We start from the raw sequence: 57,096 nt of genomic DNA, 5'->3' as shown, positions 1-57,096 counted from the left end.
CCATGGAAAAGTGCAGCCGAATGCCGCCGTCATCGTCCAGCGCGTGGGCCAGGTCGAGGCGGATCGGCCCCACCGGTGAGACCCAACGCACGCCGATGCCCACCCCGGTCTTGAGGTTCGGCAGTTCGAGTGTATTAAAAGAGTTGCCCTGGTCGACGAAGGTCGCGACCCGCCACTTCTCGGCGATGGAATATTGGTATTCGGCGCTGGCCGCGACCATGTAGCGGCCGCCGATGCGGTCGCCCTCGGAGTTCTCCGGGGACAGGCTTTGATAGTCGTAACCGCGCACGCTCTGATCGCCACCGGCGAAAAACCGCAGCGACGGCGGGACGGAACTGAAGCCGTTGGTGGCGCTGCCGCCCACCTGCACCCGGCCGAGAAAGCGATGTTTGTCGAAGACCGTGGTCAAGCCTTTCACCAATGCGGTGCCATATAGCAAATTGCTGTCTGAACCGAGGCCTTCTTTTGCCACTTTGGACTCGAATTGCAGGCGATAGCCGTTGTGCGGGTCGATGCGGTTGTCGCTTTTCAGGTAGGAATAGCTGACGCCGGGCATCAGCAATGTACTCAAACCCGAGTCGTCACCCAGGGAGTAATCCTCACGCTGCCATTTCAACGACACCACGCGCTGCCAGCCACTGGGCAATTTGCTGTGCCATTCCGGGCCGATGGTCAGCAGCTTGCTGTGGGTGTCGGTGCCGGCGATGTCTTCATTCTGGTAACCACCGGCAAAGCGCAGTTTGTCGGTCAGCGGCGGGTCCAGCGGGATGTCGTAGAACAGCCCGACGTTTTGCCGCGGCGCCGACAACTCGGCTTCCCAGCCATAACTGTGCCCCTGCGGATTGACCCAGTGTCGGGTCCAGTTGGCCTTGACCCGGGGACCGACGTCCGTGGAATACCCCAGGCCCAGGCCCATGGTTCGCGGCTTGCGCGTTTCGAGTTTAACGTCCACCGGGATCACGTCGTTCTTGGACGCCGTCGGTGCCGCATCGACGCGTACGCCTTCGAAATAACCACTCGATTGCAGCGCCTGGTTGAGTTCGGCAATGAGTTCGGAGTCGTAAGGCGCGCCTTCCTTGAACGGCACCATGCGTTGCAGCAGGTCTTCGTCGAACGGTGTGTCGCCTTCGAAACTGACTTTGCCCAGGGCATAGCGCGGGCCGCTGTCGTAGATCAGTTCGATATCAGCCACGCCGGCACGCGGGTCCACCGATAATTTCTGACTGGTGAAGTGACCACTGAAAAAACCGAAGCGCGAGGCCTGATTCTGGATCAGGCGCTTGGCGTCTTCGTAGTGACCATGATTGAGCACCGCGCCGGTTTTCAGCGACGCGCCTTGGGGCACACGAAAAGATTTGAGGGAAGCCGCCGGGCCGTCGACGCGAATCGTGACATTGCGCAGGTGTACGGGCTCGCCGGGGTCGATATTGAGCACCAGGCGCGGCGTCTTGCCACCCTTCACATCGCTGTCGATCTGCGGCTGGTAATAACCCAAGGCCTGGGCGGCCTTGCGCGCTTGTTCCTCGGCGCCACGACTGAAGCGCAACAACGCTTCTTCGTCACGATCGCCGAGGTTGCCGATATAGCCCTCTATATTGGCTTTCAGTTCATCGTTGGACGGTTTTATCCGCACATCCAATTCACTTTGCGCCAGCGCCGCGCAGCTGGTGATCAGCATCAACGCGCCACTGGTAATTCGTCCTGGAAATTTCATAGGCGCGGATGCTATCACGAGCTTGGGAGCGTGATAGAGCCTCGCTTGGCGTTAAAGTTCTACGGATTATGCCGTTGCGGTTTGCAGCACCTGCGGATTGGCGTGAAAAAACACGTGTTCGCGAATCGGTCCTACGGCAACCTCGCCGATTTCCTCATAACCTTGACGCTTATAGAACTCCAGATAGCGAGGATTCCCCGTGTCGAGGATCACGCCCTGGGAGGTTTCATCGACTGCGCACCAGTTATGCACCGCTTGCAGCAGTTGTTCGCCGAAGTGTTTGCCCTGGAACTGCGGGTGAATCCCCAACAGCGGCAGCACATGAACCGAATCACTCGGCACGCAGGCCGCGACGGCGGCGTGGTAATCGAGGTAGCGACGGGTGCAGCGAAAACCGGCGCTGAGCACCATGCGCAAACGCCAGGCCCAACTTTCAGTGATACCCAGGCGTCGTTGCGGCGGCGCAATCAGTGCGATGCCGATCAGCCGGTCGTTGACCAGCAGGCCGATGGCCGGCAAATCCTGAAGGAAATGCTGTTTGACCAGTTCGCGCACGGTGGCCCGCACACGATGTTCATAACCGGGGCGTTCGGCCTCGAACAGGTAACCGAAGGTCGGTTCGTGCCGGTAGGCGTGGTACAGCAGGGAGCGCGCTTCATGGGCATAGCCGCTGTCGAGCATGTGAATGTCGGCGATGGCGGTCGAGGTTTCAGGCATAACGGTTGATCTCCCCGGTACAGCTCAAATGGCTGTGCTCTTCTTGGTACGAGCCTATCGGTGCTGACACAGTTCCCTACTGATCGATATCAGTATTGGCGCGATCACCAGCAGGCTCGCTCCCACAAAGGTATAGACCAGACTGGCACTGGAGGAGTGAGCTTGCTCCGGGCGGCGTTCCGACGATGAGGCCCGCATTGGCGATGAAAGACCTACCGCCGGACACGAATCCCCTCACCCCACACTGGCCCGATTCCTACATGTCAGCTAGCATCGCCCTTTTGCCAGGACTGCCGACCATGAAGATCGTCTCCTTCAACATCAACGGGCTGCGCGCTCGCCCGCATCAGCTGGCGGCGCTGATCGAAAAACACCAGCCAGACGTCATCGGCCTCCAGGAAACCAAGGTTCACGATGACCAGTTCCCGCTGGCCGAGGTTCAGGCGCTGGGCTATCACGTTTATTTTCATGGGCAGAAAGGCCATTACGGCGTCGCCCTGCTCTCGCGCAAAGAACCGCTGGCCCTGCACAAAGGCTTCGCCACCGATGAAGAAGACGCTCAGCGCCGCTTCATCTGGGGCACGTTCGCCGACGCCAATGGCGTGCCGGTGACGATCATGAACGGCTATTTCCCACAGGGCGAAAGCCGCGACCACCCGACCAAGTTCCCGGCCAAGCAACGTTTCTACAGCGACCTGCAGCAACTGCTGGAAAGCCAGTTCAGCAACGATCAGCCGGTGGTCGTCATGGGTGACGTGAATATTTCCCCGGAAGACTGCGACATCGGCATCGGGCCGGACAACATGAAACGCTGGCTGAAAACCGGCAAGTGCAGCTTCCTGCCGGAAGAGCGCGAGTGGATGGCCCGCCTGAAAAACTGGGGCCTGGTGGACAGTTTCCGTCACCTGAACCCGGACGTGGCCGACCGTTTCAGCTGGTTCGACTACCGTAGCCGCGGCTTTGAAGACGAGCCCAAGCGTGGGCTGCGCATCGACTTGATCATGGCGTCCCATGGCTTGTTGCCACGGGTCAAGGATGCGGGCGTGGATTACGACCTGCGCGGGATGGAAAAACCCTCCGATCATGCGCCGATCTGGCTTGAATTGAGCTGATTTCCAAAACTAAACACAATTCCCCTGTAGGAGTGAGCCCCCTCGCCACGGCTCGCTCCCACAGTTATAAACAACTGTCATCTTTCGGAAATCTTACTGACTTATTCTCCCCGCACTTTCTTTGGTTTTTTAAGGTGCGGGCATGACGCTGCGCGTTTTGTTTCTATGGATGCTGTGCGCCGGCCTGCCCTTGACGGCAGCGGCCGCTGATTTACCCACACCCGCCAATGGTCCGGTGCTGCGCATCCAGGGCTCCAACACCATCGGTGCGGCATTGGGCCCGGCGTTGGTCGAAGGGCTGTTGCGCGAACAAGGCCTGCTCAAGGTTCACAGCGAAGCACCGGACACCGCGAACGAATTGCGCATCGTCGGCGAAACGCCACAGGGCCGTCGCGTCGTGGTGGAAGTGGCGGCGCATGGTTCCAGCACCGGTTTCACCGCGCTGAAAAATGCCACGGCCGACCTCGCCGCCTCCTCGCGTCCGATCAAGGACAGCGAAGTGGTGGACCTCGAACCCTTGGGCGACTTCAAAAGCCCCGACGCCGAACAAGTCATCGCCATCGATGGCCTCGCCATCATCCTTCACCCGCAGAACCCACTGAACCAGCTCAACACCGAACAACTGGCGCGAATTTTCAGTGGCGAAGCCAGAACCTGGGAAGAACTCGGCGGCAGCGGTGGCGCGATTCATTTATATGCGCGGGATGACCAGTCGGGCACTTACGACACGTTCAAGGAATTAGTCCTCAGCCGTCGTGGGAAAACCCTGAACAGCGCCGCGAAACGCTTCGAATCCAGCGAACAATTGTCCGATGCCGTCAGCCTCGACCCGCAAGGTATCGGTTTCATCGGCCTGCCCTACGTGCGCCAGGCCAAAGCCGTGGCAATCGTCGATGGCCAATCCCAGGCGATGCTGCCGCTGAACAGCCTGATCGCCACGGAAGATTATCCGTTGTCGCGCCGACTGTTTTTCTACCTGCCGCCGCATGGGAAAAATCCTTGGGCCGAGGCCTTGGCGGTGTTCGCGCAAAGCAGCAAAGGCCAGGCGATTGTCGCGGCCAACGGTTTTATCGCCCAGACGGTCCAGGCCATCACGGTCATACCGAATGCGTTGATGCCCGAGGGCTATCAGGCACTCAGTCGTCATGCGCAGCGGCTGTCGGTGAATTTCCGTTTTGAAGAAGGCAGCGCGACGCTCGACAACAAGGCGCAGCAGGACCTGACGCGGGTGCTCGACTATATAAAGCAGCATGGCAAAACCAATCGTGACGTCACGCTGGTCGGGTTTGGCGATGCCAAGAGCGACCCGGCCCGCGCCGATCTGCTGTCGAAGCTGAGGGCGATGGCGGTGCGGCGGGAACTGGTGAAAAGCGGCGTGGTGTTTCGCGAGATTCGTGGCTTTGGCGCGGAAATGCCGGTAGCGGCGAACAGTGCGGATGAGGGGCGGATCAAGAATCGGCGGGTTGAGGTTTGGGTGTATTGAGTCAAATGTCGATGCGGTGGATCGGCTGACGCTATCGCGAGCAAGCTCGGCTCCCACAGGGATCACGCTGTACCTGTAGGAGCCGGGCTTGGCCGCGATGAACGATAACGCGGTCTGACTTACTGCCCGCTACGCATCATCTCTTTCGGCACATACTTGCCGATCTCGAATTTGCCGATCGCTGCGCGGTGCACCTCGTCCGGGCCGTCGGCCAGGCGCAGGGTGCGCTGCATGGCATACATGTAGGCCAGCGGGAAATCGTTGGAAACCCCTGCCCCACCGTGGATCTGGATCGCCCGGTCGATAACGCGCAGAGCCACGTTCGGCGCGACTACCTTGATCTGCGCGATTTCGCTCTTCGCCACTTTGTTGCCCACGGTGTCCATCATGTACGCCGCTTTCAACGTCAGCAGGCGGGCCATGTCGATTTCCATCCGCGAGTCGGCGATCTTGTCGATGTTGCCGCCCAGACGTGCCAACGGCTTGCCGAACGCGGTACGGCTGACCGAACGTTTGCACATCAATTCCAGCGCCCGCTCCGCCATGCCGATCGAACGCATGCAGTGGTGAATCCGGCCTGGGCCAAGACGACCCTGAGCGATTTCGAAGCCGCGTCCTTCGCCCAGCAGGACGTTTTCGTACGGCACGCGGACGTTTTCGAACAGCACTTCGGCGTGGCCGTGCGGCGCGTCGTCATAACCGAACACCGGCAACGGACGCACGATCTTCACGCCCGGGGTATCCACCGGCACCAGAATCATCGAGTGCTGGGCGTGGCGCGGCGCATCCGGGTCGCTCAGGCCCATGAAAATCAGAATCTTGCAGCGTGGATCGCAGGCGCCTGAGGTCCACCATTTTTTGCCGTTGATGACCCATTGATCGCCATCACGCACGGCCCGTGCGGCCATGTTGGTGGCGTCCGAAGAGGCTACGTCCGGCTCGGTCATGGCGAATGCCGAGCGGATCTCGCCGCGCAACAGCGGTTCGAGCCAGCGTTGTTTCTGTTCTTCGTTGGCGTAGCGCACCAGCACTTCCATGTTGCCGGTATCTGGCGCGGAGCAGTTGAACGGCTCCGGGCCCAGCAGCGAGCGGCCCATGATTTCGGCCAGCGGCGCGTATTCGAGGTTGGTCAGGCCGGCGCCGAGTTCAGACGCAGGCAGAAACAAATTCCACAGGCCTTCGGCCTTGGCCTTGAGTTTGAGTTCTTCCATGATCGCGGTCGGCTGCCAGCGATCGCCTTCGGCAACCTGGCGCTCGAACACCGCTTCGGCGGGATAAACGTAAGTGTCCATGAACGCAGTCACGCGCTCACGCAGTTCCTGGACCTTGGGCGAATAAGCGAAATCCATGAGCATTTACCTTCTTGGGCAGAGGTTGTTTTTGGTCATGTATCGATGCTAGAACAGCGCTGATAATTTACCTAGCCTATTCTCGGCGTGTATTAACATTCATCACCGATATATGATCGGGTGATTGAGAACCAACAATAAGAGTGCAGCGCAATGAATCTGAGCAAGGTCGACCTCAACCTTTTCATCGTCTTCGACGCGATCTACACCGAAGCCAACCTGACCCGTGCCGGGCAGATTGTCGGCATTACCCAGCCAGCGGTCTCGAACGCTCTGGCTCGCCTGCGCGAGACCTTCAACGATCCGTTGTTTGTGCGCACCGCCCAAGGCATGGTGCCAACGCCCATGGCCCAGAACATCATCGGCCCGGTGCGCAACGCCCTCTCCCTGTTGCGGGTGTCGGTGCAGGAAAGCCGCATTTTCAACCCGCTGCAGGCGGTCAAGACCTATCGCATCAGCATGACCGACCTCACCGAAGCGGTGATCCTGCCGCCGCTGTTCCAGCGCCTGCGTCGCCTCGCGCCGACGGTGATCATCGAAAGTTTCCTGTCAAAACGCCGCGAAACCACCAAGGAACTGGCGGCTGGCCGTCTCGATTTCGCCGTAGATGCGCCGCTTAACACCGATCCGCAAGTGCGCCACGTCAAGTTGATGGAAGACCGTTACGTTTGCGCCATGCGCAAGGGCCATCCGCTGGCGGGCAAAGAGAAATTCACGCTGGATGATTACCTGTCGCTGACCCATATCCACATTTCCAGCCGCCGCAGCGGTCTGGGCCATGTCGACCTGGCACTGGGGAAAATGGGTATTCAGCGCAAGATCGCCCTGCGTTCCCAGCATTACCTGATGGCCTCGCAAGTGCTGCAGCAGACCGACATGGTCATGACCGTGCCGGAGCGCTTTGCCCGTCGCAATGATTTGCACGCCTTCAGCCTGCCGGTCAACGACGTGCCGCCGGTGGAAACTCACCTTTACTGGCACGAAAGCACCGACCAGGACCCGGCGAACCGCTGGATGCGCGAGCAGATGATCGAGTTGTGCCAGCAGGTGACTGCGCATGAGAAGAAGCTTGAAAAGGTGTAGGACTTGATACCGAGGTGCTCGCGAAGGGGCCAGTAACGACACAGAAGACCCCAGCCCCTTGACGTAAACGTCAACCTGCCATTAGCTTAGCGCCATGACCTTTTTCGAGCGCTTCCATGAGCAGCCAGACCTATAGCATTTCCGACCTCGCCCGCGAGCTCGACATCACGACGCGGGCCATTCGCTTTTATGAAGAGCAAGGCCTGCTCAGCCCCGAGCGTCGCGGCCAGGAACGTATCTACTCGCCCCGCGACAAAGTCAGCCTGAAGCTGATCCTTCGCGGCAAGCGCATCGGATTTTCCCTGGCCGAGTGCCGCGAGCTGATCGAGCTGTATGACCCCACCGGCGGCAATCAAAAACAACTGCAAACCATGTTGAGCAAGATCGCCGAGCGTCGCGAACAGCTGGAACAGCAGATGCTCGACATCGAGCAGATGAAGCTTGAACTGGATACCGCGCAGGAACGCTGCACTCAAGCGCTGGAACAAACGATCCAGAACCAGAAGGTCATTCAATAGGGCAACACACTCCTACAGGGTTTTTTGAACATTCAGACAATCAGCACAGGTCGATTCCCATGTCTCTACCCACCCACGTACGCATGGTCGAAGTCGGCCCCCGCGACGGTCTGCAAAACGAAGCCCAGCCGATCAGCGTTGCCGACAAGGTTCAACTGGTCGACGCCCTGACCGCCGCCGGCCTCGGCTATATAGAAGTCGGCAGTTTCGTCTCGCCCAAGTGGGTGCCGCAAATGGCCGGTTCCGCTGAGGTCTTCGCGCAAATCCAGCGCAAACCCGGCGTGACCTATGGCGCACTCGCCCCCAACCTGCGCGGGTTTGAAGATGCGATGGTCGCCGGAGTCAAGGAAGTCGCGGTGTTTGCCGCCGCGTCTGAAGCCTTTTCCCAACGCAACATCAATTGCTCGATCAGCGAAAGCCTGGAGCGTTTCGTGCCGATCATGGACGCCGCCAAACAACACGGCGTGAGCGTGCGCGGTTACGTGTCCTGTGTGCTGGGTTGCCCTTACGAAGGTAACGTCGCCCCAGAGCAAGTCGCCCGGGTGGCGCGCGAGCTCTATGCCATGGGCTGTTACGAGGTGTCGCTGGGCGACACGATCGGCACCGGCACCGCTGGCGCCACGCGCAAGATGTTCGAGGTGGTCGCGGCCGACGTGCCCCGTGAAAAACTCGCCGGGCACTTCCACGACACCTACGGCCAGGCCATGGCCAACATCTACGCCAGCCTGCTGGAAGGGATCTCGGTGTTCGACAGCTCCATCGCCGGCCTCGGCGGCTGCCCGTACGCCAAGGGCGCCAGCGGTAACGTTGCCACTGAAGACGTGGTTTACCTGCTCAATGGCTTGGGCATCGATACCGGTATCGACCTGGATGCATTGATCCTGGCCGGCCAACAGATTTGCACGGTGCTGGGGCGTCCAACCGGTTCGCGCGTGGCCAAGGCTCGCAGCGCACAGTGAGTGTGTCGGGGTGTTACCGCACGGTCGCCAAGGTGGGCGCGAGCGAGTAACACGGAAACAGATTCCAGGGTTTTCCCTGATGCGAAAAACCCTACAAAATCACAAAGCATTGATTTTAAAGGATTTTTAAAAGTTGGCACGGCTTCTGCTATCTCTACTGCATAACAAGAACAAAAAAAGCAGCAAGCCCTAATAAAAATAAGACGTAACGACTCTGACATAACAAAAACAACACGGCAGAGACGCAGCTAACAGATTTTTTTGGAGAGGATGTGCTTTTCAGGGTGCTTTTCGGAGTCACCCGCAACCGGGCAGAGAACAATAAAACTACCGTCAGGTAGCTCCCGAACTGGTTGGATCGCTCAGCGAAAAAGTAGATCAGCGCTCAAAAAAATACGTTTGCTCTTGATCCCGGATGGGGATCGACAAAAACAGCGGTAAAGGGTCACGGTCACCAAAAACAAAAACAGACCGCCCCTCAATAATAAAAAAAGAGCACGCGCAACGACAAAATTAAAGGGGAGCTTCGGCTCCCCTTTGTGCTGTCTGACATTCAGGTTTTCCTCGATTAGAAATGTGGGAGCGAGCAGGCTCGCTCCCACAGTGGTTTGTGGTCAGTCTTGGTTACCGCGCAGTTCTTCGATACTGATCTCGCGCATCCGGAATTTCTGGATCTTGCCGGTCACGGTCATCGGAAACTCCTCCACAAACTTGAAGTAACGAGGCGTCTTGAAGTGCGCAATGCGCTCTTTGCACCAGGCTTGCAGTTCTTGCTCGGTGGCGCTGTGGCCCGGGTGGAACTTGATCCAGGCAACAATCTCTTCGCCATAGCGCGAGCACGGAATGCCGATCACCTGCACGTCCGCCACCGCCGGGTGGGTAAAGAAAAACTCTTCCAGCTCCCGCGGGTAAACGTTCTCGCCGCCACGGATGATCATGTCCTTGTTGCGTCCGGCAATGCACACGTAGCCTTCGTCGTTCATGCTCGCCAGGTCACCGGTGTGCATCCAGCCGGCCTGATCGATGGCTTCTGCGGTGCCTTGCGGGTTGTTCCAGTAGCCGAGCATCACGCTGTAGCCACGGGTACACAGTTCGCCAATGGTGCCGCGCGGCACGAGATTACCGGCCTCGTCGATGATTTTGCTTTCCAGCTGCGGCTGGGTGCGGCCGACGGTGGTCACGCGTAATTCCAATTCGTCTGACGGTCCGGTCTGCAAAGACACGGGGCTGGTTTCCGTCATGCCGTAGGCAATCTGCACTTCGTTCATGTGCATTTCATTGATGACCCGGCGCATCACTTCGATCGGGCACGTGGCACCGGCCATGATCCCGGTGCGCAGGCTCGACAGATCAAATTCGGCACGCTTGGGTTGATCGAGCATGGCGATGAACATCGTTGGTACGCCATACAGCGCCGTGGCTTTTTCTTCAGCGACAGTGGTCAGGGTCAGCAAGGGATCGAAGGCATCGTTCGGGTAAATCATGGTGCTGCCATGGGTGATGCAGCCCAGGTTACCCATGACCATGCCGAAGCAGTGATACAGCGGCACCGGGATCACCAGGCGATCGTTAGCAGTCAAGCCAAGGCTTTCGCCGACCATGTAACCGTTATTGAGAATGTTGTAGTGACTGAGGGTCGCGCCTTTCGGGAACCCGGTGGTGCCGGAGGTGTACTGGATGTTCACCGGCTGATCGAAATGCAGGCTGTCCTGGCGTTCGCGCAGCTGTTCAATCGAAACGCTGGCGGCCAGATCAGCCAATTGCGACCACGGCAGAAAACCTGACGGTGGCTGCGCATCCAGGCTGATGACGCCGCGCAGATCAGGCAGGCGTTCACTGTGTAACTGTCCGATGGATTGCTCGGCCAGCTCGGGAACCAGGCCTTGCAGCATCGCGTGATAGTTGGAAGTTTTGAAGGCGCCGGCGCAGACCAGCCATTGGCAACCGGATTGCTTCAATACGTATTCGAGTTCGGAACTGCGGTACGCCGGGTTGATGTTGACCAGAATTACGCCGATTTTCGCGCTGGCGAATTGGCTGATGCACCACTGCGCGCAGTTCGGCGCCCAGATGCCGAGTCGATCACCGGCCTGCAAGCCCAGCGCGAGCAACGCTCTGGCATGCAAGTCAACGACCTCGGCCAGTTGCTGCCAGGTGTAGCGCAGCTGTTGATGGCGCACGACCAGCGCCTCCCCGGTCGCATGCTGCGCGACGGTGTGATCGAACGCCTGGCCGATGGTCATCGCCAGCAAGGCTTTGTCCTGGGAACCACGGGTATAGCTGCGCTGCGGGCTTGCACTGGGTTGATCCATGACGACCCCTATTGTCTTTATTTAGTGGGTTGGCGACGGTCACCTGTGGGAGCGAGCCTGCTCGCGAAGAGGTCGGCACATTCAACAATGATGTCGACTGATCCGTCGCTTTCGCGAGCAGGCTCGCTCCCACAGGGTGTCCGCGTTCTATCTTGAACTGGCTCTACTCTCGCTCAAGTTGACGTTAACGTAAAGGGTGATTGACAGCCATCCGTCACAGGCTTACGTTAACGTAAAGGTGAGAGCCGAATCACTGCCCTCCCCACCCTACAAAAAAGCCAAAAGGTGCCCCATGAGCTACCCATCCCTGAATTTTGCCCTCGGTGAAACCATCGACATGCTGCGCGATCAGGTTCAGTCCTTCGTCGCCAAAGAGATCGCCCCGCGCGCCGCTCAGATCGACATCGACAACCTGTTCCCCGCTGACCTGTGGCGCAAATTCGGCGACATGGGCCTGCTGGGCGTGACCGTTCCGGAAGAGTACGGCGGCGCTGGCCTGGGTTACCTGGCCCACGTGGTGATCATGGAAGAAATCAGCCGCGGCTCGGCGTCGGTTGCCCTGTCCTACGGCGCCCACTCCAACCTCTGCGTCAACCAGATCAACCGCAACGGCAACCACGAGCAAAAATCCAAGTACCTGCCGAAGCTGATCAGCGGCGAACACATCGGCGCCCTGGCCATGAGCGAACCGAATGCCGGTTCCGACGTGGTCTCGATGAAACTGCGCGCCGACAAACGCGGCGACAAGTACGTGCTCAACGGCAGCAAGACCTGGATCACCAACGGGCCTGATGCCAACACCTACGTGATCTACGCCAAGACCGACCTGGAAAAAGGTCCGCACGGCATCACTGCGTTCATCGTCGAACGCGACTGGAAAGGTTTCAGCCGCAGCAACAAGTTCGACAAGCTCGGCATGCGCGGCTCCAACACCTGCGAGCTGTTCTTCGATGACGTTGAAGTGCCGGAAGAAAACATCCTCGGCGTGCTCAATGGCGGCGTGAAAGTGCTGATGAGCGGCCTCGACTACGAGCGCGTCGTCCTTTCGGGTGGCCCGACCGGGATCATGCAAGCTTGTATGGACCTGATTGTTCCGTACATCCACGACCGCAAGCAGTTCGGCCAAAGCATCGGCGAATTCCAGCTGATCCAGGGCAAAGTCGCTGACATGTACACCCAGCTCAACGCCAGCCGCGCTTACCTCTACGCGGTGGCCCAGGCCTGCGAACGTGGCGAAACCACGCGCAAGGACGCTGCCGGCGTGATCCTCTACAGCGCCGAACGCGCCACGCAAATGGCCCTCGACGCGATCCAGATTCTCGGTGGCAACGGCTACATCAACGAATTCCCGGCCGGTCGTCTGCTGCGTGACGCCAAGCTGTACGAAATCGGCGCCGGCACCAGTGAGATCCGTCGCATGCTGATCGGTCGCGAACTGTTCAACGAAACCCGCTAATCGGAGCTGTCCATGGCTATCCTGCATACCCAGCTCAACCCCCGTTCGGCGGAGTTCGCGGCCAACAGCGCGGCGATGCTCAAACAGGTCGACGCCCTGCACACCCTGCTCGCCCAAGTGCAGCTCGGTGGTGGCCCGAAGGCCCAAGAACGCCACACCTCGCGGGGCAAACTGCTGCCTCGCGAGCGCATCAATCGCTTGCTCGATCCGGGCTCGCCGTTCCTTGAGATCAGCCAACTGGCGGCCTACGAGGTGTACGGTGAAGACGTTCCAGCCGCGGGCGTGATTGCCGGGATCGGCCGCGTGGAAGGCGTCGAGTGCATGATCGTCGCCAACGATGCCACGGTGAAAGGTGGTTCGTATTACCCGCTGACCGTGAAAAAACACCTGCGCGCCCAGACCATCGCCCAGCAGAATCGCCTGCCGTGCATCTATCTGGTGGACTCTGGTGGCGCCAACTTGCCGCGTCAGGATGAAGTGTTCCCGGACCGCGAGCACTTCGGGCGAATCTTCTTCAACCAGGCCAACATGAGCGCCATGGGCATTCCGCAGATTGCCGTGGTGATGGGCTCGTGCACCGCCGGAGGTGCGTATGTGCCGGCGATGGCGGACGAAGCGATCATGGTGCGCCAGCAAGCGACGATTTTCCTCGCCGGCCCGCCGCTGGTAAAAGCCGCAACCGGTGAAGTGGTCAGCGCCGAAGACCTCGGCGGGGCCGATGTGCACTGCAAGATTTCCGGGGTTGCCGACCATTACGCCGAAAGCGATGAACACGCCTTGGCCATTGCCCGACGCAGCGTTGCCAACCTCAACTGGCGCAAGCTCGGTGAGCTGCAACAACGCGCCCCGATTGCCCCGCTCTACGCCAGCGACGAGCTATATGGCGTAGTCTCGGCGGACGCCAAGCAGCCGTTCGATGTGCGCGAAGTGATCGCGCGTCTGGTCGACGGTTCGGTGTTCGATGAATTCAAGGCACTGTTCGGGACCACACTGGTGTGCGGTTTTGCCCACCTGCACGGTTACCCGATCGCGATCCTCGCCAACAACGGCATCCTGTTCGCCGAAGCCGCGCAGAAAGGCGCGCACTTTATCGAACTGGCCTGTCAGCGCGGCATCCCGTTGCTGTTCCTGCAAAACATCACCGGCTTCATGGTCGGCCAGAAGTACGAGGCCGGCGGCATCGCCAAGCATGGCGCGAAACTGGTGACCGCCGTGGCGTGCGCCAAGGTGCCGAAATTCACCGTGATCATCGGCGGCAGCTTTGGTGCAGGTAACTACGGCATGTGCGGTCGGGCCTATGACCCGCGCTTCCTGTGGATGTGGCCGAACGCACGCATCGGCGTGATGGGCGCCGAGCAAGCCGCGGGCGTGTTGGTGCAGGTCAAACGCGAGCAGGCCGAGCGCAGTGGCCAAGGCTTCAGCGCCGAGCAGGAAGCCGAGATCAAGCAACCGATCCTCGATCAATACGAAGAACAGGGTCACCCCTACTACTCCAGCGCACGGCTGTGGGACGACGGCGTCATCGACCCCGCTCAGACCCGTGATGTGCTGGCCCTGGCCTTGTCCGCGTCGTTGAACGCGCCTATCGAACCGAGCCGCTTCGGCGTGTTCCGGATGTGATCGGGAGAAAACCATGAGCGACTTCAAGACCCTCGAACTGCTGACCGACCCACGGGGTTTCGCCACCCTGTGGCTCAGCCGTGAAGAAAAGAACAACGCATTCAATGCTGAAATGATCCGCGAACTGATCCTCGCGTTGGACACCGTTTCCAGCGACGCCAGCCTGCGCTTTTTGCTGGTGCGTGGACGCGGCAAGCATTTCAGCGCCGGCGCGGACCTGGCGTGGATGCAGCAATCGGCCGAGCTCGATTACCACACCAACCTCGACGACGCCCGGGAACTGGCGGAGTTGATGTACAACCTCGCCAAACTGAAAATCCCGACCCTGGCCGTGGTGCAAGGCGCCGCGTTCGGCGGTGCGCTGGGCCTGATCAGTTGCTGCGACATGGCGATTGGCACCGACGACGCGCAGTTCTGCCTGTCGGAAGTGCGCATCGGCCTGGCGCCAGCGGTGATCAGCCCGTTCGTGGTGCAAGCCATCGGCGAGCGCGCGGCCCGCCGTTATGCGCTGACCGCTGAACGCTTCGGCGGGCAACGGGCGCGGGAAATCGGTTTGTTGTCGGAAAGCTATCCGGCTACCGAGCTTGAGCAAAAAGTCGAACAGTGGATCGACAACCTGCTGCTCAACAGCCCCGCCGCCATGCGCACCAGCAAAGACTTGTTGCGTGAAGTCGGGCACGGCGCGCTGACCCCGGCCCTGCGCCGTTACACCGAAAACGCCATTGCCCGCATCCGCGTCAGCCCTGAAGGTCAGGAAGGCCTGCGTGCCTTTTTGCAAAAGCGTCCGCCGAGCTGGCAAGCCCCCACCACCAAGGAGCCGCGTTGATGAGCGCACCTGTTCTCACCACCTTGCTGGTGGCCAACCGTGGCGAAATCGCCTGCCGGGTCATGCGCACCGCCAAAGCCCTGGGCCTGACCACCGTGGCCGTGCACAGCGCCACTGACCGTGAAGCGCGACACAGCCGTGAAGCGGACATCCGCGTCGACCTCGGTGGCAGCAAAGCCGCCGACAGTTACCTGCAAATCGACAAGCTGATTGCGGCAGCCAAGGCCAGCGGCGCTCAGGCGATCCATCCGGGTTACGGCTTTTTGTCGGAGAACGCCGGGTTTGCCCGTGCGATTGAAGACGCCGGCCTGATCTTCCTCGGCCCACCCGCCTCGGCCATCGACGCCATGGGCAGCAAATCCGCCGCCAAAGCGCTGATGGAAACTGCCGGCGTGCCATTGGTACCGGGTTATCACGGCGAAGCGCAGGACTTCGACACCTTCCGCGACGCGTGTGAGCGCATCGGTTATCCGGTGCTGCTCAAGGCCACCGCCGGCGGTGGTGGCAAGGGCATGAAAGTGGTCGAGGACGTCAGCCAGTTGGCGGAAGCCCTGGCCTCGGCGCAGCGTGAAGCAAAATCCTCCTTCGGCGACTCACGGATGCTGGTGGAGAAGTACCTGCTCAAACCGCGCCATGTGGAAATACAGGTTTTCGCCGACCAGCATGGCAACTGCCTGTACTTGAATGAGCGCGACTGCTCGATCCAGCGTCGCCACCAGAAAGTCGTCGAAGAAGCACCTGCGCCAGGCTTAAGCCCAGAGCTGCGTCGCGCCATGGGCGAAGCGGCCGTGCGTTCGGCGCAAGCCATTGGTTATGTCGGCGCCGGCACCGTGGAGTTTTTGCTGGATTCGCGCGGCGAGTTTTTCTTCATGGAAATGAACACGCGCCTGCAGGTAGAGCACCCGGTCACCGAAGCCATCACCGGCCTCGACCTGGTGGCCTGGCAGATTCGCGTGGCCCGTGGCGAAGCGTTGCCGATGACCCAGGCCGAAGTGCCGCTGATCGGTCACGCGATTGAAGTGCGGCTATACGCCGAGGACCCGGCCAATGATTTCCTGCCGGCCACCGGGCGTCTGGAACTGTACCGTGAATCGGCCGAAGGCCCGGGACGTCGGGTCGACAGCGGTGTTGAAGAAGGCGATGAGATTTCGCCGTTCTACGACCCGATGCTCGGCAAGCTGATTGCCTGGGGTGAGGATCGCGAACAGGCGCGGTTGCGCCTGTTGAGCATGCTTGATGAGTTTGCGATTGGAGGGCTCAAGACCAACATCAACTTCCTGCGCCGGATCATTGCGCACCCGGCGTTTGCCGCGGCAGAACTGGACACCGGGTTTATCCCGCGCTTCCAGGAGCAATTGTTGCCCGCGCCGTCGGACCTCAGCGATGCATTCTGGCAAGCGGCCGCCCAAGCGGTTGCCCAGAGCCAGGCCGCTTCACCGCGTGCAGATGACGTCAGTTCGCCATGGGCCATCAGCAATGGTTTCCGGGCTGGATTGCCGAAAGAAATCACTTTGCACTTGAGCTGCGAAGGCCAGGATCGCGCGTTGACCCTGGGCGATGTCTGCACGGCTCAGCTTAAAGGCGAGCAATTGCTGACCGAGCTCCACGGCGTACGCCGCCAGCACCGGGCGATCCGCCGTGGTGACTCGGTTTATCTGCAATGGGACGGTGAGCTGCGCCGCATCGAGTCCTACGACCCGATCAGCGCCGTCGAGGCCAGCCACAGCCATCAAGGTGGGCTCACCGCCCCAATGAACGGCAGCATCGTGCGTGTGCTGGTGGAGGCCGGGCAAACGGTCGAAGCCGGGGCGCAATTGGTGGTGCTGGAGGCGATGAAAATGGAGCACAGCATTCGTGCGCCCCACGCGGGTGTGATCAAGGCCTTGTATTGCCAGGAAGGCGAAATGGTCAGCGAAGGCAGTGCATTGGTCGAACTGGAAGAAGCGTGAAATGAAGATCGGTCCTACGTTCTACGAGGACCGATCTGATTAGAATTTGGCCGTTGCCTGAACCACTACACCGAGAATTCGACATTCATCGGTGTAAAGGGCCTTCGGATACGTCGGATTGAGCGGGACCAGGTAACGCTGCCCACCCTCTTCGATCAGCTTGCGAAACGTCGCCTCGGTGCTGTCCGACCACTGCGCGATCACCAGCTTTCCGGGCTCGGGCACGATGGCCGGATCCACCAGGATCATCATGCCCTCGGCGATGCTCACGCCCGTGGGCGCCGTCATCGCATCGCCCACGACCACCAGCCAGAACGCCGCGCCCTGGGCATGGTAATCCGTCAGTTCGAAGCGCGGCTTGCCGTAGACGGCCAGCTCACCGTCACGCACCTGCATCGGCTCGCGCCATTCACTGACCGGGTAACGGAAGTACGGGTTGTACTTGTGCGTAAGGCAAGGCTCGTCGTCCTGCAAGACCTCGCGAATCACCATCGCCACTTCCAGAAAATCCATCCCGAGCGCGCGCAAGACACGATTCATGTCTTGAATGCTCGGCTGACGGCGTTTATTCAGCCAGTGACCCACGCCACCCTGGGACATCTCCAGGCGGTCGGCGAGTACTTCTTGAGTGACTTTGAGGTCACTCATCTTGGCTTTGACCAACTCAATCCATTTATCCATGTGCGGCACGATACGTGGGGTACTCCGACCAACAAAACACAACTTGTAGTATTTAAATTCCAGTCACAAATACAGTTCGTACTAGGATGGATTCACGGATCTGAATCTATCACGGAGCTTGCCATCGTCATGACGTTACCCAGCAATGACCTGCCAGATATGCAAATCGATACCACGCTGACCTCGCCCAAAGGCAATGCCGCCGCACAGCGAGCGCTGGATTATTACTTGAAACCAACTGTGTCCGAACCCGCTGCAACGGAGCGGTTCTTCGATGTGAACCCGGGTATCAGCGCAGAAGAAGCGCTGGTCCATGCCTCGGATTTGTTGCGATGCGCCGCGGCGACTGCACATGAATCGGCCAGCAACCTGAACGGTCCGAGCCGCGACCTGGCCTATTCGACGGTGCACATGATCGACATGGCCAAGGCGATGATCGATCGGTCTTTGCAAGAGCATCGGAACGCATGAAACGGGCGAGCGTTTTGGGAGGACAGGAAAGAGTTTTCCTATCGAACAGATAAAATCATTTGACTTGCAAACGAGAATGATTATTATTGCATGCAGCTGGTCGCGAGATCAGTCGATTGTCCAAGTGACCTTAGGTCGGTCTCCTGGACTATCTCCTCATCAGGCTAATCACGGTTTTTAACCCGGCTTTTTGCCGGGTTTTTTTTTGCCAGTTATTCTGGCTTTTACCTTCAGGCTAATGAAGTCTTTGGGTGCTGCAAATTCGATGGCGCGGATAATATCAAAAGAATATCGATTGGCAAGAGAAGCCCGGCATCATTGGGCCAAACGAATGTAAAAATAGCACTTGAGAATCAATCGCACAGTCACTAAGCTGCGTCGGCGTCATGGAGGACGCCCCCCTCTGCACCCCGCAATTTCCCTCGGTTTCCCCCCTGCCTTGCGTGTAAAGTAGCCGCCATAAAATCATATTCAGGAACCGACTATGACCGTGGCCAAATCTTCCTTCGACATCAGTGCAAACTTCGACAGCGGCAACATTGAAGTGCTGGACATCAGCAACCCGCTTCAAGCGCTGCTGGCCATCAAGCCCGACACTCGCAGCCCACACTTTCAATGGTTCCACTTCAAGGCCAGCGGTCTGCACGTGGGTCAGGAGCATTGGTTCCGTCTGAACAACGCCAGCAAGTCCTCGTACAACAAAGCCTGGGATGGTTACCAGGCTGTTGCGTCGTACGACCACGTCAACTGGTTCCGCGTACCGACCATTTTCGAAGGCGACTGCCTGCGCTTCAGCCTCGAAGCTACCGCCACCCACGCCTGGTTCGCCTATTTCGAACCTTACAGCCGTGGCCGTCATGACTGGCTGATCGAGCAGGCACTGGCCAAGGCCGGCACCGAGCTACTGGCCACCGGCAAGAGTGTTGAAGGACGTGACATTCAATTGCTGCGCAAAGGCACCGGTGCCGAAGGCCGACGCAAGGTCTGGATGATCGCGCAGCAACACCCTGGCGAACACATGGCCGAATGGTTCATGGAAGGCGTAATCGAGCGCCTGGAAAAACACGACGACCCGGTGATGAACAAACTGCTGGCCAGCGCCGACCTGTACCTGATACCGAACATGAACCCGGACGGCGCCTTCCACGGTCACCTGCGCACCAACGCCATGGGCCAGGACCTGAACCGTGCCTGGCAGAGCGCCAGTCAGGAGATCAGCCCGGAAGTGCTGTTCGCGCAACAGCAGATGGAAAAATATGGCGTCGACCTGTTCCTCGACATCCATGGCGATGAAGAAATCCCATACGTGTTCACCGCTGGTTGCGAAGGCAACCCGGGCTTTACGCCGCGCATCGAAAAACTCGAAGAGCATTTCCGCAGCCACCTGAAACACCTGACCAAGGATTTCCAGACCAAGCACGGCTACACCCGCGACGAGCCGGGGAAAGCCAACATGACCCTGGCCTGCAACAGCGTCGGTCAGAAATTCGACTGCCTGTCATTGACCCTGGAGATGCCGTTCAAGGACAACGACGATGCTCCGAACGCGCTGACAGGCTGGTCCGGCAAGCGCTCCAAGCAATTGGGCAAAGACGTGCTGACCACCGTCGCCGACATGATCGATACTTTGCGCTGATTACTCGGTTCATGTAGCCGTTGGCGCTGACTGCGCCAGCGGCTACAACAGATCAGCCGCGATCCTTGCCCCGCAACATGCTGTCCAGCACATCATCGCGTCGCACCCAACCGTGAAACAACGCTGCCGCCAAATGCAGCAGCACGGTCAAAAACAGCAGATACGCCAGATACCCATGCGCCTTGCGCAAAAACGCAAACACCTGCGCATTGGCCGGCAGGATCGATGGCAACTGGAACGAGTTGCTGAGCATCACCGGATCACCCGCCGCCGAAATCATTGCCCAGCCGAGCAACGGCAAGACGAACATCAAGGCGTACAGCAAGACGTGCGAGGCCTTGGCCGCCAGCGCCTGCCAGCTCGGCAAGTCTGCCGGCAACGGCGGTTGTTGCGTGGAGAAACGCACGAACAAACGCACGATCACCAGCAGCAGAATCGCAATGCCCAACGGCTTGTGCAGATGGATCAGCCACTCATGGCGCTCGGACACCGAGGCCACCATCCCCGCGCCGATAAACAGCATCGCAATGATCATCAGCGCCATCAGCCAATGCAGCAGCCGCGCCAACGGCGCGAAATGGTTAGGTTGGGCGCTCATTGTTGAGCCTCCTGTTTAGCGGCGGGCAACTGACTGACTTCACTGGTGCGGCGCAAGTAGGAACTGGCGTAACCGGCTGAACGAGCCGCGAGCAACGGGTCGTCGGAACCTTCGATGCCGTTGGGTAATACGAGCGGATCGTAGTTGATGTCGCGGCACTCGCCATTGAGTTGCGGCTGGGTGCGTTCAAGGACCAGGGTGCCGGCGTTCAGCACTTTGCGACCGTCGGGCCAGGCCTTGCTGGCGTCGTTGACCGGATCCCCCGGGTTGGCCAGCGTCATCATCAACTGCCAACGCAACGGTCCGGCCGACAAGCGCTGAACCAGATCATTCTCCAGAAAATCACTGCCCTCGGGCGCTGTGGCTCCCGCCGCGTCCTGTGCCACCGGCACCATGCTCCAACGCACCGCCTGGCGTTGACCGGCCGCATTCACCAGGTAGAACGCGTTGACGCTGTTGTACGTCTCGGTCGCATAACTGGCCGACGGCTTGGCGGTTTTGATCCAGGCCAGGAACGGCGCCGTTTCCGGATGTGAACCGAAAAATGCCGGAACTGCCGCAGGGTCAGGTTTACCGGTGGCAGGAAGCGGCGACTGGGCTTGCTGCAATTGATAGAACGCTTCTGGCGTGCCCACGGGGAACACCGGCATGCTGTTCATCCCGGTGCGCCACTGCTGGCCGTTGGCCTGGGTGAAGCGCAACGCCATGCTGCGAATCGGTACGGCACTGTCCGGCGCGTAAGGATTGCCCGCGGGCAACGCAAAACGTCCAACCACCGGGGTCTGGGCTTCGCTGAACACTTGGGCACTGGAATAGGTGCGTGCTTGGGCGGTGCTTTCGAAATGGCCGATCACGCACACGCCCTTGGCGTGATTGCGCCGGAAACCCGGGTGCACGCCGTTATTGGTTTCCAGCACATTGATCAGTTTTTTCGGCGTTAGTCGTTGTGGGTCAAAGGTGCCGTTGACGTAGGCAAAGGCCCCGGCCAGCGCGGCGACCACCACGGCAATGCCGGCCAGGCGTAACGTCAGGCTTGCGCCACTCAGCGGTGGCCGGGTGGGCCCGGTTGGCGGTGTTGAGCGATCAACCATGAAAGACTCCAGGGCCATCGGCCACAGGGGGAAGGAGCTATGAGACGAACGTCACGTAGGATTATTCCCCCTGAACTGTAGTTTCTTTCATCGCACCGCGAGCGACGAATGCTCACCCCCCCATCACACGGGGTTGAAACACGCCTCACGTTTATCGAGAAAAGCCTGCATGCCTTCTTTTTGCCCGGGGGTTGCAAACAACCCATGGAACGCCCTTCTCTCGTACAACAGGCCTTCGCGTAATCCGTGCTCCAGCGCACGATCAACCGCTTCGCGCGCTGCCATCGTGGCGGTTTTGGCGAAACCAGCGATGGTCTGCGCCGCCGTCATGGACTCCTCCAGCAGGTCGGCGGCGGCAATCACTCTCGACACCAGCCCTGCCCGTTCGGCCTCCTGGGCAGACATCGGGCGACCGGTCAGGATCATGTCCATGGCTTTCGATTTGCCGATCAGGTGCGTGAGGCGCTGGGTGGCGCCCATGCCGGGCATCACGCCCAGTTTGATTTCCGGTTGAGCAAATCGCGCTGTATCGGCAGCGAAAATCAAATCGCACATCATGGCCAACTCACAGCCGCCGCCAAACGCATAACCGGCGACCGCGGCCAGCGTGGGGGTCCGTAACGTGGCAAAGGCTTCCCACCCGGCAAAATAATCCTCGTGGACCATGTCCAGATGGGACTTTTGGCTCATTTCCTTGATATCGGCACCGGCCGCGAAATAATCCACGGTACCGGTCAGGACGAAACACCCCACGCCTGGATCCCGATCCAACCGTTGCAGGATGTCCAGCAGTTCGCGCATGACCTCATCGCTCAGGGCGTTCCGGGCTTGCGGGCGGTTGAGACGAATCAAGACGACGCGATCATGACGTTCGATCAATGTGTGCATGGTGACCTCTTTGAAAAATGGTTGAAGGGTTAATAGCCAGCGCTCACGTCAGGAATCCCAGATCGCGCCATAGGCCGGAATGCCGCGACTTTCCATTTCCTCGACCACTCGCTGAGTCAGTGTCTGGTTGGAAATGCAGATCACGGCCTCTGCACCGGTCGCTTGAACCGCGTCATAGGCCAGTTGCACCAGATCGGGTTTGCCCAGCACATCGGTGTCCCAGATCAAGGCATCGGGCTCGGCCTGGAGAATCTCCTCCACCAACTCGTCACCGTAGGTTTTTCGTGGGTTGCGAGTCGACCAGATCAGATGGATCGGCACCTGCCTGGCAAGCAGATGGGGCAGTACCGGGCCGATACCGCTACCGGTTGCGATATACACCACTGACTTGAACAGGGTTTCGATGTGCGCCACGCCGGCGGTGGTAATGCCTTTGACCCAGACGTGAGTCGGCATTTGTTCGATGAATTCGCCGGTCCAGTCCCCGGCCCGGGAAATGATCAGTCGAAAACCGGCCTGCCCCGGCGTGGGAATGTTGGCAAACGAATGCCATTCCAACAGCGGGTTGAGACTGATGGCGTTGGACGAACCGGCAAACGGCGTGACATGCCCGAACCGGGCAATGACGGCGTGGGATGAAGTCCTGAGTAACTGCACCGGTACTTTGCGCAAACGCAACCATGGCAACGCAATGCTGAACGTCAGCACCATCAGCATCCAGAAGGGCACCGAGGTGGCCAGTACTTCTTGCAGCGGCGCTTGCGGGTTCTGATCACGGGCAAACAGCAGGGTCGAGACCCAAAACAATGCGAGTGCCGTCCAGCCACCGAAGCGGTGAGTGCGCTCGAACCCGTTGTGAAAACGGGAACGAACCCAGGGATGCGCCATGGTCGCCACCAGCAGCAACACCCCCAACAGCCCTGCATTCACCCAAAGCAGCGCGGTCGAAACGCCTCCTTTGCCGTCAATCCAGTGCCAACCCGATGAGCCCAGCAATGCCACGAACCAACCAATGGCGGCCAAGGCGCCACCACTGTGCAGGCCCCCCAAGTGATAGACCTTGGCCAATGAGCGACGAATCATCAGCGGCCAATGGGTGGGGGCGCGGGTGGCCAGCCAGAACAGCAGATTGATGACGTATTGCTGGCGAATCAAAATCGCCATCGACAGATTCGCCACTACCAGTCCCGCCAGCGTTTCCAGCTCAATACCGGAGGATGTCCACCATTGCCCGGCGTTCAACCCGTGCGCCAGCGCGGCGCCATTCAGTACCAGGACCAGTGCCACAAGACGGTTGTAATGGGAAAACCACGGCAGCGTTCCAAGGCGTCGCCACAGCGCACGCTTGGCGGGTAAGCCGCTGGCGGCGCTCATGCGCTCACCTTCGGTACAGCGTTGACATCAAGGTTGGCCTGTTGCGCCTGGGCCAGCAGCAGCCGCTTATCGACTTTACCCCGTGAAGTCAGGGGAATGTGGTCCACAGCGATGATCAACGAAGGGACGCAATAGTAGGCGAGGCGCGCCTCACAGCGACGTCGCGCCGCTTCGATGTCGGTGGACGCAGGACTGACGAAAGCCACCAGATGACGACTGTCGAGTTTCAGCGTAACCGCTCGCTCGCAGGCGTCGCACGACTCCAGCACCGCCGACACACTGTCGAGTTCAACCCGAAAACCCCGCACCTTGACCTGATCATCGACGCGCCCCAAGTGTTCGAGCTCGCCCTCCTCCGTCCAGCGCCCCAAGTCGCGAGTACGAAACATCATCCGGTCCGAACCAAGAAATGGATCGGGTCGATAACGTTCCGCGGTGAGTGCCGCATTCCCCAGGTAACCCGCTGTTACGCAATCCCCGCCTGCCCACATCTCCCCTTGCACCCCGATGGCACACGGTCGACCCTCTTCATCAAGTACGTACACCGTGTTATTGGGCGTGGGTTTGCCGATGGTCAGGGGCCTTCCGGCCTGATACCGCTGCATGGTGTTGACGATGGTGGTCTCGGTCGGGCCGCAGGCATTGTAAAAAATGCAAAACGACGACCAGCGATCGGCCAGTGGCTGGGGACACGGCTCGCCGGCAACGGCCACGACCTTGGCCTGATGGCAACGCGCGGGATCGAGTGTGCCGAGAATCGACGGCGTGGCGATCAGCACGTCGCATTGCTCGGCGGTCCGGCCAATGTCTTTGCCCCGGATCATCAACGTCGCGCCATGAGCCAGGCAACCCAGAATCTCCCACGCGGCCATATCGAAGGCGATGTTCAGAATCTGCCCGACCTTGAGCCCGGGCTTCATGCCGAGGTTGCCCGGCTCCGTCAGCAGAATATTGCAGACATTGCGGTGGGTAACCCGAACCCCGTTGGGTTGCCCGGTGGTGCCGGAGGTGAACAACAGGAAGCACAGTTGATCCGCGGTCGTTGACGGCGTACCGGCCACGTTCAATTCGTCCGATGAGGTGGTCGGCACTGCCATGAAATCATCAAGGCAAATGCAGTGCTGCGCCGCTGTCAGGGGAATCTGCGACTCGAGGTTCGACAGCGTCAGCACAAGACGCGTGGCGGCAACCTCCATGATGTGGCGCAATTGCGTCGCGGGGGTGATCCCCACGTGCTGGGGAATGTAGGCCGCGCCCGCCTTCAATACGGCCAACATGCCCACCAGCATGGGGATCGAGCGTTCCACGAACAGGGCAACGTGATCACCGGGCTTGACGCCCTGGCTGATCAACACGGCAGCCAGTCGATTGGCCTGCCTGTTCAATTCGTTGTAGGTGATGGATTCACCTTGCCAAAGGGCCGCAACACCTTGAGGGTGGGTCACGGCGTGCGCTTCGATGGCGTGATGAATCAAGGAGAACGCGGGCTGGACCGTCGGCCCACGACCCATTGTCTGCCAAAGGTCCTGATCAACCGCAGGCGCAGGCATCGACGAATAGGCCAATGCAGGTTTGAGGGTGATTGCGTGCTCTTGCATGTCAAAAATCTCATCGGGCTCAATGTTTAAGCTCAAGACCGGACGGTTGCGCCGAGCCAATTGAGTGGCTGGACGCAATGCCGGTTGCGCTTGCTACGAGGGTTGAGCGACGACGTTTGATGCCATTACATGGATTACAACCAAAGAGGAAAGGTCCTACAAAAAACAGGCGGTGGGATTTTCTTTTACGGCAGAGGGAATAACCTGCGTTAGACGGCGTCTTCCTTGTCACTGCCGCCCTTCACTGACTCAGAACCCGCCCTTTCCCATGAACGATATCGACGAACAACTCAGAGAAATCATTCCCAGGCTCCGGCGTTTCGCCGTGTCACTGACGCGCAATCCCAGCAGCGCCGACGATCTGGTGCAGTCGAGCCTGGAGCGAGCACTGTCGAGTTGGGCGGACAAACGCCCCGAAGGCGACTTGCGCGCCTGGCTGTTTTCGATACTGTACCGGCAGTTTCTGGATGCCCACCGCCGTTCCCGGCGCTATGCGCGGATGCTCGAATTCTTTACCGGGCGTGATGACGCACAGCCCTCGGTTGAACGCACGGTGATTGCTCAATCGACGCTGCAAGCCTTCGACCGACTCAGCACCGAACAGCGCGCGTTGCTGCTCTGGGTGTCGGTGGAAGGGTTGAGTTATAAAGAGGTCGCCGAGATTCTCGACGTCCCCACCGGCACCGTGATGTCTCGTCTGTCCCGCGCCCGCCAGGCCTTGCGCCAGCTCAGCGACGGCGAAATCACCAGCCCTTCTTTGCGGATACTCAAATGATCAGCATGCCCCCGAGCGAGCGTGACCTGCACGCCTACGTCGATCACCAACTCAACGACGCCGACCGACGTCTGGTGGAAACGTATCTGGCCAGCAACCCGCCAATGGCGGCGCAAGTGCGCGCCTGGCAACACGACGCCCAACAACTGCGCGCAGCCATGAGCGGCGCCCTGCACGACACCGTCAACCCGGACCTCGACCCGGCGCTGATTCGCCAGCGCCTCAAACGCCAGTCACGTCGTCATCTGGCCAGCGCGGCCGTGCTGTTGATTGCCGTCAGCGTGGGAGGATTGAGCGGCTGGCAAGCGCGCCAGATGACCCTGCCCAGTCCCCCGCTGCCGATGACCGATGCGCTGCAGGCTTATCGCCTGTTCGCCCAGCAAGGCATCCTGCCAGCGGACTACAAAGTCAGCGACGATGGCGACATGCAGGGCTGGCTCGATCGTTATTTCACCCGTGCCAATCGCCTGCCGGACCTGTCGAATGCAGGCTTCAAACCGGTCAGCGGCCGTTTGCTCAGCACCGAGCAAGGGCCGGCGGCGATGGTGGTTTACGAGGATCAGGGCGGGCACAAGATCAGCTTCTACGTGCGTCCACCAGGGCCGAAAAACATTTTCCTGCCGCGGGGCAGTCGCAGCGATGGCGAGTTGCAGGCCGAATACTGGTCCGGCAGCGGCTACAACTACGCGATGGTCAGCCCGAGCGACACGCCGGCGGCGCAGATGCTCAGGCAGACGGAGCAGTTCTGACCACACCACCGATCAACTGTGGGAGCGAGCCTGCTCGCGAAGAGGCCAGCACATCCAACATTGATGTCGACTGACACTCCGCTTTCGCGAGCAGGCTCGCTCCCACAGGGGATCAATGATCATTTCGAGAGTGTGTTCAGCCCTGTCCAAAAACCTGCGAAGGCCGTCGCAGCAGCGGGTCGAACGGATTGATCCGCGGCCCGATCATCGCCGCTTCGCGCTTGAGCATTTCCACCACCGTAGGCAATCGATCCGGACCCAACCGATCACTCACCGTCGCCACACTCAACGCCGCCACCGCCCGCCCCTCTCGATCCAGAATCGGCACCGCCACCCCGGCCATGCCTTGCAGCACCCCGGTATTACGCCCCGCATACCCCAGCGCGCGCACGTTCTCGACCTCCGAGCGCAGGAACACTTCGTCGTACAGATGGAAATCCTTGAGTCGCGGCAAGTTGTAATGGATCACCGTGTCGCGCTCCTCCTCCGGCAGAAAAGCCAGAATCGCCAGGCTGCCCTGCCCTACGCCCAGCGCCACGCGCCCACCGATATCGCCGGTGAACGTGCGGATCGGAAACGGCCCTTCGCTGCGGTCCAGACAGATCGCGTCGAAACCGCTGCGCGCCAGTAAAAACAACGAATCCCCCAACGACGCCGAGAGCCGCAGCAGCGACGGTCGCACCAGTTCGCGCAGGTTGCCGGTATTGCCCGCACGCGCCGCCAAGGCAAAAAAGTCCAGGCTCAGGCGATAGCGTTTGCTGCGCACGTCCTGCTCGACCATGCCCTCGTCCATCAGGCTGCGCAACAAACGGTGCGTGGTCGGTTGCGACAAGCCGATGCGCTGCGCCAGTTGCGTCACACGTTCCCCGCCCTCGACGGTGTCACCGAGGCTGCGCAGCACCGCAAACAATCGGGAGACCGCACCGACACCGACTTCATTTTTGTTTTCATTCCGCTCAGTGGAATCTGACATGTGGTTTCTCGACAATAAATTTACTCACTGAATGAAATCGAAAATAGTCTTCGCTTCAGTGAAATAGGCCATTGAGCCCATCCTAGTCTTCGTCCTAATCTGCGTCCACAGGGGCGATTCGAACAACAGCGGCAGCCGACTCCAGTCGAGCGCCAACGCACCCAGCAAGACTTTTTCGTATCTGCCCATACAAAAAAGCGCGCCTTCGGGTGACGCATAACAATCTCAGGTGGAGCGCAGTCATGGCTTTTGTGCAACTTGAAGGACTCGGCAAACGTTACGGCGAGATCGACGCCGTCGTGGCCACCCACCTCTCGGTGGAAAAAGGCGAGTTCGTGTCTCTGCTCGGTCCGTCCGGGTGCGGCAAGACCACCACCCTGCAAATGATCGCCGGCTTCGTCGAAGTCACCAGCGGTCGCATCCTGCTCGACGGCCGCGACATCACCCACGCCAAACCCGCCAGCCGTGGCCTGGGTGTGGTGTTCCAGAGTTACGCGCTGTTCCCGCACATGACCGTCAAGGACAACGTCGCCTTCGGCCTGCGGATGCGCAAAGTGCCCGCCGGCGAGTTGCAGCAGCGCGTGGCCAGGGTGCTGAAACTGGTACGCCTGGATCAACACGCCGAGCGCTATCCCCGCGAGCTTTCCGGTGGCCAGCGCCAGCGTGTGGCACTGGCCCGGGCCCTGGTGATCGAGCCCCCGGTGCTGCTGCTCGACGAACCGCTGTCCAACCTCGACGCCAACCTGCGCGAAGAAATGCAGTTCGAAATCCGCCGCATCCAGCGCGAAGTCGGAATCACCACGTTGATGGTCACCCACGACCAATCCGAAGCGCTGTCCATCAGCGACCGCGTGGTGGTGATGCAGGCCGGACGCATCACGCAAATCGACGCGCCTTACACCCTCTACGAACATCCGCGCACCGAGTTCATTTCCGGTTTCGTCGGCAAAGCCAACCTGCTGCCCGGCGAGCGTGACAGCGCCGGCGTGGTACAGGTGCGCAGTGGCGGCGACCTGACCCTGAGCCTGCGCCCGGAAAAAATCGACCTGCGCGAACAAGATCACGGGCGTTTGCAAGGCAAGATCGCCAGCCGCTTCTTCCTCGGCAGCCAATGGTTGTACGGCGTCTCAACGGCCCTGGGCGACATCAGCGTGGTGCGCCGAAACGACGGTTCGACGCCGCTGAACGAAGGCACGGCGGTCGGCCTTGATTGGGATGCCAAACTCCTGCGAGTGCTGACGGTCGACGAGGTGTCGGCATGAGTGCGTTGGCCGCCGTTCGCCAGGGACGCCAGGGTTATTTGTTGTCGGCACCGGCCCTGGCGTTGTACATCAGCCTGTTGGCCATTCCGCTACTACTGACGCTGGTGTTGTCGTTCAACGTCTTCGACTACAGCTCGGGGATCAAGGGCGACGCCTACACCCTCAGTCACTACGGCAGCCTGCTGGGCGACCCGTACTTCTACGAAATCTTTCTGCGCACGATGTGGATCAGCGCCCTGACCACCCTGCTGTGCGTGGTGATCGGCGTTCCCGAGGCCTACATCCTCAGCCGCATGGGCGCGCCGTGGCGTTCGATCTTTCTGATCCTGATCCTCACGCCGCTGCTGATTTCGGTGGTGGTGCGGGCGTTCGGCTGGAGCCTGTTGCTCGGCGCCGACGGCCTGGTCAATCAAACCCTGCAAGCCTTCGGCGGTTCGCCGATGAAGCTGTTGTACACGCCGTTTGCGGTGGTGATTGCGCTGGTCCACGTGATGCTGCCGTTCATGATTATTCCGGTCTGGACCTCGCTGCAGAAACTCGACCCGGCCGCCGAACAAGCCGCGATGTCCCTCGGCGCCAGTCACTTCACGGTGATGCGCCAGGTGGTTCTGCCGCAGATCATGCCCGGCGTTCTTTCCGGCACCTTGATCGTGTTCGGCCTGGCCGCCAGCTCATTTGCCATCCCCGGCCTGCTCGGCGGGCGTCGCCTGAAAATGGTCGCGACACTGATCTACGATCAGTACCTGTCGGAGCTGAACTGGCCGATGGGCGCGGCGATTGCCGTGGCGCTGTTGGTGCTCAACCTGCTGATCATGCTGTCGTGGAACCGGATGATCGAAGGCCGCTACAAGAAGTCATTGGGATAACTCGTCATGTCCAAGAACGGTCCTTTCGCCCTGCTGTTTCATGCCCTGGTGGTGCTGTTCATGCTCGCGCCGCTGGTGGTGGTCTGCCTCGTCGCGTTCACCCCGGAAAACACCCTGAGCCTGCCGACCACCGAGTTTTCCCTGCGCTGGTTTCGCGCGGTGTTCGAGCGCGCCGACTTTGTCGATGCGTTCTACAACAGTTTGATCCTGGCGTTCTGCGCCGCCAGCCTGGCGACCCTGATTGCGGTGCCGGCGGCGTTGGCAATCACCCGTTTCGAGTTTCCGGGACGGGACTTTTTCAACGGGCTGTTCCTGTCACCGATCATCATTCCGCATCTGGTATTGGGCGTTGCCTTGCTGCGTCTGTTTGCGCTGATGGGGGTCAACGGCAGCTTTGCGTGGTTGATTTTCGCCCACGTGCTGGTGGTCACGCCGTACGTGCTGCGACTGGTGCTGGCGTCGGCCATTGGCCTGGACCGCAGCGCCGAACATGCCGCGCAATCCCTCGGTGCCGGGCGCTTCACGCTGTTCCGGGAAATCACCTTGCCGATGATTCTGCCGGGCGTTGCGGGGGGCTGGTTGCTGGCGTTCATCAACAGCTTTGATGAGGTCACGCTGTCGATTTTCGTCACCTCGCCGGCCACACAAACCTTGCCCGTGCGCATGTACGTGTACGCCACCGAATCCATCGATCCGATGATGGCGGCGGTGTCGGCCCTGGTGATCGCGCTGACCGCGCTGACGATGATTCTGCTTGATCGGGTCTACGGCCTTGATCGGGTGCTGGTGGGTAAACAATGAGGGCGCCATGGCTTTGCTGAAACGACTGGCCGAGGGCGACCGCCCGGCCGTGAACTTTACCCTCGACGGCCAACCGGCCAGCGCCCTGCTCGGCGACACCGTGCTGACGGCGGTGCTGACCTGCAGCGAGCACCTGCGCGGCAGCGACTTCAGCGCCGAACCCCGCGCCGGGTTCTGCCTGATGGGCGCGTGCCAGGACTGCTGGGTCCGCCTGGGCGACGGCCGACGCGTACGCGCGTGCTCGACGCTACTTGAGACCGACCACCACATCACCCGCGAACCGGGGCGCTCGTTATGAACACCTTGCCAATCTGCCGCAACCGAATCCCCTGTAGGAGTGAGCCTGCTCGCGATAGCGGTGTGTCAATCACCACCTATGTTGAAACTACCGCCGCCTTCGCGAGCAGGCTCGCTCCCACAGGGGTTTTGCGGCGGTCGGGCAATGGGTGGTGGGTATGAAGCCGGTAGTCATCATTGGTGCCGGCCCCGCCGGGATTCGGGCGGCGCAGACGCTGGTCGCGCATGGCGTTCGCCCGGTGTTGCTGGATGAAGCCGCGCGCGGTGGCGGGCAGATTTATCGGCGTCAGCCGGCCAACTTCAAGCGTTCGGCGGTCAAGTTGTATGGCTTCGAAGCGCGCAAGGCCAAGGCGCTGCATCAGACCCTCGATACCCTGCGCGAACAGCTCGACTATCGGCCCGACACCCTGGTGTGGAACGCCGAAGCGGATGCGCTCGACACACTGCATGAAGGTCGCGCCGCACGGATCGAGTTCTCCCGCGTGATTGTCGCCACGGGCGCCACCGACCGGATTCTGCCGGTGCAAGGCTGGACACTGCCAGGCGTCTACAGCCTCGGCGCCGCGCAGATTGCCCTGAAATTCCAGGGCTGCGCCATCGGCGAACGCGTGGTGTTCGCCGGCAGCGGCCCATTGCTCTACCTGGTTGCATACCAATACGCCAAGGCCGGTGCGAAGGTGGTCGCGGTGCTCGACAGTTCGCCGTTCAGTGCCCAGGTCCGCGCCCTGCCCGGCTTGCTCTCACAACCGGCGACGCTGGCCAAGGGCATTTATTACCGCAGCTGGCTGACCGCTCACGGCATCCCGGTGCATCAGGGCGCCACCTTGCGAGGCATCGATGGCGAACACCGTGTGCGGTCGCTGAACTGGTCCGACGCAAAGGGCGAACACCCACTGGTGTGCGACGCCGTCGCATTCGCCCATGGCTTGCGCAGTGAAACCCAACTCGCCGATTTGCTCGGCTGCGAATTTGCCTGGAACCCGCTCAACCGCGCCTGGCTGCCACAACGTGACAGCACTGGACGCAGCAGTGTCGCCGAGGTGTACCTGGCCGGTGACGGTGCCGGGATCATGGGCGCCGATGCCGCGGAAATGGCCGGTGAACGCGCAGCCTTGGCCGTGCTGGAAGACAGCGGCCACCTGATTGCGCCACAGCGCTGCGTCCAGCTGGAGCAATCGCTCACCCGGATAAACACCTTTCGCAAAGGCCTGGAACAGGCCTTCATTTTCCCCGAACACTGGGCCACCGATACCGCTGACGACGTGATGATCTGCCGCTGCGAAGAAGTGCGCGCCGGTGACATCCGTCAGGTCGTGCGCGAAGGCCACTGGGAAATCAACCGGGTCAAAGCCCATTGCCGCGCCGGCATGGGCCGCTGCCAGGGGCGGATGTGCGGCGCGGCCACCGCAGAAATCATTGCCAGCGAGAGCCGGCGTGGCGTGTCGCAGATCGGTCGGCTACGTGCACAGGCGCCGGTCAAGCCGCTGCCGTTTGGCCTGGAGGTCGAATCGTGATCGAAGTCGACGCCATCATCATCGGCGGCGGCATTGTCGGTGCCTCGGCCGCCCTGTTTCTGAGCAAAGCCGGACGTCGCGTGGCGTTGCTGGAGCGGGACTTTTGCGGTTCACACTCCAGCGGCGTGAACTATGGCGGCGTGCGACGACAGGGTCGGCCGCTGTCACAACTGCCCTTGTCACAACGGGCGCACGAGATCTGGGGACAACTGCCACAGTTGATTGGCATTGACGGCGAATATCAACGCAGCGGCCATTTGAAGCTCGCCCGCAGCCTCGACGACTTGCGCGCCTTGCAGGATTACGCCGCCAGCAGCCAGGGTTTCGGCCTCGACTTGCAGGTGCTGGATCGCACTGAATTACGCGCACGTTTCCCTTGGGTCGGCGATGTCGCCGTCGGTGCTTCATATTGCCCCGACGATGGCCACGCCAACCCGCGATTGGTTTCCCCCGCCTTCGCCCACGCCGCGCGGCGCCACGGCGCACAGGTGCATGAACAGTGCGCCGTGACTGCGGTGGAGCACGACGGCCAGCGCTTTCGCGTCAACACTCAAAACGGCTTGGAACTGCACGCGCCGTGGCTGCTGAACTGCGCTGGCGCCTGGGCCGGCCGCCTCGCCGAACAGTTCGGCGAAGCGGTGCCCATGCACGCCGGGCACCCGGCGATGCTGGTCACCGAACCGTTACCGCTGGTGATGAACGCCAGCACCGGCGTCGAAGGCGGTGGCATTTATGCCCGTCAGGTCGCTCGCGGCAACTGCGTGCTCGGCGGTGGCCAGGGGTTTGCCCTCGACGCGGCCCGCGCACGGCCCGGTCAGCAGGCGGTGATCGAGATCCTGCGCCAGGCCGTCGAGCTCTATCCGTTTCTTGAAGGCGCCCAGGCGATTCGCACCTGGAGCGGCACCGAAGGTTATCTGCCCGACCGCCAGCCGGTGATCGGTCACAGCAGCACTCAACCCGGTCTGTTGCACGCGTTCGGCTTTGCCGGCGCGGGTTTCCAGATCGGGCCCGCGGTGGGCCAGGCGCTCACCGAGATCATCTGCAACGGCGCCCCGTCGACGTCGCTGGATGCGTTTTCCATCACCCGGTTTCACTCCGTTTCCGTAGCTTGATAGAGGAAGGTCGCGCCAATGAACCAGTTCAAACGCACTGCACTGCTCGGATTTTCATGCCTGAGCGCCCTGTTCACGGTGACCCAGGCTCACGCCGAGCCGACGCTTTACCTGGGCATGAACGGCGGGACCATGGAGCGGCTGTACGCCGACAAGGTGTTGCCGGTTTTCGAAAAAGCCAACAACGTCAAAGTGGTCATCGTGCCCGGTACCTCTGCCGACATCCTGGCCAAGGTCCAGGCCAGCAAAGGCAACCCGCAACTGCACGTGATGTTCCTTGATGACGGCATCATGTACCGCGCCATCGCCATGGGCCTGTGCGACAAGCTTGAGGACAGCCCGACCCTGGCGCAAATTCCGGCCAAGGGCCGAATCAAGGATCAAGCCGTGGCAGTCAGCCTCGGCGTCACCGGGCTGGCGTACAACACCCGGTTGTTCAAGGAGAAAGGCTGGAGCGCACCGACGTCGTGGATGGACATGGCCGACCCGCGTTTCAAGGACAAACTGGTGTTCCAGTCGATGGCCTCGTCGACCTTCGGCCTGCACGGTTTCCTGATGTTCAACCGCATTCAGGGCGGCAGCGAAACCGACGTCGAGCCGGGTTTCAAGGCCTGGCCAAACACCGTCGGACGCAACGTGCTGGAATACATTCCGAGCTCGGCGAAAATTTCCGAAATGCTCCAGACCGACGAAGCCGCGCTGTTCCCGTTGACCCCGACTCAGGTCACTGCGCTGAAACTCAAAGGCATGCCGGTCGAATACGCACAACCGAAGGAAGGCGCCGTGGTGCTCAACGTCGCGGAGTGCGCCATCGCCAACAACACCCAGCCGGAACTGGCACAAAAACTCGCCGCGTTCTTGCTGACACCTGAAGCGCAAGCCGCTGCACTGGAAGACGGCGACCAGATCCCGTCCAACCCGAACACCCCGACCACCGACAAGACGCGCGGCCAGGTCGAGGCGATGAAGCAGTACCTGGAAACAGCGATTGCCATCGATTGGGACCAGGTCAACGAACAGCGTCCGGCGTGGAACGCACGCTGGAATCGCAGCATTGAACGCTAGATAACTAACGAAACCACTGTGGCGAGGGAGCTTGCTCCCTCGCCACAACAGCCCTGCCGACTCTGACATCCCGTTGAATCCGTTTCACCCGTCGACATGACTGGATGGGCAATTACCCATCTGGTTACACTACGCCGCCGCTGCTCGGGGAGCCGGCTGACGACTTCGGGGTGACATGACAATGGCTGCTCGACCGCCCAACCGTTCGCGACTGACACCACGCTTGCCTTCCTTGCGCAGCCTTTTCGGCAAGGCACTTGCCGCGCCTGCCAGCGGCACGGCGGCCGGTAAAGCCGTCCACGATTACTTCCGCCAGAAAGCCCATGCCCAGGGCTACACCCTCAGTCACAGCCAGCAACGCGTGATCGACTGCATGGCGCAACACGCCACGGCCCTGCTCGGCGCGTCGACGAAAACCCTTCCCGGTCTTTATTTGCATGGCGCAGTCGGACGCGGCAAAAGCTGGTTGCTCGACGGCTTTTTCCAGGCGATTGCTGTCGAGCAAAAGCAGCGACTGCACTTCCACGAATTTTTTGCCCGCTTGCATCAGGGCATGTTCACCCACCGCGATCAGTCCGATGCGCTGGCAGCCACCCTCGACGACCTGCTGAGCGATTGCCGGGTGCTGTGTTTCGACGAGTTTCACGTCCATGACATCGGCGATGCGATGCTCATCACGCGGCTGTTCAAGGCGCTATTCCGTCGCGGCATTCTGCTGCTGGTGACGTCCAATTATCCGCCGGAAGGTCTGCTGCCCAACCCGCTCTACCACGCGCGTTTCAAGCCGGTCATCGACCTGATCCACGCGCGCATGCAAGTGATGGAAGTCGGTGGCCTGCATGACTACCGCAGTCAGGTCAGGACCCACGCGCAGCAAGTGTTTAGCCAAGGCCGGTATGTCTGGCCGGGCAGCGCGGCGCAACGTCAGGCGCTGAACCTGCCCGAGCGCGTCTGCCCACCCTTGCAACTGGCGGTCGGCACTCGGCACCTTCAAGCGCAACACTGCGCAGAACGGACTATCGGCTTCACCTTTGACGATCTGTGCGAACACCCCACGGCCGTCATGGATTACCTGGAGCTGTGCCGGCGCTTCGATCACTGGATCATCGACGAACTGCCCAAACTCGCCGACTGTTCGATTGCCGCACAGCAGCGGTTTATCAACCTGATCGACGTTCTATACGATCAGGACAAACACCTGACGCTGCTCGGCCAGCAATCGTTGCGCGAAAGCCTGGGCGGCGATGCCATCGATCTGGCACGTACGCGCAGCCGCTTGGGCCAGTTGCTCGAAGTGCGCGCACCGACCTGACAGGCGAGCCACCTTTACCGCTATCATGTCGCCCATTTCCAGGCCACAGCGCCTTCCCCTGATCAATAGCGAACCCGCCCATGGATACCCTCGCCCAACTGCGCGCCGGCCAATTGACTGGTATCACTCGCCTGGACCTGGCCTGCGGCCTGACAGAATTCCCGCGGGAAATTTTCGACCTCGCGGACTCGCTGGAAGTGCTCAACCTCAGCGGCAACGCCTTGCGCAGCCTGCCGGATGACTTGCATCGCCTGACCCGTTTACGCGTGCTGTTCTGCTCGGACAACCTGTTCACCGAACTGCCAGCGTGCCTGGGCCAATGCGCCGCGCTGACGATGATCGGCTTCCGGTCCAATGCCATCGAAACGGTCCCCGCCGCGGCGCTGCCGCCGTTGCTGCGCTGGTTGATCCTGACTGACAACCGCATCGCTGAGCTGCCCAGCGAACTGGGCGACCGCCCGAACCTGCAAAAACTCATGCTCGCCGGCAACCGCTTGCAGCGCCTGCCCCGCAGCCTGAGCCAGTGCCATCGACTCGAGCTGATCCGCATTGCCGCCAATCAGTTCAAGGAACTGCCCGAATGGCTGCTGGCCCTGCCCAGCCTGACGTGGCTGGCGTATGCCGGTAATCCGCTGGAAACCGAAGCGGATGCCGCCGCACTGGAAGCCACTCCGCGGATTCCCTGGGAGCAATTACACCTGGAGCAGCAGTTGGGCGAAGGCGCTTCGGGGGTGATTCATCGGGCCACCTGGGCGCAACCGGGGCAACCGGCCACGCAGGTCGCGGTCAAGCTCTACAAGGGTGAAATGACCAGCGATGGTTCACCCCTGCACGAAATGAACGCCTGCATCACCGCCGGCCTTCACCCGAACCTGATCCGCGTCGAAGGCCGAATCGTCGATCATCCCGAGCAGCAGGCCGGGCTGGTCATGCAACTGATCGATCCGAGCTATCGCAACCTCGCCGCGCTGCCGAGCCTGGCGTCGTGCACGCGGGACGTCTACACCGATGACACCCGCTTCAGCGCGGGCGTCGCATTGCGCATCGCCCATGGCGTCGCCTCGGTGGCCAGGCATTTGCACCAGCACGGCATCACCCACGGCGACCTCTACGGCCACAACATCTTGTGGAACGAGGACGGTGATTGCCTGCTGGGGGATTTTGGCGCGGCGTCTTTCCACGCGACCTGCGACAGCCCAGAAAGCCGGGCGCTGCAACGCATCGAGGTGCGGGCGTTTGGGGTGTTGCTGGGGGAATTGCTGGAGCGCATCGACTCGGGGTTGAGCGATGTGGCGCGCGAGGAGCTGGAGGTTTTGCAGGAGCGCTGCTGTCACGCTGAGGTGCTGAAGCGGCCGGGGTTTGGCGAGATTTTGCGGGAACTTCAAGATAGGTGACCGCTGCGCGGTCAATCGTCGGAACGCCGCCCGGAGACAGGCTCGCTCCCACATTGGATCTGTGTATGACGGAGATCCAATGTAGGAGCGAGCTTGCTCGCGATAGCGGTGTCACTAAAGAAACAAATTACCCAGCCAGACCGACAAACATATCCTGCACATCATCATGGTTGTCGAGCCCTTCCAGGAACGCTTCAACCTCAGCCATCTGCTCATCGCTCAAACCGCTGACCGGGTTCTTCGGCTGGTAGCCCAGTTTCGCCGCCAACACCGTGAAACCTTGCTCCGGCAGTGCTTTTTGCACCGCGTCCAGGTCCGCAGGTTCGGTCAGGAACAGGGTCGTGCCCTCTTCTTCACCCGGTTCAAAATCCTGGGCACCGGCTTCAATCGCCGCCATTTCCGGGTCGGCGTCCGGGCTGTCCGGGGACGCTTCGATCATGCCGACATGGTTGAAGTCCCATGCCACGGAACCGGAAGCGCCCAATTGGCCCTTACGGAACGCCACGCGGATTTCTGCCACGGTGCGGTTGATGTTGTCGGTCACGCATTCAACGATCAGCGGCACTTGATGCGGGGCGAAGCCTTCGTAAGTCACGCGATGGTATTGCACGGTTTCGCCCAGCAGGCCCGCGCCTTTCTTGATCGCGCGATCAAGGGTTTCCTTGGGCATCGAGGCTTTCTTGGCCTGTTCAACCACAAGTCGCAGGTGTGCGTTGGTGGCGGTATCGGCGCCGTTGCGCGCAGCAATGGTGATTTCTTTCACCAGTTTGCCGAAAATCTTGCCCTTGGCGTTGGATGCCGCTTCTTTGTGTTTAACCTTCCACTGTGCGCCCATTACTCACTCTCTTGATCTGTGGCGCCGAGACATCTATTGGCCGACGCATTGCGCAAGTTTATACGGCCTAAAGTTGGCAATCGACCAAAAAATGCGGACGGATCCACCGGCTTCACGCATCGACATTTTCGCCAGCACTCGTAGGGCGATTCTGAAACAGCGATTTGCGGTGACCATTGAGGGGCGCGGTTTCGTACCCTTCGCTTCCGGAATCCATGGCAGAAGCGCACTCGATGCACAACGACAAGGAAAGTCTCTCCACCCTGACCCTCCTCGACAGCGGTTTAAGCCTGCAGGTGTTGCGATTCAGTGGTACCGAAGGCCTGAACCGGCCCTACCGGTTCGACATTGAAGTGATTGGCCTGGCACCGGCGATGAACCTCGATCCGTCGCTGCAGAAACCGGCCCTTCTGACGATGGGCGAGGGCACCGCCGTTCACGGCATTCTTCACAGCGCCAGCCGTGAACACCGCGGCCCGCATTGCATCGGCTATCACCTGGTGTTGGTGCCTTACCTGCAAACCCTCGACCGTCACCGCTGTCGTCGGGTGTTTCATCACCTCAGCGTGCCGGCTATCCTGCGTCAATTGTTCCTGGAGCATGCGCTGCCCGAGGACAGCTATCGTCTGGAACTGGCCACCGTGCACTACCCGCCCCGGCCGTTTTGCATTCAATACGAAGAGTCCGACCTGACACTGATGCAGCGACTCTGCGAAGAAGAAGGCATCCACTATCACTTCGAGCAGCGGTGTGACGGGCATGTGCTGGTGCTGGCGGATGACAGTCAGGCATTCCCCCAGGAGCCTCTCGTGCTGCCCTTTCAAGAGGATGCGCTCAGCGAGACTTCTTTACCGGTGATCAGCGAGCTGTCCCAACGTCACAATGCGCGCGCCCTGCCCGCCCGCCGCGCTGCCAACCATCGCGGATTTCAGGCATCGGGTGACGGCGCCGCCAACCATGCCTTCGCCAAGACATCCCCCTTCACCGCTCGCCCCGCCCCCGAGCAGGCGCACTGCGAACAGCTCAGTCGCCGCTCACTGGAGCGTCTGCGCTGCCAGCATCGACAGATTGAAGGGCAAAGCAATCACGCCGGCTTGCGCAGTGGCAGCATCGTGCAAGTGATGAAACATCCGCTGTCGGGCTTCAACGATCAGTGGCTGATCACCGACGTCCAGCACGGCGGGCAACAGCCTTCAATCCTCACCGAGCAACGTCCGCGTCGCTACAGCAATCAGTTCACCGCCATCCCCTGGTCAACGGAGTTCAGGCCCGCGCTCGCGCAACCCCGGCCGAGCATTCCGGGCTATCAGACGGCATTGGTGCTGGGCGTCGCCGGGCAACCGGCAGCGCTGGATGAGCAACATCGAATCCACGTACGGCTGTGGCCAGCACTGCAAGAGGACGCGGATGAACCCAGCGGCCTGTGGCTTCCCGTAGCCTTCGCCACACCAGAGCGCGGGATTGATCCCTCCAGCCTGCCCCTCGCAGGCTCCGAAGTGCTGATCAGCTTTCTCGACAGCGACCCGGATCGCCCGGTGTTGTGCGCCACTGTCTTCAACCCGACCAAGCCTCGCGCCGCCTATCGACCCCGCAGCGACGGGCGATTGCTGCTCGACTGGCTGATCAATCGCTAGCCCTTGTCCGCCTTGCCGGCCGCTGCGGCAAATTTGGCCAGGCGCACGTCCAGGTGCCGTGGCCGGCGGCCGTGATCTTCGGCGCGCTCCTTGCGGCGGATGGCGTTGCGCACCATCAGGGAGCCGAGGTAACGAATCGGCTCCGATGGAAAGAAACCCAAGGGACCGTTCACCAGCGGCGAACGGGTCCAGGCGTTGTCCAGCCCCAGCACCATCGAGGCCAGAATCTGACCGCCCATGTGGCACGGGCCAACACCGCTGCCGGAATAACCGAACCCGTAGAACACATTCCCGCTGGCGCTCATCTGGCCAAAGAACGGCAGACCGGTGACCGAGCGATCCGACGGACCATTCCAGGTCGCCTCGACCTTGGCGTCGGCAAATGCAGGAAAGAATGCGTTCAGGCTGTCTTTCAACAACCCGGCGTATGGCGACGGCTGATCAAACACCGGCAACATCCGCCCGCCATAGGCGAAGGTGTTGCCGCCCTTGCCGAGCATGATCCGGCCGTCCGGGGTGTTGTGGTAGTAGTGCACGAAAATCCGCGAATCGAGCACGGTGACGCCGCTGGTCAGGCCGATTTCGTTGAGCAGATCAGGCCGCGGTTCGGTGATCAGCATGTCGCTGGAAACAATCGCCACGCTGCGTTCGAACTGCGGGAACGCCCGGGCCATCCAGGCGTTCATCGCCAACACCACGCGGTCTGCGCGAACGGTGCCGTTGCGGGTTTGAATGCCTGCTGGCTTGCCCTCCTCCAGCCCGGTCATCGCGGTGTTTTCGTAAATCTTCACGCCCAACTGCAACGCCACTTGCCGCAAGCCGCGCACCAGTTTGCCCGGCTGCACACTGGCCGCCGCCGGGGAAAACCAGCCCTCCAGATGCTTGCACGAACCGGCCATGCGTTGCACGTCGGCGACCGGACGCTGGGTAAACGAGTTGATGCCGTTGCGCTCCAGTGCGGCAATCACCGCATCGGTCGAGCCGTACTGGGCCTGATTGGTCGCGGTGTAGAGCGTGCCATCAAGACGGTAATCGGCCTCAACGCCGTACTGTTCGCAGAAGGTGCCAATCGCGTAAATGCTGCGCTCGGATTCCTTGACCAGGCGCACGGCTTCTTCGACGCCGAACAACCGCTCCAGAGTGAAATACTTGGCCGACCACGACAACGCACAACCGCCGTTGCGGCCACTGGCGCCAGCACCGCAGATGTCGGCCTCGATCAGCACCACATCCAGTTCCGGGTTCTGCTCCTTGAGCATGATCGCCGTCCACAAACCGGTGTAGCCGCCACCGACGATGCACACGTCTGCACGGGCATCGCCGTCCAGCGCCGGACAGGCGTCGGACGTATCAGCCTTTAAGGCCTGGTCCAGCCAAAAGGGTCTCATGGGGAAATCTCCAGTCAGAAGCCCACACGCAAGCCCGCCGCCAATGCAGCAGGCTGCGAGGGACAGGGGTCAGGTACGCAGGGGTTTGATCGCCATCGCCCGATTGGGCACGAAGGGGTAGTTAACACGCAGGCCAGCCGGGCGGCTGTTCCAGTGGGGGATCAACACCAGGGCCGAGAACAAGGCGCAGCCGGCGAAGACGATGAACACGGTGACCGAGTCGAAGTAGCCCGGCAGCAATCCGCCGAGAATCGCCCCGACCGAACCGCAACCGTTGACGAAACCCGCCGCCGTCGCACCGGCCTTGGCGGTGCCGAAATCAATCGCTGCCGCGCCGCTGATCATCGAATCCGGCCCGTACAAGGTCAGGCCCATGACAAACAACAGCACGACCACCAGCAAGACGCTGCCGGTGTGCAGGGCGCCCATGAACAAGGCCAGGGTCACGGTCAGCGCCAACAGGCTGAGGACGCAGGCCGGCATGCGGCGGGCCCCGAACACTTTGTCCGAGGCCAGACCGAGCAGGATCGGCCCGAGCAGCCCGGCCAGCTCAAACGCGGTCGGGATGATCGCTGCGCCAACCTTGCCCACCGTCGGCATTTGCTCGAACACGATCACCGGGCCCCACAGCAGAATTGCGTAACGCGCCGGTTTCAGCAGAAAGTACGACAGGCCCAGCACCAGCACCGTGCGGTTGCGCAGGATTTCCTTCAAGGGTTCCAGAATGCTGATCTTGCTTTGGGCGTCAGCCTCTTCAGCGGTCAACTCGGGTTCGATGTCCACCGCCGGCAGGCCGACGTCTTGCGGTGTGTTGCGTTGAAAAATAAAAAACAGCACGGCGACCAGCCCAACCACCGCCGCACTGGAAATGAACGCCGCATGCCAGGTACCGATCAGCGTATACGCCCACCAGCCCGCAAACGGCGATGCCACCAGCCCACCAAAGGCATAGCAGGAACTCCATAGCCCCAGCACTCTGCCGCGCTGTTGCGCAGGGAAGAAACTGCCGAGATTTTTGCACAGTCCGGACCAGCCGGTGGACTGCGCCAACCCTTGAATCAACATGCACGTCGCGAAGATCGGCAGTGTCGCGTAAGTGCCCATCACCAGCGCCGCTGCCGCCGAAATCAGTAACCCGCCGAGCACCACGACCCGTGGGCCAAAGCGGTCGGCGAGCATGCCCCAGGTGAACTGCCCGAGGGCGTACGCCGCCAGGTAGATCGCGTCGAGGTTGGCCATGGCCATTTTGTCGAGCATGAAGGTGGGGTCTTCGGCGATCCCCAGTTTTGCCACGGAGAATGCTTTGCGGGTGAAGTAGAAAGCGGCGTAGGCGAGCCAGGTGATCGCGAAGATCTGCACGCGCCAGCGCTTGATGGTGCCAATGGGATTGTTCATTGTGGTTCTGACCTCAGGGTGTGAGTGTGCCGGCAGAATTGGTAGAAAACGCCTGTGTTTTTATTGTTGAGCACTGCGGTATCGTGGATTCCATGTCGCGATACCGGTCAGATGAGTCCTGCTGTTGCACGCACAGGCTCATGGCCACCGCTGCTGTTCGACTGACCAGTCACCGGGGCTGAGGTGGATAAAAACAATTACTGATTAATAAGTGAAATCGATTTATCGTATTTCCAAAATAAGCTCAGCTTGTTACTGGAGGTTTCGATGTCGGTTTCCCACGCCCAACTCAAAGCCTTCCACGCCGTGGCCGTTCACGGAAGCTTTACCAAAGCCGCCGAGCGGCTATTCCTCACGCAACCGGCGATTTCCGACCAGGTGCGCAAACTCGAAGAGCGCTTCGGTGTGTTGCTGTTCCATCGCAACAAACGCTCGGTGCGCCTGACGGATCTGGGCGAGCGCTTGCTCGCCATCACGCAACGGCTGTTCGTGATCGAGGCCGAAGCTCAGGAGCTGCTGCAGGACTCCCAGGCCTTGCAGACCGGCAGCCTGATCCTCGCGGTGGATGCGCCGGTGCATGTGCTGCCGCAGATCGCGCGGTTCTGCGAACGTTATCCGGGCATCAGCGTGAAAATTGAAACCGGCAACACCGATGAGTCGTTGTTTCGTCTGTTCAACTATCAGGCCGACCTCGCGTTGCTGGGCCGGGATGTCAGTGATGAACGGCTGATCTCGCTGCCCCTGCGCAATGACCCGATGGTGGCCTTTGTTTCACGCCATCATCCGTGGGCAGATCGCGAATCGATCTGTCTTGCGGACCTGGATGACACGCCGTTGGTATTGCGGGAAATCGGTTCGGTGACACGCCAGACACTGGAAGAGGAGATGGCCCGGGCCGGGTTTCGCATTCGCCCGGCGATTCAGGTGGAAGGACGGGAAGCGGCGCGGGAAGCGGTGGTGGTCGGGATTGGGGTTGGCGTAGTTTCAGCCGCCGAGTTCGGTGCCGACTCAAGGGTTTGCGCGTTGCCGATTACTGATTGCACACGGCGGCTGACGGAGACGCTGGTGTGCTTGCGCGAGCAGAGTTCGCGGCGGGTGGTGGCGACGTTTCTGGCGATGGTTCGCGAGAGTCTGGTGTAGGCGAGTCTGGCCCCTTCGCGAGCAGGCTCGCTCCCAAAGGGGTTAGGTGAACGCCACAAATCCAGTGTGGGAGCGAGCCTGCTCGCGATGGCCGCGCCGCGGTCTAACTGACCGGCGCCAACTGAAAAAACGCCTGAATCAAGCGCAAATCCCGCCGCCGCTCCATGCACCCGATCATGTGCCGGTTCACCAGCCCCTCACCCACAATCGGCACCGCCGCCACCCGAGGGTCATGGCTGACTTCCACCGACGACACCACGCCCACCCCCAACTCCGCCGCCACCGCCTCGGTCACCGCTTCCCGACTGTCCAGCTCCAGCAACACCCGTGGGTTGACCTTCGCCTGATCGCAGGCTTCATCGAACGTGCGTCGGGTGATCGAGCTCGGTTCACGCAACACCATGATCACCTGATCCAGTTCCTTGAGCTTCACGCTGGATGCCTTCGCCCAAGGATGACTTTGCGGCACCAACGCGCAAATCCGTGATTCGCTCAGCGCCTGCAAATGCAGGCCCTTGCGCGGTTCAACCTCGGTCAACACCGCCACGTCAGCGTGCTCGGACAACAACGCCGCCAGGGTTTCCTGAGCATTGCCCAACCGCAGGTTCACGGTGATCCCCGGATAACGCGCGCGCAGGCTGGCCAACATCGGCATGACCATGTGCGGCCCGTCAGCCGCCACTTCCAGGCGCCCGGTCAGCAATTGCCGGTTCGCTTCGAGCATCACCTGCGCCTCTTCCGCCAGGCCGAACATGGCCCGGGTAATCGCCGCCAGTTTGGTGCCCTCCTCCGTCAGCTCCACCCGTCGTGCGGTACGGCGCAACAAGGTGATCTGGTAATGCTCTTCCAGGGCCTTGATGTGCCCGGTCACTCCCGGCTGACTGATGAACAACCGCTCCGCGGCGCGGGTGAAGCTGCCTTCGCGGGCCACGGCATCAAAGGCCCGAAGCTGGAACAGGTTCATGAATAACTCTCACTGATGGCTGGCATAACAACAAACAATTTGATTGATAGCACGGCAAATTGCAATTTATGTCCCGTAGCTTCATCCCATCGAATGCGAGGACACGAGAATGAGTACTGCCGAACCCATCCTGCTCACCCCCGGCCCACTGACCACATCGGCCCGCACCCGTCAGGCGATGATGGTCGACTGGGGTTCATGGGATGACCGCTTCAATCAACTGACCGCCAGCCTCTGCGAGCAACTGCTGGCGATCATCAACGGCGGCGCCAGCCACCACTGCGTGCCCCTGCAAGGCAGCGGCACCTTCGCGGTCGAGGCAGCGATCGGCACACTGGTGCCCCGTGACGGCAAAGTATTGGTGCTGATCAATGGCGCCTACGGCAAACGCCTGGCGAAAATCTGCGAAGTGCTCGGTCGCTCCTTCAGCACCTTCGAAACGGCTGAAGACGAACCGACCACCGCCGCCGACGTCGACCGCCTGCTGCACGCCGACGCCAGCATCACCCACGTCGCACTGATTCACTGCGAAACCAGCACCGGCATCCTCAATCCGCTGCCGGAAATCGCCAACGTCATTGCGCAACACGGCAAGCGCTTGATCATCGACGCCATGAGCTCTTTTGGCGCCCTGCCGGTGGATGCGCAACAGGTGCCGTTCGACGCCCTGATCGCCGCGTCGGGCAAATGCCTGGAAGGCGTACCGGGCATGGGCTTTGTCTTCGCTCGCAAAGAGTCGTTGGCCAACGCCGCCGGCAACTCGCACTCGCTGGCGATGGACCTGTTCGACCAGCACACCTACATGGCCAAGACCGGCCAATGGCGCTTCACCCCGCCGACCCACGTGGTCGCGGCGCTGCACGAAGCCTTGCTGCAATACAACGAAGAAGGTGGCTTGCCGGCGCGGCATCAGCGCTACGCCGACAACTGCAGAGTGTTGCTGGAAGACATGGCCCAACTGGGCCTGCGCAGCTTCCTGCCCGCCGCGATTCAGGCGCCGATCATCGTCACGTTCCACGCACCGAAAGATCCGCGCTACCAGTTCAAGGAGTTCTACGAACGGGTCAAGGCCAAGGGTTTCATTCTCTACCCCGGCAAATTGACCCAGGTTGAAACCTTCCGCGTCGGCTGCATCGGTCACGTCAACCAGGCCGAGATGCACGCGGCCGTGGCGGCGGTTGCCGAAGTATTGCGCGAGATGGAAGTGTTAGAGATCTAAACCACACCACCTTCCCCTGTGGGAGCGAGCCTGCTCGCGAAAGCGTACTGACATTCAACATTAATGTCGGCTGCTCCATCGCCTTCGCGAGCAGGCTCGCTCCCACAGGTAAACCGGACTCCCGAATAGTTCTTTTCCACAGGATTTGATCACCATGAACTACAACAACCCAACCAAACTCCAAGCCGCCATCCTCGACTGGGCCGGTACCGTCGTTGACTTCGGCTCCTTCGCCCCCACCCAGATTTTTGTCGAAGCCTTCGCCGAGTTCGACGTTCAGGTCTCCATCGAAGAAGCCCGTGGGCCGATGGGCATGGGCAAATGGGACCACATCCGCACCCTGTGCGATCAGCCACAAGTCGCCGAGCGTTATCGCGCCGTGTTCGGCCGGGCACCGACCGACGATGATGTCACCGCCATCTACAAACGCTTCATGCCGCTGCAAATCGAAAAAATCGCCGAACACTCGGCCCTGATTCCGGGCGCACTGGACACCATCGCTAACTTGCGCCAACAAGGGATCAAGATCGGTTCGTGCTCCGGCTACCCGAAACAGGTCATGGACAAAGTGGTCGAGCTGGCCGCCACCAACGGTTACGTCGCCGACCACGTGGTCGCCACCGACGAAGTCCCCAACGGTCGCCCATGGCCGGCTCAGGCCCTGGCCAACGTGATTGCGCTGGGCATCGACGACGTCGCCGCCTGCGTGAAGATCGACGACACCGTGCCGGGCATTCTCGAAGGTCGTCGTGCCGGCATGTGGACCGTGGCGTTGATCTGCTCGGGCAACGCGCTGGGCCTGGACTACGAAGGCTATCGCGCCCTCGGCAGCGACAAACTGGACAGCGAACGCAAGCGCATCCACGCAATGTTCGAAAGCTCGCGTCCGCACTACATGATCGACACCATCACCGACTTGCCGGAAGTGATCGCCGACATCAACAAGCGCCTGGCAAAAGGCGAAATGCCGCAAAGCAGTTGATCGCGGTTTTCCGAGCATAAAAAAGCGTCAGTTCCATTACGGAACTGGCGCTTTTTTGATGTCAATCAGCTGAACCAGAGCGTTATACGGCACAATCACTCGAGGCAAATCCGCCAAAGCGGATTACAGTTAAGGAACACCGTCGGTCAAGAACGGTGGCTCGACCAGACCTGTGAGGAACACCGTATGCCCTGGAAGAATTCCGAATCACGCTACAGCACCGTATCGATCACGCTGCATTGGTTGATGCTGGTCTTGTTGGCGCTGGTTTACGCCTGTATCGAGTTTCGCGGGATCTTTCCCAAAGGCAGTGGCGGTCGCGCGCTGATCGTTGAATCGCACTTCATGCTGGGCCTGACCGTGTTCGTGCTGGTCTGGCTGCGCTTGTTCGCCCGAAGCCTGGGCCCCGCACCGCAGATCTTCCCCGCCTCGCCCAAGTGGCAAACCACACTGGCGAAATTGATGCACTGGGCGTTGTACATTTTCATGATCGCGATGCCGATTCTCGGGTGGCTGGTCACCAGCGCCAAGGGTAATCAAGTGATGTTCTACGGCTTTGACCTGCCGCTGCTGGTCTCGGAAAACAAGGAACTGGCCAAGCAGATTCAGGGCTGGCATGAACTGGGCGGCACCATCGGCTACTGGCTGATCGGCCTGCACGCACTGGCCGGGATCTATCACCATTACGTGGTGCGGGATAACACCTTGCTGCGGATGATGCCCAAGCGCGGTTGAACACAGCCTGTACTTATTGAAATCCCCGGCGGCCTTGCAAGCCGCCGGTGTGGATGAAGATCAAGCGTGTACCCTTTTCAATATGCCCTGCCTCGACGTGCTGCTTGAGCATCAGCAACGCCTTGCCGGTGTACAGCGGCTCCAAAGGCACGACGCTGGCGTGTTCGGTTTGATCGATGAAGTCGAGTAACGACTGATCGACTTTGGCAAAGCCGCCACGGCTCGCATCCAGTAGTTCGAAGTTACGCTGCGGCTCAAAGGCCTCTTGCAGTATCGATTCGACCTGTTGCGCAACGCCGTGATCGTCGGGCACCGCCATCGCGCCATACACTTTGCGCTCACCCGCCTCGGCCAGCACCAGGCCGGCCAGGGTTGTGCCGGTTCCGCAGGCCAGCCACCAACCGTCGAAGTCGCTCCATCCCAAACGATTCAATTGATCGTCAACCATTGCCTTCAACGACACGCACCCTCGCGCGCCACGCAGACCGCCGCCCCCTTCGGGCACCGGATACACATCGGGGTATTGCGCCTGCCAGGGTTGCCAGAAACCCGGTTCATGCCGCGCCCGATAACCGCCGTAGCCCAACCAGTGCAATTGCATGCCGAATGCCTGCAAGTCCTTCACCGTCGGGGTGTCTTGTGGATGGCCGCGCAGCAGTCCCACGGTGTTGAAACCGAAGCGTTTACCGGCGGCAGCCAACGCGTGCAGGTGATTGGAGTGGGCACCGCCGAGGCTGATGATGCCTTTGGCGCCGGCGAGGTTGGCGGCGTTGAGGTGTTTGATGAGTTTGAACCACTTGTTGCCGCTGATGAGCGGGTCGATTTGGTCCAGGCGCAGGATCGCGACTTCGATGCCGGCGGCGGTGAGCCAGTCGAGATGGAGGGGGTCGAGAGGGGCTTGGGGTAGCCAGTCGTTGGGAGGGAGAAGCATCGATGCCGGCTCTGGGTAAAGACCCAGCATCTTAGCAGCGAACCTGTGGCGAGGAGGCTTGCCCCCTCACCACAGGGTTGATTACAACTCAGCAGCCAACCGAGAACCTTGATTGATCGCCCGCTTGGCATCCAGCTCCGCCGCCACGTCCGCACCACCAATCAAATGCACGTTCTGCCCGGCCGCGACCAACCCGTCCTGCAATTCACGCAGCGGATCCTGCCCGGCGCAGATCACGATGTTGTCCACCGACAGCACTTGCGGCTCACCGGTTTCGCCAATACGAATGTGCAGGCCTTCGTCGTCGATCTTCAGGTACTCGACGCTGTTGAGCATCTGCACCTGCTTGTTCTTGAGCCCCGTGCGGTGAATCCAGCCCGTGGTTTTACCGAGGCCGTCGCCGACCTTGGATTTCTTGCGCTGCAACAGGAACACATCACGCGCCGGTGCATGCGGCTCAGCCTTGATGCCCGCCACGCCACCGCGCGCCTCAAGGTGAGTATCGATGCCCCACTCCTTCCAGAACGCTTCGCGGTCCTGGCTGGTGGCTACGCCCTGGTGCACGAGGAATTCCGACACGTCGAAACCGATACCGCCCGCACCGATCACCGCGACCCGCTTGCCCACCGGCTTGCGCTCCAGGATCACGTCCAGGTAGCTCAACACCTTGGCGTTTTCAACGCCGGGAATCGCCGGGGTCCGTGGCGCGATGCCGGTGGCGAGAATGATCTCGTCGTAACCGCCCTCGACCAGTCGCGCCACGTCGACGCGGGTGTTCAGGCACACCTCGACATTGGTGGTCTGCAGCTTGCGATTGAAATAGCGGATGGTTTCGTAGAACTCTTCCTTGCCCGGTACGCGCTTGGCAACGTTGAACTGACCGCCGATTTCGCTGGCCGAATCAAACAGCGTCACCTGATGCCCGCGCTCGGCAGCGACAGTAGCAGCGGAAAGCCCCGCAGGACCGGCCCCGACCACGGCGATTTTCTTGATTTGCTGCACCGGCAGGTAGTTGAGCTCGGTTTCGTGGCAAGCACGCGGGTTGACCAGGCAACTGGTCAACTTGCCGCCGAAGGTGTGATCCAGGCACGCCTGGTTGCAACCGATGCAGGTGTTGATTTCATCGGCGCGGCCTTCAGCGGCCTTGTTGACGAAGTCCGGGTCGGCGAGGAACGGCCGCGCCATCGACACCATGTCGGCATCGCCTTCGGCCAGAATCTGCTCGGCCACTTCCGGGGTGTTGATGCGGTTGGTGGTGATCAGCGGAATGCTCACCGAGCCACGCAGCTTGGCCGTGACTTTGCTGAACGCCGCGCGCGGCACTTTGGTGGCGATGGTCGGGATCCGCGCTTCGTGCCAGCCGATACCGGTGTTGATGATCGTTGCACCGGCCTGTTCGATGGCCTTGGCCAGGGTGACGATTTCTTCCCAGCTGCTGCCGCCTTCCACGAGGTCGAGCATCGACAGGCGGAAGATGATGATGAAATTCGGACCTACTGCTTCGCGCACGCGACGGACAATTTCCACCGGCAGGCGCATACGGTTTTCGTAGCTGCCGCCCCAACGGTCGGTGCGGTGGTTGGTGTGGGCGGCGAGGAACTGGTTAATGAAATAACCTTCCGAGCCCATGATCTCGACGCCGTCGTATTCGGCGGTTTGCGCCAGTACCGAACAGGTGACGAAATCGCTGATCTGTTTCTCGATGCCTTCCTCGTCCAGCTCTTTAGGCTTGAACGGGTTGATCGGTGCCTGGATGGCGCTCGGTGCGACCTGTTTCGGGCTGTAGGCATAACGCCCGGCGTGGAGGATCTGCATGCAGATCTTGCCGCCCGCCTCGTGCACGGCGCGCGTCACGATCTGGTGCTTGAGCGCTTCTTCCTCGGTGGTCAGCTTGGCTGCACCGGAATACACCCCGCCCTCGTCATTAGGGCCGATGCCGCCGGTGACCATCAGGCCAACGCCGCCGCGCGCGCGTTCGGCAAAGTACGCCGCCATGCGTTCGAAACCGCCGGGTTTCTCCTCAAGACCGGTGTGCATCGACCCCATCAGGGTGCGGTTGCGCAGCGTGGTAAAACCCAGGTCCAGCGGGGCCAACAGGTGCGGGTAGTGAGCGGCGGCCATTTGTAACTCCACATCGAGCGATCACGGAAAAAGTGCAGGAGCTCTTCGGCTCCCGTCAGTCATGGTGGACAGACTAAGAGTCGCATCGCTGTCACTCAATGACCGAAACTGACAAGTTAATGATCAAAATGCGCAGCGCCCCTTGGCAAGTGCGGACATGGGCCCTACCCTAGTCGCGAACCCTGCACACGGCCGTTGACTGCTTCCCCATGCGCAAACTTTTGTACCTGACCTTTTCCATGGCGATCATTGCCGCCCTTACCACTTACGCGATGTGGGCCGCGGATCGCCCGGTGGGCCATTACCTGTCGGACCTGCGCATCAACCTGGCCATCGATCAAGGCACACCCGCCGATCGCGGCAACCTCCTGGGCATCCAGCCAGAACTCTTCCCCACCGATTATCAAAGCCCCGAACGCCTGCACCGCAAACTTGCGGCCTATTTGCAGAAGGCCCAGGACCAGGGCCTGCTGAACGACAAGACCATCGTCGTGCTGCCTGAACATGTCGGTACCTGGCTGATGGTCAGCGGCGAGAAAGATGAGCTCTACCAGGCCACGACGCTCCAGGAAGCGATGAACTGGCTGGCGGCGAGCAATCCATTGCAGTTCGTTCGTGCGCTGATCAGCGCCAAGGGCGACAGTCGGATCGACGATGCCCATTTGCGGATGAAGGCCAAAGGCATGGCCAAGAATTATCAGGCCCTGTTCGGCGGGTTGGCGAAAGAATTTCATGTAACGCTGGTGGCGGGCACCATCGTGTTGCCGGAACCCAGCGTGATCGACGGCACACTGAAAATCGGCCGCGGCGCGCTGTACAACAGCAGTGTGATCTTTGGTCGTGATGGCGTGCCGATTGGCCAGCCTCAACGCCAGATGCACCCGGTGTTCGAGGAACCTGAGGACATCAAGGCCAACGAACAACAGGCACTCACCGTCGTCGATACACCGGCCGGACGCTTGGGCGTGTTGATCGGCAGCGACAGCTGGTACCCGGACAATTACCGCAAGCTCGATGATCAGGGCGTGCAATTGGTGGCCGTTCCGGCATACGTCATCGGCCGAGATACCTGGGATAAACCGTGGCGCGGTTACCGTGGATTACCGACACCCGCCGCCGTCAGCCTCAAGCCTGGTGAACTGAGCGAAGGTCAGGCCTGGCATCGCCTGACCCTGACCGCCCAACCACCCGCGAGCCAGGCCATTGCCGGCATGAGCGTGTTCCTGCGTGGGCAGTTCTGGGACAAGGGCAGCGCCGGGCAAAGTTTTCTCAGCAACAACGGTCAACAGTTCGCCGACGGCAACGCCCGTGGCGCGCGGTTGCTGAACCTCTGGTTGTGACCCATGAAACCGCTACCGATGCGCCTCGGGGATTTATCGGTGGGTTTCGTCCATAGCCTGGCCGATGCCGTACACAGCCACAGTGTCGACCCGCAACCGTTGCTCGATCAATACGGGCTGGATGCGGCCCGGTTGGCGGAGCCCGGCGCCCGGCTGTCGATCCCGCGCTATATGCGTTTGGGCCATGGGGCGATTCAACTGACGGACGACCCTGCGCTGGGGTTGCGCATGGGCCAGCTCAGTCGCCTGAGCCAGGCCGGACTGGCCGGCGTGACCGCCGCGCAGGCACCGACGGTTCGGGAAGCCGCACGCTGCCTGATTCGCTTCGAAGCCTTGTACGGCTCCAACTATCGCGGTCAGTCGAGCTTTCATGAAGACGCTCAGGGCGCATGGCTGCGCTTCTATTCGATCAGCCCCTACAACGCCTACAACCGCTTTGTGGTGGATTCGATCATCGCCGGCTGGTTGCACCAGTTGTCGAGCATCAGCCCTGCCCCGCTGCGCGCAGAGCGCATCGAGATCGAATTCGACGCGCCGGATTACCGCGAGGTCTATGCCCTGCTGGGCGATTGCCCGATCCAGTTCGGTGCCGAGCACAATCAACTGCGCCTGAGCCTGACCAGCCTCGCGCAACGCAACCCAGAACACTGTCCGAGCACCTGGCGGCATTTGCTGCAACTTTGTGAACGGGAACTGGAACAGCTGACACGCACCCGCAGCCTGCGTGAACGCATCACTCAGTTACTGGGACCGTTGCTCAATGGTGGCCGGGAACCCGACCTGGAAGAAGTGGCGACACGCCTGAAGCTGCCCACCTGGACCTTGCGCCGCAAACTGGCCGAAGAGGGCACGCAATTTCGCGCGATTCTCAACGACACCCGTCGCGACCTGGCCATGACCTACATCCGCGATACCGAACTGGCGTTCGGAGAAATCGCCTACCTGTTGGGTTTCGCTTCAGCTGAAGCCTTCCAACGGGCTTTCAAACGCTGGAATGGCCAGACACCCGGCGAGTTTCGCCGCAGCCATCGCCAATCCGCTTGACGCTTACAGCTCGGTAGCGTCTTCGGCAGGTTCCAGCGGATCCAGTTCAAACGCCTGATACTCGAGCAGCTCTTCTTGATAATCGTCCATTTTTGAATCCCCCAGCGCTCGTTTAAAAAATGCCTGAATAAATGACCAACGCCTTGAGCATAAAGTGCCCCCATGAAAGAAAAATGACGCAGGTGCACCGCTCAGCGGCTACTCAATAAAACGTAGCAGGCGGTCAGGAATTTATCACAGGTTTTTTTCGATACAGGCTGTAGGACTACGGCCCGGCTGACGCAGATCAACGTCAAGCGCATACGGGATCGGTGTCGTCTGACCCGACCCCGTGGATAAACGCTTACTGACCAGAGACGGGCATGGCCGGAATCGGTTCGCTGGGTGGCGGCAGGTCCGACTGGGGTGGCGGCGTGACCGCTTCTGTAGTCGGTGCCGGCTCGCTGTTTTGCGCCGGGGTAATTGGAGCGGTTTCAGCCGGCGGTGTAACCGGTTCGGAGGCCGTTGGCGCCGGTGCAGGCTCAGCAGCCGGTGCTGGGGCTGGCGTCGGCTCCGCAGGAGTCGGTGCCAGTGCCGCAGGCGCCGCTTTGGCTTCAGGCACACCCAGGTCGGTCTTCGGCTTCTCGACGATGTGCGCGGCTTTCTTCGCTTCCGGTGGCAGGAACAATTCGACGAGGGTGAAAAAACGCTCGTAGAACTTGGCCGACGAAACGGTTTCGCTGGCGACCTTGACCATCGAGTCGTCGGACGAGCCGATCGGCATCGACACCGAGCCCAACACACCGACACCCAGGCTGGCGGAGTTGTTGGTTTTCTTCAGCGCATAGCGGTCCTGCAACGCGTTGGCGAACATGGTTGCATGGTGCCCTTCGCTGCCGTCATCGGCGCAGACCACACTGAAGCTGATCTCCATGTGCGTGTCGCCGGTCTGCTGGAAACTCTTGTGTCCGCTGATCAGCTTGGGATCGCTGCTGGTAATGATGTAACCCTGGCTGAGCAAGGCACGGCGGGCGGCTTCGCAGGTCTGCGCATCACTCACCGGGTAGTTGCGCGAAAAGGTGCCGGAGTCGGAGAAGTTCTCATGCTCATAGATCGCGGCTTTCTTGGAGGAGCAGCCGGCAGCAGCAGCGAGCACCAGTGCCAACCCGACGAGACGCATGGGAATTGATTTAAACATTGAACATCCTGAGGAAAACGGTCCGGGGCGTATTGTGCAACAGAACGATGCTTAGCGGAGCATCGATTAGTGTCTTAAAACAGATACAAGTGTAAAGACTCCCATAGACGGGAAAAGGTCGCTCCACAGCCGACTCCGGCGACGGATAACCGTTCCACTTTCCCTTCAGGCATAAAAAACCCCGGCCTTTCGGCCAGGGTTTTTGTGTAGCGAGACGCTCAATCAGGCATTAATAACGCTTGATGTCCGCTTCGCTTTCCAGCTGCTTGCGGTAAGCCGCGAAGTCTTGCTGGCCAAGGCGCGAGGCGAGGAAGCGGCGGTATTGAGCCTTCTCTTCTTCGGTCGGCGCGGCCGCTTCGTTCACGTTGTTCAGACGCACGATCACCAGGCTTCCATCGGCCAGGGTCACGTTGCTGAAGGTCGGCTTGTCCTTGGCCGCAGGCTTGGGCATCCGGAACAGCGCCTGCAACACAGTTGGGTCAACCCCTTCCTGAGCGCGGGTAGCCGCTTCGGTCACTTTCCAGCTTTGGCCGTCGATTGCCTTGTCCAGCGGAGTCTTGCCGTCGCGCAGGCTGGCAATCAGCTGTTCAGCCTTGGTCTTGGCGGCAGCGCTGGCGTGCTCCTTGGCCAATTGCGCGCGGATGGCCGTGTTTACGGCTTCCAGCGGCAGCTGTGCTGGTTTCAGGTGTTCCTTGGCGCGCAACACGATCACGGTTTCCGGATCGAGTTCGATGGCGGTGCTGTTGGCACCCTCATCCAGCACTTCAGGACTGAACGCAGCGGTCACCACTGCGCGATTGGCTGCAATGCCTTCACCACCTTCACGACCGAATGGCTTGGAGGTGTGAACGGTCAGTTTCAGGTCCTGCGCCGGCTGGGCCAGATCGGACGCTTCGAACGAGGCGTCTTCCAATTGCTTGGTCGCCTCGACAAAACGCTGCTCGACTTGCTGGGTTTTCAGCTCGCGGGTCAGCTTGTCTTTCAGGCTGGCAAACGTCGGCACTTCAGGTGCTTCCACACCCAACAGTTTGATCAGGTGGAAACCGAAGTCGCTACGAACCGGCTCGGAGACTTGGTCCTTGGCCAGCGAATACAGGGCTTTTTCGAAGGCCGGGTCGTAGACGCCAGGACCTGCGTAACCAAGGTCACCGCCATTGTTGGCCGAACCCGGGTCTTGGGAGAACTCTTTGGCCAGGGCCTCGAATTTCTCGCCTTTGGCCAGGCGCGCCTGCACGTCTTCGATCTTGGCCTTGGCTTGCGCCTCGGTCACCTTGTCGTTCACTTCGATCAGAATGTGCGCGGCCCGACGCTGTTCGGACAGGTTCGCGGTTTCTTTCTGATACGCCGCTTGCAGGTCTTCGTCCTTGACGGCGACCTGATCAAAGAAGGAAGCCTTCTTCAATTCCAGATAGTCGATGACCACCTGATCCGGCGTCATGAATTCCTTGGCGTGTTCGTCGTAGTAGGCTTTGACTTCTTCGTCGGTCAGCTTCACAGCTGCCGGGTCAACCTTGACGTTCAGGGAAGCGAAATCGCGGGTCTGTTTTTCCAGACGGGCGAAGGCCAGTACCTGAGCGTCAGTGACAAAACCGCTACCGGCCAGGCCAGCGCGCAGCTGACCGATCAGCATTTCCTGAGCCAGCATCTGGCGGAACTGCATACGGCTGTAGCCGAGTTGACGGATCACCTGGTCGAAACGCTCCGGGCTGAACTTGCCGTCGACCTGGAATTCAGGCGTCTGCAGGATCACTTGGTCCAGGGCAGCTTCGGAGAAAGCGAACTTCGAGTTCTGTGCGCCTTGCAGCAGCAATTTGCGATCGATCAAGCCTTTGAGGGCCGATTCGCGCAGCATTTTTTCATCGAGCAAGGAAGCATCGAAATCCTTGCCCAGCTGTTGCATGAGCTGACGGCGTTGCATGTCAACCGCCTGGCTCAGCTCGTTCTGGCTGATTTCTTCGCCATTGACCTTGGCCGCATCATTGCTGTGCGTAGTGGCCTTGAAAATGGCATCGAAACCGGTCAAAGCCATCAGTGCAACGATGACCCCGATAATGGTCTTGGCAATCCAGCCTTGTGAATTGTCCCTGATATTCTGCAGCATGCGTCCCCCAGAAACGGTTGAACTTCAAAATTAGGCAACCGTGGAGCGTGGGTAGAATCCGGATAGAAGAAAGGCGCATCCGGGGATGCGCCTTCTCGTAACTGGCGGAGCGGACCGAGGGTTCGAACATGCGACCCTCGGTGTCTCGGACCGGCAACTTGCCGACTGGACTACCGCTCCGCTGCCAGGTCAGGCATGACCCCGACCCGGATAGGCAAAAACCTGAATCGAACTTAGTTGACAGCTTCTTTCAGTGCTTTACCGGCTTTGAAACCTGGTTTTTTGGCTGCTGCGATTTCCAGAGTCTTACCAGTCTGTGGGTTACGACCGATGCGAGCTGGACGATCAGTTACGGAGAAAGTACCGAAACCAACCAGAACAACGGAGTCGCCAGCCTTGAGAGCGCCAGTGACGGATTCGATTACTGCATCCAGGGCTTTACCAGCGCTGGCTTTGGAGATGTCCGCAGATACGGCGATAGCATCAATCAGTTCCGACTTGTTCACTCTAAGTCCCCTTATATCTATTTGAGTAT

Annotated in this window: 49 protein-coding genes (1 of these 49 only partly in view); 29 read left to right on the top strand and 20 right to left on the bottom strand. The window is 60.7% G+C overall.

The window, feature by feature from the left end:
* Together ACWKV5_RS20240 and ACWKV5_RS20235 are read right to left on the bottom strand one after the other, a co-directional pair.
* A protein-coding gene (locus tag ACWKV5_RS20240; RefSeq protein WP_483842729.1) for an autotransporter assembly complex protein TamA crosses the window boundary here: on the bottom strand, positions 1-1,714 show its 5' portion. The gene continues 14 nt to the left of window position 1, outside the view; the window shows 1,714 of its 1,728 coding nt (coding positions 1-1,714); its start codon is at positions 1,712-1,714; its stop codon lies beyond the left edge, outside the window.
* 66 nt (positions 1,715-1,780) lie between these two features.
* Positions 1,781-2,431 (bottom strand): GNAT family N-acetyltransferase, encoded by a 651-nt coding sequence (locus ACWKV5_RS20235; protein ID WP_010458800.1) that lies wholly within the window; start codon positions 2,429-2,431, stop codon positions 1,781-1,783.
* Positions 2,432-2,730: 299 nt separating this feature from the next.
* Here ACWKV5_RS20235 and xthA point away from each other — a divergent pair, with 299 nt between their 5' ends.
* Positions 2,731-3,543 (top strand): exodeoxyribonuclease III, encoded by an 813-nt coding sequence (gene xthA, locus ACWKV5_RS20230; RefSeq protein ID WP_140667798.1) that lies wholly within the window; start codon positions 2,731-2,733, stop codon positions 3,541-3,543.
* A 142-nt stretch (positions 3,544-3,685) separates the two neighbouring features.
* The gene (locus ACWKV5_RS20225; RefSeq protein ID WP_483842728.1) at positions 3,686-5,026 is read left to right on the top strand and encodes a substrate-binding domain-containing protein; all 1,341 of its coding nucleotides are present in this window, start codon (positions 3,686-3,688) and stop codon (positions 5,024-5,026) included.
* A 119-nt stretch (positions 5,027-5,145) separates the two neighbouring features.
* Here ACWKV5_RS20225 and ACWKV5_RS20220 read toward each other — a convergent pair whose 3' ends face one another.
* Positions 5,146-6,375, bottom strand: a complete 1,230-nt coding sequence (locus tag ACWKV5_RS20220) for an acyl-CoA dehydrogenase (RefSeq protein ID WP_483842727.1) — start codon at positions 6,373-6,375, stop codon at positions 5,146-5,148.
* Positions 6,376-6,528: 153 nt separating this feature from the next.
* Between ACWKV5_RS20220 and ACWKV5_RS20215 the strand changes: the two genes are divergently transcribed.
* The 3 genes from ACWKV5_RS20215 to ACWKV5_RS20205 all read left to right on the top strand — a co-directional run bounded on the left by ACWKV5_RS20215 (position 6,529) and on the right by ACWKV5_RS20205 (position 8,935).
* The gene (locus tag ACWKV5_RS20215; RefSeq protein ID WP_046032527.1) at positions 6,529-7,458 is read left to right on the top strand and encodes a LysR family transcriptional regulator; all 930 of its coding nucleotides are present in this window, start codon (positions 6,529-6,531) and stop codon (positions 7,456-7,458) included.
* 116 nt (positions 7,459-7,574) lie between these two features.
* Positions 7,575-7,976: a MerR family transcriptional regulator gene (locus ACWKV5_RS20210; protein WP_027925069.1), complete on the top strand. Its 402-nt coding sequence runs from the start codon at positions 7,575-7,577 to the stop codon at positions 7,974-7,976.
* A 59-nt stretch (positions 7,977-8,035) separates the two neighbouring features.
* Positions 8,036-8,935, top strand: coding sequence for a hydroxymethylglutaryl-CoA lyase (locus ACWKV5_RS20205; RefSeq protein WP_483842726.1), 900 nt, complete (start codon positions 8,036-8,038; stop codon positions 8,933-8,935).
* A 614-nt stretch (positions 8,936-9,549) separates the two neighbouring features.
* On the opposite strand, the gene ACWKV5_RS20200 is transcribed toward ACWKV5_RS20205, so the two are convergent.
* Positions 9,550-11,247 (bottom strand): AMP-binding protein, encoded by a 1,698-nt coding sequence (locus ACWKV5_RS20200; RefSeq protein ID WP_483842725.1) that lies wholly within the window; start codon positions 11,245-11,247, stop codon positions 9,550-9,552.
* A gap of 292 nt (positions 11,248-11,539) precedes the next feature.
* On the opposite strand from ACWKV5_RS20200, the gene ACWKV5_RS20195 reads away from it, so the two are divergent.
* The 4 genes from ACWKV5_RS20195 to ACWKV5_RS20180 are packed head-to-tail and all read left to right on the top strand — an operon-like array spanning position 11,540 to position 17,098.
* A complete protein-coding gene (locus tag ACWKV5_RS20195) occupies positions 11,540-12,703 on the top strand; it encodes an isovaleryl-CoA dehydrogenase (protein ID WP_046032531.1) in 1,164 nt (387 codons plus the stop codon).
* A gap of 12 nt (positions 12,704-12,715) precedes the next feature.
* On the top strand, positions 12,716-14,323 hold the full coding sequence (locus ACWKV5_RS20190) for a carboxyl transferase domain-containing protein (protein ID WP_027925065.1): 1,608 nt from the start codon (positions 12,716-12,718) through the stop codon (positions 14,321-14,323).
* A gap of 13 nt (positions 14,324-14,336) precedes the next feature.
* Complete coding sequence (locus ACWKV5_RS20185) at positions 14,337-15,149, top strand: gamma-carboxygeranoyl-CoA hydratase (RefSeq protein ID WP_483842724.1); 813 nt, start codon at positions 14,337-14,339, stop codon at positions 15,147-15,149.
* Positions 15,149-17,098 carry an acetyl/propionyl/methylcrotonyl-CoA carboxylase subunit alpha gene (locus tag ACWKV5_RS20180; RefSeq protein WP_483842723.1) on the top strand — a complete coding sequence of 650 codons (1,950 nt, stop codon included), beginning with the start codon at positions 15,149-15,151 and terminating at the stop codon, positions 17,096-17,098. The genes ACWKV5_RS20185 and ACWKV5_RS20180 overlap by 1 nt, the downstream gene beginning before the upstream one ends.
* 39 nt (positions 17,099-17,137) lie before the next feature.
* Here ACWKV5_RS20180 and ACWKV5_RS20175 read toward each other — a convergent pair whose 3' ends face one another.
* Positions 17,138-17,779, bottom strand: coding sequence for a LexA family transcriptional regulator (locus ACWKV5_RS20175; RefSeq protein WP_483842722.1), 642 nt, complete (start codon positions 17,777-17,779; stop codon positions 17,138-17,140).
* Between the two features lie 129 nt (positions 17,780-17,908).
* Between ACWKV5_RS20175 and ACWKV5_RS20170 the strand changes: the two genes are divergently transcribed.
* Positions 17,909-18,250 (top strand): DUF6124 family protein, encoded by a 342-nt coding sequence (locus tag ACWKV5_RS20170; protein WP_483842721.1) that lies wholly within the window; start codon positions 17,909-17,911, stop codon positions 18,248-18,250.
* Between the two features lie 484 nt (positions 18,251-18,734).
* Positions 18,735-19,886 carry a M14 family metallopeptidase gene (locus ACWKV5_RS20165; protein ID WP_483842720.1) on the top strand — a complete coding sequence of 384 codons (1,152 nt, stop codon included), beginning with the start codon at positions 18,735-18,737 and terminating at the stop codon, positions 19,884-19,886.
* 52 nt (positions 19,887-19,938) lie between these two features.
* Here ACWKV5_RS20165 and ACWKV5_RS20160 read toward each other — a convergent pair whose 3' ends face one another.
* From ACWKV5_RS20160 to ACWKV5_RS20140, 5 genes are all read right to left on the bottom strand, one after another.
* Positions 19,939-20,484 (bottom strand): cytochrome b, encoded by a 546-nt coding sequence (locus tag ACWKV5_RS20160; RefSeq protein ID WP_123432298.1) that lies wholly within the window; start codon positions 20,482-20,484, stop codon positions 19,939-19,941.
* The gene (locus ACWKV5_RS20155) at positions 20,481-21,575 is read right to left on the bottom strand and encodes a catalase family peroxidase (protein ID WP_483842719.1); all 1,095 of its coding nucleotides are present in this window, start codon (positions 21,573-21,575) and stop codon (positions 20,481-20,483) included. Before ACWKV5_RS20155 ends, ACWKV5_RS20160 begins: the two co-directional genes overlap by 4 nt.
* 123 nt (positions 21,576-21,698) lie before the next feature.
* Positions 21,699-22,463 (bottom strand): enoyl-CoA hydratase-related protein, encoded by a 765-nt coding sequence (locus ACWKV5_RS20150; protein WP_483842718.1) that lies wholly within the window; start codon positions 22,461-22,463, stop codon positions 21,699-21,701.
* Between the two features lie 48 nt (positions 22,464-22,511).
* Positions 22,512-23,837, bottom strand: coding sequence for a ferredoxin reductase domain-containing protein (locus ACWKV5_RS20145; RefSeq protein ID WP_483842717.1), 1,326 nt, complete (start codon positions 23,835-23,837; stop codon positions 22,512-22,514).
* Entirely contained in the window at positions 23,834-25,435 is a 1,602-nt protein-coding gene (locus ACWKV5_RS20140; RefSeq protein WP_483842716.1) for an amino acid adenylation domain-containing protein, read from the bottom strand. Before ACWKV5_RS20140 ends, ACWKV5_RS20145 begins: the two co-directional genes overlap by 4 nt.
* 268 nt (positions 25,436-25,703) lie before the next feature.
* Between ACWKV5_RS20140 and ACWKV5_RS20135 the strand changes: the two genes are divergently transcribed.
* The gene (locus ACWKV5_RS20135) at positions 25,704-26,210 is read left to right on the top strand and encodes an RNA polymerase sigma factor (RefSeq protein ID WP_123432303.1); all 507 of its coding nucleotides are present in this window, start codon (positions 25,704-25,706) and stop codon (positions 26,208-26,210) included.
* Complete coding sequence (locus tag ACWKV5_RS20130) at positions 26,207-26,959, top strand: anti-sigma factor family protein (RefSeq protein WP_483842715.1); 753 nt, start codon at positions 26,207-26,209, stop codon at positions 26,957-26,959. The genes ACWKV5_RS20135 and ACWKV5_RS20130 overlap by 4 nt, the downstream gene beginning before the upstream one ends.
* 136 nt (positions 26,960-27,095) lie before the next feature.
* Here the strand turns inward: ACWKV5_RS20130 and ACWKV5_RS20125 are convergent, their stop codons facing one another.
* Positions 27,096-27,932 (bottom strand): IclR family transcriptional regulator, encoded by an 837-nt coding sequence (locus ACWKV5_RS20125; protein ID WP_027925048.1) that lies wholly within the window; start codon positions 27,930-27,932, stop codon positions 27,096-27,098.
* Positions 27,933-28,174: 242 nt separating this feature from the next.
* Here ACWKV5_RS20125 and ACWKV5_RS20120 point away from each other — a divergent pair, with 242 nt between their 5' ends.
* The 9 genes from ACWKV5_RS20120 to ACWKV5_RS20080 all read left to right on the top strand — a co-directional run bounded on the left by ACWKV5_RS20120 (position 28,175) and on the right by ACWKV5_RS20080 (position 37,555).
* Positions 28,175-29,194 (top strand): ABC transporter ATP-binding protein, encoded by a 1,020-nt coding sequence (locus tag ACWKV5_RS20120; RefSeq protein WP_483842714.1) that lies wholly within the window; start codon positions 28,175-28,177, stop codon positions 29,192-29,194.
* Complete coding sequence (locus ACWKV5_RS20115) at positions 29,191-30,060, top strand: ABC transporter permease (protein WP_483842713.1); 870 nt, start codon at positions 29,191-29,193, stop codon at positions 30,058-30,060. Before ACWKV5_RS20120 ends, ACWKV5_RS20115 begins: the two co-directional genes overlap by 4 nt.
* A 6-nt stretch (positions 30,061-30,066) precedes the next feature.
* On the top strand, positions 30,067-30,861 hold the full coding sequence (locus tag ACWKV5_RS20110; RefSeq protein WP_483842712.1) for an ABC transporter permease: 795 nt from the start codon (positions 30,067-30,069) through the stop codon (positions 30,859-30,861).
* 7 nt (positions 30,862-30,868) lie between these two features.
* The gene (locus ACWKV5_RS20105) at positions 30,869-31,159 is read left to right on the top strand and encodes a (2Fe-2S)-binding protein (RefSeq protein WP_027925044.1); all 291 of its coding nucleotides are present in this window, start codon (positions 30,869-30,871) and stop codon (positions 31,157-31,159) included.
* A gap of 157 nt (positions 31,160-31,316) precedes the next feature.
* Positions 31,317-32,672: an FAD/NAD(P)-dependent oxidoreductase gene (locus ACWKV5_RS20100; RefSeq protein WP_483842711.1), complete on the top strand. Its 1,356-nt coding sequence runs from the start codon at positions 31,317-31,319 to the stop codon at positions 32,670-32,672.
* A complete protein-coding gene (locus ACWKV5_RS20095) occupies positions 32,669-33,784 on the top strand; it encodes an NAD(P)/FAD-dependent oxidoreductase (protein ID WP_483842710.1) in 1,116 nt (371 codons plus the stop codon). The genes ACWKV5_RS20100 and ACWKV5_RS20095 overlap by 4 nt, the downstream gene beginning before the upstream one ends.
* An 18-nt stretch (positions 33,785-33,802) precedes the next feature.
* Positions 33,803-34,849 carry an ABC transporter substrate-binding protein gene (locus tag ACWKV5_RS20090; protein WP_483842709.1) on the top strand — a complete coding sequence of 349 codons (1,047 nt, stop codon included), beginning with the start codon at positions 33,803-33,805 and terminating at the stop codon, positions 34,847-34,849.
* 181 nt (positions 34,850-35,030) lie between these two features.
* Positions 35,031-36,161 (top strand): cell division protein ZapE, encoded by a 1,131-nt coding sequence (zapE, locus tag ACWKV5_RS20085; protein ID WP_483842708.1) that lies wholly within the window; start codon positions 35,031-35,033, stop codon positions 36,159-36,161.
* An 80-nt stretch (positions 36,162-36,241) separates the two neighbouring features.
* Positions 36,242-37,555: a leucine-rich repeat-containing protein kinase family protein gene (locus tag ACWKV5_RS20080; protein ID WP_483842707.1), complete on the top strand. Its 1,314-nt coding sequence runs from the start codon at positions 36,242-36,244 to the stop codon at positions 37,553-37,555.
* A 127-nt stretch (positions 37,556-37,682) separates the two neighbouring features.
* Here ACWKV5_RS20080 and ACWKV5_RS20075 read toward each other — a convergent pair whose 3' ends face one another.
* A complete protein-coding gene (locus ACWKV5_RS20075; RefSeq protein WP_123432313.1) occupies positions 37,683-38,390 on the bottom strand; it encodes a YebC/PmpR family DNA-binding transcriptional regulator in 708 nt (235 codons plus the stop codon).
* Between the two features lie 233 nt (positions 38,391-38,623).
* Here ACWKV5_RS20075 and ACWKV5_RS20070 point away from each other — a divergent pair, with 233 nt between their 5' ends.
* Entirely contained in the window at positions 38,624-40,024 is a 1,401-nt protein-coding gene (locus tag ACWKV5_RS20070; RefSeq protein WP_483842767.1) for a type VI secretion system Vgr family protein, read from the top strand.
* Here the strand turns inward: ACWKV5_RS20070 and ACWKV5_RS20065 are convergent.
* On the bottom strand, positions 40,021-41,412 hold the full coding sequence (locus tag ACWKV5_RS20065) for an FAD-dependent oxidoreductase (RefSeq protein ID WP_483842706.1): 1,392 nt from the start codon (positions 41,410-41,412) through the stop codon (positions 40,021-40,023). The two genes, ACWKV5_RS20070 and ACWKV5_RS20065, sit on opposite strands and share 4 nt — an antisense overlap.
* A 69-nt stretch (positions 41,413-41,481) precedes the next feature.
* Positions 41,482-42,807 (bottom strand): MFS transporter, encoded by a 1,326-nt coding sequence (locus ACWKV5_RS20060; RefSeq protein WP_483842705.1) that lies wholly within the window; start codon positions 42,805-42,807, stop codon positions 41,482-41,484.
* Between the two features lie 267 nt (positions 42,808-43,074).
* Between ACWKV5_RS20060 and ACWKV5_RS20055 the strand changes: the two genes are divergently transcribed.
* Complete coding sequence (locus ACWKV5_RS20055) at positions 43,075-43,947, top strand: LysR family transcriptional regulator (protein ID WP_483842704.1); 873 nt, start codon at positions 43,075-43,077, stop codon at positions 43,945-43,947.
* A 103-nt stretch (positions 43,948-44,050) separates the two neighbouring features.
* Here ACWKV5_RS20055 and ACWKV5_RS20050 read toward each other — a convergent pair whose 3' ends face one another.
* Positions 44,051-44,911 carry a LysR substrate-binding domain-containing protein gene (locus tag ACWKV5_RS20050; RefSeq protein ID WP_483842703.1) on the bottom strand — a complete coding sequence of 287 codons (861 nt, stop codon included), beginning with the start codon at positions 44,909-44,911 and terminating at the stop codon, positions 44,051-44,053.
* Positions 44,912-45,020: 109 nt separating this feature from the next.
* Between ACWKV5_RS20050 and ACWKV5_RS20045 the strand changes: the two genes are divergently transcribed.
* The 3 genes from ACWKV5_RS20045 (at position 45,021) to ACWKV5_RS20035 (ending at position 47,847) form a co-directional block, all read left to right on the top strand.
* Entirely contained in the window at positions 45,021-46,130 is a 1,110-nt protein-coding gene (locus tag ACWKV5_RS20045; RefSeq protein WP_483842702.1) for a 2-aminoethylphosphonate--pyruvate transaminase, read from the top strand.
* A 154-nt stretch (positions 46,131-46,284) separates the two neighbouring features.
* Positions 46,285-47,112 carry a phosphonoacetaldehyde hydrolase gene (phnX, locus tag ACWKV5_RS20040; RefSeq protein ID WP_483842701.1) on the top strand — a complete coding sequence of 276 codons (828 nt, stop codon included), beginning with the start codon at positions 46,285-46,287 and terminating at the stop codon, positions 47,110-47,112.
* A 186-nt stretch (positions 47,113-47,298) separates the two neighbouring features.
* On the top strand, positions 47,299-47,847 hold the full coding sequence (locus ACWKV5_RS20035) for a cytochrome b (protein WP_483842700.1): 549 nt from the start codon (positions 47,299-47,301) through the stop codon (positions 47,845-47,847).
* Positions 47,848-47,860: 13 nt separating this feature from the next.
* Here ACWKV5_RS20035 and ACWKV5_RS20030 read toward each other — a convergent pair whose 3' ends face one another.
* Together ACWKV5_RS20030 and ACWKV5_RS20025 are read right to left on the bottom strand one after the other, a co-directional pair.
* On the bottom strand, positions 47,861-48,778 hold the full coding sequence (locus ACWKV5_RS20030; RefSeq protein WP_483842699.1) for a 1-aminocyclopropane-1-carboxylate deaminase/D-cysteine desulfhydrase: 918 nt from the start codon (positions 48,776-48,778) through the stop codon (positions 47,861-47,863).
* An 81-nt stretch (positions 48,779-48,859) separates the two neighbouring features.
* The gene (locus ACWKV5_RS20025) at positions 48,860-50,899 is read right to left on the bottom strand and encodes an oxidoreductase (protein ID WP_483842698.1); all 2,040 of its coding nucleotides are present in this window, start codon (positions 50,897-50,899) and stop codon (positions 48,860-48,862) included.
* 209 nt (positions 50,900-51,108) lie between these two features.
* On the opposite strand from ACWKV5_RS20025, the gene ACWKV5_RS20020 reads away from it, so the two are divergent.
* Together ACWKV5_RS20020 and ACWKV5_RS20015 are read left to right on the top strand one after the other, a co-directional pair.
* On the top strand, positions 51,109-52,239 hold the full coding sequence (locus ACWKV5_RS20020; protein ID WP_483842697.1) for a carbon-nitrogen hydrolase family protein: 1,131 nt from the start codon (positions 51,109-51,111) through the stop codon (positions 52,237-52,239).
* Between the two features lie 3 nt (positions 52,240-52,242).
* Positions 52,243-53,283, top strand: coding sequence for an AraC family transcriptional regulator (locus ACWKV5_RS20015; RefSeq protein WP_483842696.1), 1,041 nt, complete (start codon positions 52,243-52,245; stop codon positions 53,281-53,283).
* Positions 53,284-53,626: 343 nt separating this feature from the next.
* Here the strand turns inward: ACWKV5_RS20015 and ACWKV5_RS20010 are convergent, their stop codons facing one another.
* The 3 genes from ACWKV5_RS20010 to ACWKV5_RS20000 form a co-directional block, all read right to left on the bottom strand.
* Positions 53,627-54,460, bottom strand: a complete 834-nt coding sequence (locus ACWKV5_RS20010) for a DUF2242 domain-containing protein (protein WP_483842695.1) — start codon at positions 54,458-54,460, stop codon at positions 53,627-53,629.
* A gap of 229 nt (positions 54,461-54,689) precedes the next feature.
* Positions 54,690-56,561 carry a SurA N-terminal domain-containing protein gene (locus ACWKV5_RS20005; RefSeq protein ID WP_483842694.1) on the bottom strand — a complete coding sequence of 624 codons (1,872 nt, stop codon included), beginning with the start codon at positions 56,559-56,561 and terminating at the stop codon, positions 54,690-54,692.
* Positions 56,562-56,794: 233 nt separating this feature from the next.
* Positions 56,795-57,067, bottom strand: coding sequence for an HU family DNA-binding protein (locus ACWKV5_RS20000; protein WP_027926068.1), 273 nt, complete (start codon positions 57,065-57,067; stop codon positions 56,795-56,797).
* Positions 57,068-57,096 lie beyond the last annotated feature (29 nt).

The sequence above is a fragment of the Pseudomonas oplopanacis genome (assembly GCF_057128725.1).
Note: the sequence above shows the minus strand (reverse complement) of the source record. Positions and strands in the feature narration are given on the sequence as shown.

Coding starts and splice junctions, on each gene's coding strand:
- ACWKV5_RS20235 (WP_010458800.1), bottom strand. CDS start 2,431: ATGCCTGAAACCTCGACCGCCATCGCCGACATTCACATGCTCGACAGC.
- ACWKV5_RS20180 (WP_483842723.1), top strand. CDS start 15,149: ATGAGCGCACCTGTTCTCACCACCTTGCTGGTGGCCAACCGTGGCGAA.
- ACWKV5_RS20100 (WP_483842711.1), top strand. CDS start 31,317: ATGAAGCCGGTAGTCATCATTGGTGCCGGCCCCGCCGGGATTCGGGCG.
- ACWKV5_RS20105 (WP_027925044.1), top strand. CDS start 30,869: ATGGCTTTGCTGAAACGACTGGCCGAGGGCGACCGCCCGGCCGTGAAC.
- ACWKV5_RS20035 (WP_483842700.1), top strand. CDS start 47,299: ATGCCCTGGAAGAATTCCGAATCACGCTACAGCACCGTATCGATCACG.
- ACWKV5_RS20015 (WP_483842696.1), top strand. CDS start 52,243: ATGAAACCGCTACCGATGCGCCTCGGGGATTTATCGGTGGGTTTCGTC.
- ACWKV5_RS20165 (WP_483842720.1), top strand. CDS start 18,735: ATGACCGTGGCCAAATCTTCCTTCGACATCAGTGCAAACTTCGACAGC.
- ACWKV5_RS20195 (WP_046032531.1), top strand. CDS start 11,540: ATGAGCTACCCATCCCTGAATTTTGCCCTCGGTGAAACCATCGACATG.
- ACWKV5_RS20050 (WP_483842703.1), bottom strand. CDS start 44,911: ATGAACCTGTTCCAGCTTCGGGCCTTTGATGCCGTGGCCCGCGAAGGC.
- ACWKV5_RS20125 (WP_027925048.1), bottom strand. CDS start 27,932: ATGTCAGATTCCACTGAGCGGAATGAAAACAAAAATGAAGTCGGTGTC.
- ACWKV5_RS20140 (WP_483842716.1), bottom strand. CDS start 25,435: ATGCAAGAGCACGCAATCACCCTCAAACCTGCATTGGCCTATTCGTCG.
- ACWKV5_RS20160 (WP_123432298.1), bottom strand. CDS start 20,484: ATGAGCGCCCAACCTAACCATTTCGCGCCGTTGGCGCGGCTGCTGCAT.
- ACWKV5_RS20220 (WP_483842727.1), bottom strand. CDS start 6,375: ATGGATTTCGCTTATTCGCCCAAGGTCCAGGAACTGCGTGAGCGCGTG.
- ACWKV5_RS20150 (WP_483842718.1), bottom strand. CDS start 22,463: ATGCACACATTGATCGAACGTCATGATCGCGTCGTCTTGATTCGTCTC.
- ACWKV5_RS20060 (WP_483842705.1), bottom strand. CDS start 42,807: ATGAACAATCCCATTGGCACCATCAAGCGCTGGCGCGTGCAGATCTTC.
- ACWKV5_RS20190 (WP_027925065.1), top strand. CDS start 12,716: ATGGCTATCCTGCATACCCAGCTCAACCCCCGTTCGGCGGAGTTCGCG.
- ACWKV5_RS20225 (WP_483842728.1), top strand. CDS start 3,686: ATGACGCTGCGCGTTTTGTTTCTATGGATGCTGTGCGCCGGCCTGCCC.
- ACWKV5_RS20145 (WP_483842717.1), bottom strand. CDS start 23,837: ATGAGCGCCGCCAGCGGCTTACCCGCCAAGCGTGCGCTGTGGCGACGC.
- ACWKV5_RS20200 (WP_483842725.1), bottom strand. CDS start 11,247: ATGGATCAACCCAGTGCAAGCCCGCAGCGCAGCTATACCCGTGGTTCC.
- ACWKV5_RS20090 (WP_483842709.1), top strand. CDS start 33,803: ATGAACCAGTTCAAACGCACTGCACTGCTCGGATTTTCATGCCTGAGC.
- ACWKV5_RS20010 (WP_483842695.1), bottom strand. CDS start 54,460: ATGTTTAAATCAATTCCCATGCGTCTCGTCGGGTTGGCACTGGTGCTC.
- ACWKV5_RS20070 (WP_483842767.1), top strand. CDS start 38,624: ATGCACAACGACAAGGAAAGTCTCTCCACCCTGACCCTCCTCGACAGC.
- ACWKV5_RS20135 (WP_123432303.1), top strand. CDS start 25,704: ATGAACGATATCGACGAACAACTCAGAGAAATCATTCCCAGGCTCCGG.
- ACWKV5_RS20065 (WP_483842706.1), bottom strand. CDS start 41,412: ATGAGACCCTTTTGGCTGGACCAGGCCTTAAAGGCTGATACGTCCGAC.
- ACWKV5_RS20130 (WP_483842715.1), top strand. CDS start 26,207: ATGATCAGCATGCCCCCGAGCGAGCGTGACCTGCACGCCTACGTCGAT.
- ACWKV5_RS20020 (WP_483842697.1), top strand. CDS start 51,109: ATGCGCAAACTTTTGTACCTGACCTTTTCCATGGCGATCATTGCCGCC.
- zapE (WP_483842708.1), top strand. CDS start 35,031: ATGGCTGCTCGACCGCCCAACCGTTCGCGACTGACACCACGCTTGCCT.
- phnX (WP_483842701.1), top strand. CDS start 46,285: ATGAACTACAACAACCCAACCAAACTCCAAGCCGCCATCCTCGACTGG.
- ACWKV5_RS20210 (WP_027925069.1), top strand. CDS start 7,575: ATGAGCAGCCAGACCTATAGCATTTCCGACCTCGCCCGCGAGCTCGAC.
- ACWKV5_RS20185 (WP_483842724.1), top strand. CDS start 14,337: ATGAGCGACTTCAAGACCCTCGAACTGCTGACCGACCCACGGGGTTTC.
- xthA (WP_140667798.1), top strand. CDS start 2,731: ATGAAGATCGTCTCCTTCAACATCAACGGGCTGCGCGCTCGCCCGCAT.
- ACWKV5_RS20045 (WP_483842702.1), top strand. CDS start 45,021: ATGAGTACTGCCGAACCCATCCTGCTCACCCCCGGCCCACTGACCACA.
- ACWKV5_RS20215 (WP_046032527.1), top strand. CDS start 6,529: ATGAATCTGAGCAAGGTCGACCTCAACCTTTTCATCGTCTTCGACGCG.
- ACWKV5_RS20205 (WP_483842726.1), top strand. CDS start 8,036: ATGTCTCTACCCACCCACGTACGCATGGTCGAAGTCGGCCCCCGCGAC.
- ACWKV5_RS20115 (WP_483842713.1), top strand. CDS start 29,191: ATGAGTGCGTTGGCCGCCGTTCGCCAGGGACGCCAGGGTTATTTGTTG.
- ACWKV5_RS20170 (WP_483842721.1), top strand. CDS start 17,909: ATGACGTTACCCAGCAATGACCTGCCAGATATGCAAATCGATACCACG.
- ACWKV5_RS20110 (WP_483842712.1), top strand. CDS start 30,067: ATGTCCAAGAACGGTCCTTTCGCCCTGCTGTTTCATGCCCTGGTGGTG.
- ACWKV5_RS20075 (WP_123432313.1), bottom strand. CDS start 38,390: ATGGGCGCACAGTGGAAGGTTAAACACAAAGAAGCGGCATCCAACGCC.
- ACWKV5_RS20005 (WP_483842694.1), bottom strand. CDS start 56,561: ATGCTGCAGAATATCAGGGACAATTCACAAGGCTGGATTGCCAAGACC.
- ACWKV5_RS20025 (WP_483842698.1), bottom strand. CDS start 50,899: ATGGCCGCCGCTCACTACCCGCACCTGTTGGCCCCGCTGGACCTGGGT.
- ACWKV5_RS20175 (WP_483842722.1), bottom strand. CDS start 17,779: ATGGATAAATGGATTGAGTTGGTCAAAGCCAAGATGAGTGACCTCAAA.
- ACWKV5_RS20055 (WP_483842704.1), top strand. CDS start 43,075: ATGTCGGTTTCCCACGCCCAACTCAAAGCCTTCCACGCCGTGGCCGTT.
- ACWKV5_RS20030 (WP_483842699.1), bottom strand. CDS start 48,778: ATGCTTCTCCCTCCCAACGACTGGCTACCCCAAGCCCCTCTCGACCCC.
- ACWKV5_RS20120 (WP_483842714.1), top strand. CDS start 28,175: ATGGCTTTTGTGCAACTTGAAGGACTCGGCAAACGTTACGGCGAGATC.
- ACWKV5_RS20080 (WP_483842707.1), top strand. CDS start 36,242: ATGGATACCCTCGCCCAACTGCGCGCCGGCCAATTGACTGGTATCACT.
- ACWKV5_RS20155 (WP_483842719.1), bottom strand. CDS start 21,575: ATGGTTGATCGCTCAACACCGCCAACCGGGCCCACCCGGCCACCGCTG.